General features: G+C 47.2%; 31 protein-coding genes and 1 pseudogene. 27 read left to right on the top strand and 5 right to left on the bottom strand.

Going from position 1 to position 44362, the window contains the following annotated elements:
* Window positions 1-344 precede the first annotated feature (344 nt).
* From JFU01_RS05985 to JFU01_RS06020, 8 genes are all read left to right on the top strand, one after another.
* Window positions 345-3227, top strand: a complete 2883-nt coding sequence (locus tag JFU01_RS05985; protein ID WP_195856229.1) for a G5 domain-containing protein — start codon at window positions 345-347, stop codon at window positions 3225-3227.
* Window positions 3228-3243: 16 nt separating this feature from the next.
* Window positions 3244-12660, top strand: a complete 9417-nt coding sequence (locus JFU01_RS05990; protein WP_198434200.1) for a collagen-flanked surface repeat-containing protein — start codon at window positions 3244-3246, stop codon at window positions 12658-12660.
* Between the two features lie 407 nt (window positions 12661-13067).
* On the top strand, window positions 13068-14309 hold the full coding sequence (locus tag JFU01_RS05995; RefSeq protein WP_195856231.1) for an MFS transporter: 1242 nt from the start codon (window positions 13068-13070) through the stop codon (window positions 14307-14309).
* Between the two features lie 236 nt (window positions 14310-14545).
* A complete protein-coding gene (locus JFU01_RS06000) occupies window positions 14546-16267 on the top strand; it encodes a phospho-sugar mutase (RefSeq protein ID WP_195856232.1) in 1722 nt (573 codons plus the stop codon).
* A 239-nt stretch (window positions 16268-16506) separates the two neighbouring features.
* A complete protein-coding gene (gene rapZ, locus JFU01_RS06005) occupies window positions 16507-17403 on the top strand; it encodes an RNase adapter RapZ (protein WP_195856233.1) in 897 nt (298 codons plus the stop codon).
* On the top strand, window positions 17400-18404 hold the full coding sequence (locus tag JFU01_RS06010) for a gluconeogenesis factor YvcK family protein (RefSeq protein WP_195856234.1): 1005 nt from the start codon (window positions 17400-17402) through the stop codon (window positions 18402-18404). The genes rapZ and JFU01_RS06010 overlap by 4 nt, the downstream gene beginning before the upstream one ends.
* Window positions 18405-18435: 31 nt before the next feature.
* The gene (whiA, locus tag JFU01_RS06015; RefSeq protein ID WP_195856235.1) at window positions 18436-19359 is read left to right on the top strand and encodes a DNA-binding protein WhiA; all 924 of its coding nucleotides are present in this window, start codon (window positions 18436-18438) and stop codon (window positions 19357-19359) included.
* Window positions 19360-19810: 451 nt separating this feature from the next.
* The gene (locus JFU01_RS06020; protein ID WP_195856236.1) at window positions 19811-20287 is read left to right on the top strand and encodes a GNAT family N-acetyltransferase; all 477 of its coding nucleotides are present in this window, start codon (window positions 19811-19813) and stop codon (window positions 20285-20287) included.
* Between the two features lie 332 nt (window positions 20288-20619).
* Here JFU01_RS06020 and JFU01_RS06025 read toward each other — a convergent pair whose 3' ends face one another.
* Entirely contained in the window at window positions 20620-20976 is a 357-nt protein-coding gene (locus tag JFU01_RS06025) for a single-stranded DNA-binding protein (RefSeq protein WP_111852048.1), read from the bottom strand.
* A gap of 196 nt (window positions 20977-21172) precedes the next feature.
* Between JFU01_RS06025 and JFU01_RS06030 the strand changes: the two genes are divergently transcribed.
* The 5 genes from JFU01_RS06030 to JFU01_RS06050 all read left to right on the top strand — a co-directional run bounded on the left by JFU01_RS06030 (window position 21173) and on the right by JFU01_RS06050 (window position 27401).
* Window positions 21173-21889: a response regulator transcription factor gene (locus JFU01_RS06030; protein ID WP_013668862.1), complete on the top strand. Its 717-nt coding sequence runs from the start codon at window positions 21173-21175 to the stop codon at window positions 21887-21889.
* A gap of 2 nt (window positions 21890-21891) precedes the next feature.
* Window positions 21892-23403, top strand: coding sequence for a sensor histidine kinase (locus JFU01_RS06035; RefSeq protein ID WP_195856237.1), 1512 nt, complete (start codon window positions 21892-21894; stop codon window positions 23401-23403).
* 188 nt (window positions 23404-23591) lie between these two features.
* Window positions 23592-24230, top strand: coding sequence for a VanZ family protein (locus tag JFU01_RS06040; protein WP_198434201.1), 639 nt, complete (start codon window positions 23592-23594; stop codon window positions 24228-24230).
* Between the two features lie 3 nt (window positions 24231-24233).
* A complete protein-coding gene (locus JFU01_RS06045) occupies window positions 24234-25421 on the top strand; it encodes a class I SAM-dependent rRNA methyltransferase (protein ID WP_195856239.1) in 1188 nt (395 codons plus the stop codon).
* A gap of 261 nt (window positions 25422-25682) precedes the next feature.
* Window positions 25683-27401 carry an Mbeg1-like protein gene (locus JFU01_RS06050; protein ID WP_195856240.1) on the top strand — a complete coding sequence of 573 codons (1719 nt, stop codon included), beginning with the start codon at window positions 25683-25685 and terminating at the stop codon, window positions 27399-27401.
* Between the two features lie 342 nt (window positions 27402-27743).
* Here the strand turns inward: JFU01_RS06050 and JFU01_RS06055 are convergent, their stop codons facing one another.
* The 4 genes and pseudogenes from JFU01_RS06055 to JFU01_RS06065 all read right to left on the bottom strand — a co-directional run bounded on the left by JFU01_RS06055 (window position 27744) and on the right by JFU01_RS06065 (window position 29922).
* On the bottom strand, window positions 27744-28502 hold the full coding sequence (locus tag JFU01_RS06055) for an SDR family NAD(P)-dependent oxidoreductase (RefSeq protein ID WP_195856241.1): 759 nt from the start codon (window positions 28500-28502) through the stop codon (window positions 27744-27746).
* Between the two features lie 109 nt (window positions 28503-28611).
* Window positions 28612-28740 (bottom strand): hypothetical protein, encoded by a 129-nt coding sequence (locus JFU01_RS08895; RefSeq protein ID WP_326831888.1) that lies wholly within the window; start codon window positions 28738-28740, stop codon window positions 28612-28614.
* Between the two features lie 6 nt (window positions 28741-28746).
* Window positions 28747-29036 (bottom strand): annotated as a pseudogene (locus tag JFU01_RS06060) (lipocalin-like domain-containing protein); the annotation flags it as partial.
* 196 nt (window positions 29037-29232) lie between these two features.
* The gene (locus JFU01_RS06065) at window positions 29233-29922 is read right to left on the bottom strand and encodes a glycerol acyltransferase (protein WP_195856242.1); all 690 of its coding nucleotides are present in this window, start codon (window positions 29920-29922) and stop codon (window positions 29233-29235) included.
* 174 nt (window positions 29923-30096) lie between these two features.
* On the opposite strand from JFU01_RS06065, the gene yaaA reads away from it, so the two are divergent.
* The 14 genes from yaaA to JFU01_RS06135 all read left to right on the top strand — a co-directional run bounded on the left by yaaA (window position 30097) and on the right by JFU01_RS06135 (window position 44287).
* Window positions 30097-30819: a peroxide stress protein YaaA gene (yaaA, locus tag JFU01_RS06070; protein ID WP_195856243.1), complete on the top strand. Its 723-nt coding sequence runs from the start codon at window positions 30097-30099 to the stop codon at window positions 30817-30819.
* Window positions 30820-30936: 117 nt separating this feature from the next.
* Window positions 30937-31431 (top strand): PTS sugar transporter subunit IIA, encoded by a 495-nt coding sequence (locus JFU01_RS06075; protein WP_195856244.1) that lies wholly within the window; start codon window positions 30937-30939, stop codon window positions 31429-31431.
* Between the two features lie 161 nt (window positions 31432-31592).
* Window positions 31593-33074: a glutamate--tRNA ligase gene (gene gltX, locus JFU01_RS06080; protein ID WP_195856245.1), complete on the top strand. Its 1482-nt coding sequence runs from the start codon at window positions 31593-31595 to the stop codon at window positions 33072-33074.
* Window positions 33075-33192: 118 nt separating this feature from the next.
* On the top strand, window positions 33193-33558 hold the full coding sequence (locus JFU01_RS06085) for a DUF488 domain-containing protein (RefSeq protein ID WP_013668836.1): 366 nt from the start codon (window positions 33193-33195) through the stop codon (window positions 33556-33558).
* A 15-nt stretch (window positions 33559-33573) separates the two neighbouring features.
* The gene (locus JFU01_RS06090; RefSeq protein ID WP_195856246.1) at window positions 33574-34407 is read left to right on the top strand and encodes a hypothetical protein; all 834 of its coding nucleotides are present in this window, start codon (window positions 33574-33576) and stop codon (window positions 34405-34407) included.
* Window positions 34408-34428: 21 nt separating this feature from the next.
* Complete coding sequence (locus tag JFU01_RS06095) at window positions 34429-35343, top strand: FAD:protein FMN transferase (RefSeq protein WP_195856247.1); 915 nt, start codon at window positions 34429-34431, stop codon at window positions 35341-35343.
* 103 nt (window positions 35344-35446) lie between these two features.
* Window positions 35447-36790, top strand: coding sequence for an alpha-amylase family glycosyl hydrolase (locus JFU01_RS06100; RefSeq protein WP_198434202.1), 1344 nt, complete (start codon window positions 35447-35449; stop codon window positions 36788-36790).
* Window positions 36791-36812: 22 nt separating this feature from the next.
* Window positions 36813-37619, top strand: a complete 807-nt coding sequence (locus JFU01_RS06105) for a Cof-type HAD-IIB family hydrolase (protein ID WP_198434203.1) — start codon at window positions 36813-36815, stop codon at window positions 37617-37619.
* 51 nt (window positions 37620-37670) lie between these two features.
* Window positions 37671-38303, top strand: a complete 633-nt coding sequence (locus tag JFU01_RS06110; protein WP_195856250.1) for an NUDIX hydrolase — start codon at window positions 37671-37673, stop codon at window positions 38301-38303.
* Window positions 38296-38877, top strand: a complete 582-nt coding sequence (locus JFU01_RS06115; protein ID WP_195856251.1) for an ECF transporter S component — start codon at window positions 38296-38298, stop codon at window positions 38875-38877. Before JFU01_RS06110 ends, JFU01_RS06115 begins: the two co-directional genes overlap by 8 nt.
* 88 nt (window positions 38878-38965) lie before the next feature.
* Complete coding sequence (locus JFU01_RS06120) at window positions 38966-39712, top strand: pseudouridine synthase (RefSeq protein ID WP_195856252.1); 747 nt, start codon at window positions 38966-38968, stop codon at window positions 39710-39712.
* Between the two features lie 51 nt (window positions 39713-39763).
* On the top strand, window positions 39764-41086 hold the full coding sequence (locus tag JFU01_RS06125) for a uracil-xanthine permease family protein (RefSeq protein ID WP_195856253.1): 1323 nt from the start codon (window positions 39764-39766) through the stop codon (window positions 41084-41086).
* Between the two features lie 209 nt (window positions 41087-41295).
* On the top strand, window positions 41296-42579 hold the full coding sequence (locus JFU01_RS06130) for a cell division site-positioning protein MapZ family protein (RefSeq protein ID WP_195856254.1): 1284 nt from the start codon (window positions 41296-41298) through the stop codon (window positions 42577-42579).
* Between the two features lie 310 nt (window positions 42580-42889).
* Complete coding sequence (locus JFU01_RS06135) at window positions 42890-44287, top strand: sugar transferase (RefSeq protein WP_111862216.1); 1398 nt, start codon at window positions 42890-42892, stop codon at window positions 44285-44287.
* The last annotated feature ends 75 nt before the right edge of the window (window positions 44288-44362 follow it).

Below are 44362 nucleotides of genomic sequence, written 5' to 3' on the forward strand. Positions count from 1 at the left end.
CAATAATAAAAACATTTTACCGAGAAAACAGGAAAATAATTTAGATTTTAATAAATTAAATTAAGTTTATGTACAATAAAATGTACTTGGGTTATTATCCTAGCTAAAAATATATACCACAGGTCAAAAAGAAATCCCATAAAATCAAGCTTCCTGGCCTTTTTTAAGTGATAAACACTTTTTAGATTAAAAAATAATTTGCTGAATTAACTTATTTTTTAAAATTCGCTAGTTTTTTAATTTATTTTTTGCTTAACTAGTAGCGAATTTTTATATCTTTTTATACATTATTTGATTTTTATACTTAGAAACTAAGAAAAATATAAAGAGGGTAATCAAAAAATATGCTAGGTAAAAATAATTTTAAAATGATCAGTGAAAAAAGTAGTCATCGCTCCTACCGTTATGCCATCAAACGTTTAAATATCGGGGTGGCATCAGTCGCTGTTGCGGTTGGTTTGCTTTTTATGGGAGAGACTTCTGTGGCTCAGGCGGCTTCAAATGAAGGCGTAACAAGCGCAAATGTCGCCGGCCTTGCAGACGGCCAAGAGCATCCTTCAGGAGAGGCAGATCAGGGCAGCCGGGCACTTTCTCTAGACAGCAGTCATTCCTTGACTGAGAAGGTGGGCGAGTCTGTCAGCCAACCAGTCTCCAGTACAGAAAATCGGGCGGCTTACTATAGCGACCTGGAAGCCAGCGATGAAGTACTTGTGGGTGGAGACGAGCAACCCACCTACGTTGAACGCAACCGAGAAGCAGACCAAACCCGCACCGTAGAAGATCGCGTCATTGACCATAAGGAAGTAGCTGATAACCGAACCGTCACCGAAACGGGACTAGGCAGAAACCACTTTGACCGGATTGGCCCCAATGTGACAAAGTATGACCCAACAGAATATAACCCAGCCAAGGCCGACCGTGGTCCAGAGAATGTTCAAGCGGTGCAATTTGGCAATAGCAATGCCTTAGGATCACGGATGATTCACAATGTTCAGAGCCAACGGGGCGCCTTGGTGAAAAAAGAAGCTGTAAGCTTCGATAAAGACTTCGAGTTGAATTTAGAAGTCCGCCTAGACCACCACAACAATACTACTGCCGCAGACGGTTTTGGCTTCCTCTTTATCGAAGGTGCCAACAAAGGGCAAGCCTACCTCAATCAAGGTGGGATCCTCAAAAATCGCGGCGTTGCCAAGGCCTTCGGTTATAAGATTGACATTCGTTACAACCCCGAAACCAGTCAGATGGATAAACAAGGGATGTCTAACCGCATTGCCGGTAACCAACATCGTGGCTACACGGCCTTCGTTCGCAATGACCAAGCAGGGAACAGTCGGATTGTCGGATCTAGTCATGGCTTTGAATACAATAACAAACGGATGCAAGGGCGTTATGAACGTGATGCTGACCAATTCCGCCCTGAAGAATTCGAACCCCTTCTCTTGAAATATAGCGCCCGTAGTGGTCAATTCCAAGCCATCTATGGGGACGGGGCCGGTCGTATTGTCCAATCCATTAATGCCCAAGCCTTGGGGATTGACCGCCGTAAACAATATACCTTCGCCATTACCTCTGAAGTAGCCCCTTACTACCGTGGGGGTGCGGGAGTGGCTGTTCGTCAAGACGGTACGGCTCGAATCACTTACTCTAAACAAGAAAAAGCCCGGGTCGAAGAAACCCGTCTGGTCCGCCAAGAAAGAGAAAGTGGTTTCGATACTGTTTACAAGTACAATCCTAATCTTGACAAAGGCTTGAGACGGACGATCCAAGAAGGCAAGAAGACCATTGTCGAAAGCCAAATCCATATCAAAACCATCAATAAGAAAGAAGTCAGTCGCCGCTTAGTGAGCGAAAGAGTCCTTCAACAAGGGCAAAATCGCATCATCGAAATCGGCACCCGGGAAGTTAAAAAAGTTCCTCAAGTAACCGTTAAGGAAATTCCATATCAAACCATCACTCGTGAAAATCCTAACCTTCCAAAAGGCCAACGTCGTGTGATCCAAACTGGACTTACCGGTCGCGTCGAAGAAACCACAACAACGACTTACGTCAATGGACGTCCACAGCCTAACCCGGAAGTCACCCACCGTGTTCTCCGCGACAAACGCGATGAAATTGTGGAAGTCGGTACCCAAGAAGTTCGCCAAGAGTCTCAAGTGACCATCAAGGAAATCCCTTACCAAACCATCACACGTGAGAATCCTAACCTTCCAAAGGGCGAGCGTCGGTTGATTCAAAGCGGGCTTACTGGACGCGTCGAAGAAACTACAACGACCACTTATGTCAATGGACGTCCACAGCCTAACCCGGAAGTCACTAGCCGCGTTCTCCGCGACAAACGCGATGAAATCGTGGAAGTGGGTACCCAAGAAGTTCGCCAAGACTCCCAAGTGACGGTCAAGGAAATCCCTTACCAAACCATCACCCGCGAAAATCCAAATCTTCCAAAGGGAGAGCGTCGGGTGATCCAAACTGGAATTACCGGTCGGGTAGAAGAAACCACAACAACGACTTACGTCAATGGTCAAGCCCAACCAAATCCGGAAGTCACCCGCCGTGTCCTCTGCGACAAACGCGATGAAATCGTGGAAGTGGGCACCCAAGAGGTTCGCCAAGACTCTCAAGTAAAGATTAAGGAAATTCCTTATCAAACCATCACTCGTGAGAATCCTAACCTTCCAAAAGGCCAACGCCGGGTGATCCAAAGCGGTATCACAGGTCGTGTTGAAGAAACCACAACAACGACTTACGTCAATGGTCAAGCGCAACCAAATCCGGAAGTCACCCGCCGTGTCCTCCGCGACAAACGTGACGAAATTGTGGAAGTGGGAACTCAGGTTGTTGAAGTGAGAAAAGTGGTAAGAATTCAAATAATCTCTAATGATTTAGTAGAAATAGATGATAGGAAATTAGCGCCTAAAGAAATCGTGGTTGTTCAAGAAGGACAACCAGGAAAAGTTCAAATCGTTACCGAAACCACTTACATTAATGGAGTCCCTCAACCCAATCCAAAGGTAACACGGACCGTTCTTGCCAAACCAATAAATCGAATTATTCGACGGGGGTATATGGCAGATGGTTATCGCAGTGCCAATGTGGGTTCGGCAAGGGCACTTACTTATTCAAGTCCTCGGGCCTATCGCTCAGCAACTTATCGTCCAACTCGTGTGAGACGTTCAACTAGAACGCATTACAACAGACCTTCTTACTCACGTTTCTTTAGAAGATAAGAAAGGAAAAACATTTATGTTAGGAAAGAATAATGTCAAATTATATCGTGAAAAAATGGCGAATAAATTCTATCGCTATTCCATTAAACGCCTAAATATCGGTGTTGCTTCAGTGGCTGTCGCTGTTGGTTTGCTCTTTATGGGAGACGCATCGGTGGTTCGAGCAGCCGCTAATGAAGTAGCTGACTCCGAAAGCAAAGTCACTCTTCCAAGTAGCCAAGATCCAGGGCTCAGTTCAGGACAAAGTAGTCCAGCAGACTTAGCTGATCAGGCCAAGGCGACACCCCTTGACAATAAGGCTCAAGCAAGCCAGCCAAGTAGTCCTCAAGTTAGTGACAATCAGCCAGCTGCTCTGCCAGTAGCTGAACCTACTCCAGCTAGTCCAGCAGCCACCGTGCCTACAGAAGCACCAAAAGCTGAAGCGACCAGCCTAGTCGCGCCAAGTGCAGATCCAGCTCCCAGCGCGGCAACAGTCACACCAAGTCCTGCCCCAGCAGAAACACTTGCGACAACTTATGAAGCGCCAGAAAATGCCCAACCTCCTGTGGTCACAGATAATCAAGCTAATTCATTAAGAATTGAAAATGAGAATCTTGAAGGCGATAAGAATGGCCAACGCTACCAAGACTATTTTGGTGGACAATCTGAAGCAGGAAAGACCATCAAGGCGGTTTATATCCATGATGGCGTAGAAACTCCAATTGGGGAGACGGTTGCTGAGTCCGATGGCTATTGGAAAATCCCATTAGCTAGCGTTAAGTCGTTACAAGACGGGGATAAGGTCCGCGTAAGCGATGGAACAAACAGCCAAGAAATTCCTGTTGCTAGTCAATTTGGAGGTATTATTAAGAGTTCACCTCAACTGACTAACGAAAAAGGAAATGGTAATTTAACCTTAGCTAGCAAGAAGTTTTATTTAGCATTCTTAAATGGAGAACGCGAATATCTAGCTGCTGTAGGCGCCAAAGCGCTCATTACTTATCCAGGTTCAGATAAAGTACAAGAAATTCCCATAAATAATGTTGATGATAAAGTCACGGTCAATATTCCTGCTGAGCACTTGCCTTTAAAAGTTGTCGATGGCAAGAAATTGAATGACTATGAAAATTCTGGGATTGAAATCACCTATGTTGACCGCAATGGAAAGCCTATTATAAAAGGACTTACCAAAGAGGCGCGAAAGTTAGCTTACAAAGATGAAGAACGTCATTTCAATGTTTTATCGGGACAACGTGTAAAAAACATTCCACAAATTGTCGATATTTATAAGATTTCTGGGACGGTCTACGATGACCGCAATGGTGATGGGTCAAGCACAGGCGACCAAACCCTAAGTAATATCAAGGTGAACCTCTACAATCCTGATGACGGGAAATTGCTTGCCAGCACAACCACCGACTTGAACGGCAATTACACTTTCGCCGACTTGCCTGGCTACAATAGCTATGTGGTGAAATTTGAAGAACCCAATCGTTTCGCCACGGTGAATGCAGGCAAGCAATTTGTCGGGAGAGAAAAATTCATTGACAGTCTCGAAAAAGATGAGGTGGTTGACACAGCCTTCCGTAAGATTAAGCATTATGAAGTGCGTACGGAAACCGACAAGCACAGCTCATCGGTTGAGACGACCCCTCTTCTTCCTAAGGGCGTCCGTGTGGTCAAACAAACCGGCCATGACGGGGTCAACCGCGTGATTTATGAACAAACCCGCGATGTTTTAGGCGACGAGGACTTAACCGAAGAAAACTTCAACGACTACTACACCAAGAAGCGTTCCAAGGAATTGATTAAGCGTCAAGATGAAGTCATTCTTGAAGGAACCGGCCCAGCCCTCCCAGACCTAGCCATTGATGTCCAAACCAAACCCGGTGAACAAGATGGCAAAAAGGGAACCTATGTAACCTTCACCTATCCCAAATATGACCAAAACGGCAATAAAACCACTGAAACCAAGACTGCCTTCATCCCAGACGGTGCCAAAGGCGATAAGGGTGAGAAGGGTGCCCAAGGTCTTCAAGGTCCACAAGGCCAACCCGGTAAGGAGGGCGGAACGCCACGGGTAGAGATCGTTAAAAACGAGAAGAAACCAGATGATCCTAGCTCGGTTAATTCTTACACCATTAAAATTACCAACCCTGACGGAACCAGCCATTCAGCCACGATAACAGACGGTAAGGATGGCAAGTCTCCTGAAATTGACTGGGTCGATAATAAAGACGACACTTATACAGTAAAAGTTAAAGATGTTGATGGAACTACCCATTCCGCCACTATCCGAAGCGGTAAAGATGGTAAAGACGGCCTGACACCAAAAGTCACTGCCAAACGCAATGCTGCCAACAATGGAGTTATTTTAACCATCACTCCGCAAATCCGTAATGAAAAAGGCGAAATCGTTGACGGTAAAGAAAAAATCGTTGAAATCAAAGATGGCGAACGTGGCCCCCAAGGTCTAAAAGGTGACAAGGGTGACACCGGCGAACGTGGCCCACAAGGAGAAACCGGCCCTCAAGGTCCACAGGGTCCAAAAGGCGACAAGGGTGATCAAGGTGAAAGAGGATTACAAGGTGAACGTGGTCCTCAAGGGCCACAAGGGCTAAAAGGTGACACCGGCGCTCAAGGAGCTGCGGGAGCCAATGGAAAAGATGGTAAGGATGGCGCAGACGGCAAATCCCCAGAAATTTCCAGCGCTGAAAACACTGATGGCAGTCACACAATCACCATCAAGAATCCAAATGGTACCACCACTTCATTCGTTGTGAAGAATGGTGAAAAAGGTGCTCAAGGGCCACAAGGTGAACGTGGTGAAAAAGGTGAACCTGGCGCTCAAGGTAAAGCTGGTGCCCAAGGAGTTGCTGGTCAAGACGGCCTCGCACCAAAAGTAACCGCTGAACGTAACAAATCCAACAATGGTGTAACCCTCACCATCACGCCACAAATCCGTGATGAAAAAGGTAATATTGTTGACGGTAAACCACAAACCGTAGAAATCAGTGATGGCCTTAAAGGTGATACAGGTGCTGCAGGTGAGAATGGTAAGACCTTTGCCCCAGTTCTTACAAAAGATAAAGATGGTGTAACTACCATCAAGTTCTACCCAGTGAACCCAGAAACTGGAAAAGCTGACACGACTAAAGAAGCTGTTGCAACAGGCGAAATCAAAGATGGAGCCAAGGGTGACAAAGGTGATCAAGGGCCACAAGGTCTCAAAGGTGACCGTGGTGAAAAGGGTGAAACCGGAGCACGCGGGCCACAAGGCGAAAAAGGTAAAGATGGTGTAGACGGTAAGTCCCCAGAAGTTTCAACCGCTGAAACTAAAGATGGCCATACCATCACCATCAAGAACCCAGACGGCAGCACGACTTCATTTGAAGTGAAGAATGGTCAAAAAGGTGATACTGGTGCAGCGGGCGCTAACGGTCAAGACGGCCTCGCACCAAAAGTAACTGCCGTTCGTAATCAAGCCAATGATGGCGTAACCCTTACTATCACGCCTCAAAGCCGTGATGCAAAAGGTAAAGTCGTTGACGGCACTCCACAAAGTGTCGACATCAAAGATGGTGCCAAAGGTGAAACTGGTGCACAAGGAGCTCCTGGTAAAGACGGTCTCGCACCAAAAGTAACTGCTAAACGAAACGATGCCAATAATGGCCTTACTTTAACCATCACGCCACAAATCCGTGATGAAAAAGGTAATATTGTTGACGGTAAGCCACAAACCGTGGAAGTCAATGATGGCCTAAAAGGAGATACAGGTGCCACAGGAGCCCAAGGTACAAAAGGTGACAAGGGTGACCAAGGTGAACGCGGTCTTCAAGGCACACCTGGCCTAAACGGTAAGAGCTTTGCCCCAGTGATCACAAAAGATAAAGATGGCGTAACTACCATCAAGTTCTATCCAGTGAACCCAGAAACAGGTAAGCCAGACACCAGTGAAGAAGCTGTTGCTACAGGCGAAATTAAAGATGGCGCTAAAGGTGACAAGGGTGAAACTGGTGCTCAAGGTCCGAAAGGGGATACCGGAGCTCAAGGTCCACAAGGTGAACGTGGTGAAAAGGGCGAAAAGGGTGAAACTGGAGCTCGCGGCCCACAAGGCGAAAAAGGAGCAGAAGGCAAGTCACCAGAAATCTCCAGCACCGAAAACCCTGATGGCACTCACACCATCACCATCAAGAATCCAAATGGTGCAACCACTTCCTTCGTTGTGAAGAACGGTGAAAAAGGAGAGGCAGGAGCGCCAGGATTAAATGGTAAAGATGGCAAATCACCAATCGTTTCAGCAGAGCGTGGTTTCTCTGACAATACCAAGAAAGTTCCAGGAACCTGGTTACGTATTAAGAATCCAGACACCTTAGAAACTACCAACAACATCTTTATTCCAGACGGAGCCAAAGGTGAAAAAGGAGACCAAGGTGCTGCAGGGACTAACGGAAAAGATGGTGTAGACGGTAAGTCACCAGAAATCTCCACTAGCGAAAATCCTGATGGCACTCATACAATCACCATTAAGAATCCAAATGGATCCACCACTTCATTTGTCGTGAAAAACGGTGAGAAAGGTGAAAGAGGTCTTCAAGGTGAGCGTGGTGAAAAAGGTGAAGCCGGTGCTCAAGGTTCAAAAGGTGACAAGGGTGATCAAGGTGAACGCGGCCTTGCAGGTGAGAATGGTAAATCATTTGCCCCAGTTCTTACAAAAGATAAAGATGGCGTAACTACCATCAAGTTCTATCCAGTGAACCCAGAAACCGGCAAAGCCGACACGACTAAAGAAGCTGTTGCCACAGGCGAAATCAAAGATGGCGCCAAGGGTGACAAAGGTGATCAAGGTCCACAAGGTGAAAAAGGTAAAGATGGTGTAGACGGTAAGTCCCCAGAAGTTTCAACCGCTGAAACTAAAGATGGCCATACCATCACCATCAAGAACCCAGACGGCAGCACGACTTCATTTGAAGTGAAGAATGGTCAAAAAGGTGATACTGGTGCAGCGGGCGCTAACGGTCAAGACGGCCTCGCACCAAAAGTAACTGCCGTTCGTAATCAAGCCAATGATGGCGTAACCCTTACTATCACGCCTCAAAGCCGTGATGCAAAAGGTAAAGTCGTTGACGGCACTCCACAAAGTGTCGACATCAAAGATGGTGCCAAAGGTGAAACTGGTGCACAAGGAGCTCCTGGTAAAGACGGTCTCGCACCAAAAGTAACTGCTAAACGAAACGATGCCAATAATGGCCTTACTTTAACCATCACGCCACAAATCCGTGATGAAAAAGGCAATATCGTTGACGGCAAACCCCACACCGTGGAAGTTCACGATGGTCAAAACGGTGACGATGGAAAATCCTACGCTCCAGTGATCACCAAAGATAATAATGGCACCACCACCATCAAGTTCTACCCAGTGAACCCAGAAACCGGCAAAGCTGACACCAGTAAAGAAGCCGTTGCCACAGGTGAAATCAAAGATGGCGCCAAGGGTGACAAAGGTGATCAAGGGCCACAAGGTCTAAAGGGTGACCAAGGTCTTCAAGGTGAACGTGGTGAAAAAGGCGAAAAGGGTGAAACCGGAGCACGCGGCCCACAAGGCGAAAAAGGAGCAGAAGGCAAATCCCCAGAAATCTCCACTACCGAAAACGCTGATGGCAGCCATACCATCACTATCAAGAATCCAAACGGAACAACGACTTCCTTCGTCGTGAAGAACGGTGAAAAAGGTCAAGCCGGAGCCCCAGGAAAAGATGGGAAATCCCCTGTTGTTTTCGCACAACGTGGCTTCTCAGACAATACCAAGAAAGTTCCAGGAACTTGGTTACGTATTAAGAATCCAGACACCTTAGAAACCACCAACAACATCTTTATTCCAGATGGTGCCAAAGGTGAGAAAGGTGACCAAGGTGCTGCCGGAGCCAACGGTAAAGATGGCAAGGACGCGGCGCCATTGACTGTCACCAAGACAGAAAAAGATAAAGACGGCAATACAGTCGTAACTTTATCTGATGGTACAGTCCTCAATATCGCAAAAGGCGATAAGGGAGACCAAGGCATTCCAGGTGAAAAAGGCGCCAAGGGAGATAAAGGTGAAACCGGTGCTCAAGGCGCAGCTGGAACTAACGGAAAAGATGGTGCAGACGGCAAATCACCAATTATCTCAACCAAAGATAACGGCAACGGATCTCATACTGTCACTATCAAGAATCCAGATGGCAGCACGACTTCATTTGAAGTGAAGGATGGCCAAAAGGGTGATAAAGGTGAGCGTGGAGAAGTAGGCCCTCAAGGTCCAAAAGGTGACCAAGGTCTTCAAGGTGAACGTGGTGAAAAAGGCGAAAAGGGTGAAACCGGAGCACGCGGCCCACAAGGCGAAAAAGGAGCAGAAGGCAAATCCCCAGAAATCTCCACTACCGAAAACGCTGATGGCAGCCATACCATCACTATCAAGAATCCAAACGGCACCACCACTTCATTTACCGTAAAGAACGGTACACCAGGCGCCAAGGGCGAAAAAGGTGATAAGGGAGACCAAGGTGAAAGAGGTCTACAAGGTGAACGTGGTGCTCAAGGGGCCGCTGGTACCAACGGAAAAGATGGTAAAGACGGAAAATCACCACTTATCTCAACCAAAGATAACGGTGACGGCTCCCACACCATCACTATCACCAACCCTGACGGCTCAACAACTACCACAACCATCAAGAACGGTAAAGATGGAGAAAAAGGGAAAGACGCCGCTCCATTAACTGTTACCAAGACAGAAAAAGACAAAGACGGCAATACAGTCGTTACTTTATCTGACGGCACAGTTCTCCACATCGCAAAAGGCGACAAAGGAGACCAAGGTCTTCCAGGTGAAAAAGGCGCCAAGGGAGATAAAGGTGATACAGGCGCTCAAGGCCCACAAGGTGAACGTGGTGAAAAGGGTGAAACCGGAGCTCGGGGCCCACAAGGCGAAAAAGGAAAAGACGGCAAATCGCCAGAAGTCTCAACCACTGAAACCCCAGAAGGCCACACCATTACCATCAAGAACCCAGATGGCAGCACGACTTCCTTCGAAGTGAAGAACGGGCAAAAGGGTGAAAAAGGTGATAAGGGTGACAAAGGTGACGCCGGAAGCAACGGTAAAGATGGTAAAGACGGCAAATCCCTTACCGTCACCCACACCGCTAAAGACGACCAAGGCAACACCCTGGTTACTTTATCCGATGGCACAGTTCTCACCATCGCAAAAGGCGATAAAGGTGAAAAAGGCGACAAGGGCGACCAAGGTGCTGCAGGAACTAACGGTAAAGATGGTAAAGATGGCAAGGACGGCAAGACCTACCTTCCAGTGGTGGAAAGAACCTCCTATGGTAATCTGATTAAATTCTATCCAGTCAACCCCGAAACGGGTAAGGTGGATACCACGAAGGAACCTGTTGCCAGAGCCATTGTCAAGGATGGTCTAGATGGTTTAGCACCTAAGATCACAGCTCGCCGGAATGCAACTAACGATGGAGTTATTATCACAGTAACGCCACAAGTCCGTGGTACAGATCGTGCGGTTACTGATGACACGCCGGAAGTCACTGAGTTGAAAGACGGTAAATCTCCAGACGTTGATGTGACGACAGACGCTAATGGCAACCATGTCGTGACGATCACCAAAACCAATGGTAAGCAAAAATCCGTCACCATCACTAACAGTAAGGATGGCAAAGCCCCAATCGTTGAAACTTTACCAGCTAAAGATAATGAAGGGCATAGCGGGACGAAGATTTTGGTCAAACATCCAGAAACCGGAGCCGTTATCTCTGAAAGCTTTGTCAGAGACGGTAAAGATGGAAAAGACGGCAAGGATGGCAAGGCTCCAATTGTTGAGACTAAGCCAGGCCAAGACCGGGCAGGGCAAACAGGTGCCTACATTATTGTCAAGAATCCAGACACCGGGGCAGTGATCAGTGAGACCTTCATCTCTGATGGTAAGGATGGCGAGTCGCCTAAGGTTGAAACCACTCCAGCTACCAATGATAAGGGTGAAAAAGGTCATTACATCAGCTTCACCCATCCAAAGACGGGGCAAACCATCAGCAAAGTCTTCGTCAAAGACGGTAAAGATGGAAAAGATGGCAAGGACGGTCAAGATGGCTTAACTCCAGATATCAAGCCGGTCTTCGATAAGAATGGCAAACAAATCGGAGTTGAAATTAGCTTAACCGACCGCAACGGCAAGCTCTTAAGTCGAGAATTTATCTATAATGGTGAAGATGGGCAAACCCCAATCATTGAGACCGAGCCAAGCGACAATCCTAAAGAGCCAGGCACCAAGATTATCTATAAGAATCCGAAAACTGGAGAAGTGATCCGCCAAGTCTTCGTTCGTGACGGCAAAGACGGAAAAGATGGTAAGGATGGCCGTGACGGTCGTGATGGTAGAGACGGTAAGGATGCTCAGGGTGTTGAAAAGATCACCGTCAACAATAACGGCGATCTTGTGATTATCAACAGCAATCAAACCACTCAAGTAATTCCTCGTCCAAATAAGGGCGGCATTAAAGATGCCAAGGTCGATGATGCCGGACATTTGATCATCAGTCTTGAAGATGGTCGGACCATTGACGCAGGTCTTGTTCGCGGCAAAGATGGTCGTGACGGTCGCGATGGAAAAGACGGCAAAGATGGTAAGGATGGCCGCGGCATTAAGAATGTCAAGCTCACTGACAATGGGGACTTCATTGTGGTCTATACCGATTACAGCATTGAAATTGCGGGTAATGTTTGTGGGACCTGTCCAAACCCAAGCAAACCTGACCAAGCTAAACCTGGCAAACCCGTAAACCCAGATAAGCCAGGAACTCCAGATAAACCGGCTCAACCTGACCAACCTGGAAATCCGGAAAAGCCAGGTCAACCAGACCAACCAGGAAACCCAGGCCAACCAGTTAATCCGGAAAAGCCAGGGAATTCAGACCAACCAGGTCATCCAGACAAAACCACTGACCAAGGGGACGAACCGAAATCTCAGGACAAAGGAAAAACTCCAAAAACCCCAGAAAGTCCACAAGATAAGCCAAGTCCAAAAACACCAGAAACTCCTCGTTCAACTGACACAGATGAACCCAAGGAACACAAAAACCAAGAAGAGATTCCTACTGAACACTCTGACCAGCTTGTGACAACTAAAGTTCACAAGAAACAAGGGGCTCCAGTGAAGACCTATAAACTCAACCATCCTAAAGCTCTCAAGGCTAGCGGTAATGCGCCAGTAAATGGTCAAGACTTAACGGCAGTGCCTAGTCATGAAGCCAAACCAGAAGTAGCTAAAACCAAGAGCCAAGCAGCCAGCCTGCCAAAAACAGGTTCAGAAGCTGACTCTACCCTTCCAGTGCTCTTAGCAGCTGCCTTATTGCTCACTGGAACAGGATTGGTTACATTCAGCAAGAAGGACGAATCTCTACATTAAAAAAAGGATGTGAGTACGCCGTCAAAGGCTTGAATTGCTGGAAGAAAATACATAAGCACAGCTATAAGGATGTGAGGAAGGATCAGGGAGGGAGATTCCTTGGAAGAAAAGATGATAAGATCAACTTGCTTGATCGTTCAACTTTTCTGAAAGGATATCCCCTACCCCTTCCGAACTCAACTAGTCTGTGCGTTGGAATTCTCTGAAGCAACTTCAAGGCTGGCGTCCGAACTCAACTAAAAAGCGGTCAAGCTTAACTCATTAAGCATCGATCCCTAAGGCAACTAAGAGGCCAAGACAAAAGTCGCGGCCTCTTTTTTATTGGGGATTAATAATCAAAATTCCCAACAAAATTTCAAATTACTGGTATAGTAAATAAGTAAAGTTTTATAGAAATGAGGAATTCAATGAAAGAAAATAAGTTATTCTATGGTTGGTGGGTCGTGCTCGGCGCCATTATCATGCTAGCGGTCATGGGACCGGCTTCGGTGGCCGTAGCTAACCTCTTCCAACCCTATGTCGTTGAAGAATTTGGCATTGCCAATTCAGCCTTTGCCCTTGTCAACTCCATTGTTCTGGGGATGGGGATTTTTGTATCACCCTTTGTCTCCCAACAATTCGCTAAGAAGGGGAACTTCAAGCGCTTTTACCTGATCGGTGTGCTTGCCTATGCCATTTCTTACGGATTATATGCCTTTGCCCCGAATATTTATGTGTTTTATTTGCTCTCTATTGGGGTAGGTTTTGGTTATACCGCGACTACCATTATTCCCGTGTCCATGCTGGTTAATAATTGGTTCGTGAAAAGTCGAGGAACTGCCTTGAGTCTTTCCTTTGCTGGACTTGGTTTGGGCGGCATTATCTTCAGTCAATTACTAACCTGGTTAATTGGTGACATGGGCTGGCGGATGGCTTACTTAGTCTATGCCATCATTATGTTAGTGGTCGGGATTCCGATAGTGATGATGCTCTTCGTGGAACACCCTGAAGCTAAGGGCCTCCATGCCTTGGGAGCAGCTGAAGTGGATGACACGGCTGACCATCAAGAAGAGGACCATACAGGGGTGAAATTACCTACTAAAGAAGCCTTCAAGAAACCATTCTTTATTATGTTATTAATCGGTACCGTCTTTATCGGTATTTCTAACAATGGGGGCTTGGGTCAATTCCCACCTTATGTCCAACAACTCCACGGCGCGGGTAAGATGGCCCAAATGGTGTCTATCTATTCTGGAGTCGGTATTCTCGGTAAGTTGGTGCTCGGTGTGGTTAATGATAAGTTTGGTGTTCGGATTGCAACGCTCTACGCTTCCTTACTCTGCGCCTTGGCTTACTTCTTGATGCTCTTCAGTGGCAATTACACCTTTGTCTTCCTGATGGCCATTTTCTTTGGTTTAGGGAATGCCATTGGTACCGTCTTACCGCCATTGATGACCTCATCAATCTTTAACGCTGCTGACTATCCTAAGGCCTACGGTATCGTCCAAAGTGCCTTGATGTTAGGGATGACTTCCGGGTCACTATTGGCAGCTACCCTAGCGGATGTTTCCGGGACCTACCAAACCGCCTGGGTCTTCCTGGCAGTTTTATCAGCTTTAATCGCTGTCTTCTGGATCGCCGCCCACAAACAAGCAGAAAAATATATGTAGGATTAGTTAATTCCTTTACCTCTTGGTCTCTTGATGGGAGACTAAGGGGTATTTTTTATTTCAAGCTTGAGGCAATGTTTTTAACACTAAGAGAAGACCAGAGCTCGCTTGCCATTCCCTAAAAATGATATTCCCCCCGTCAAGGCGATGGGAGCGCTTGTTTTAGGAGAAAGGGGAGAAAAGCTAGGGAGAATTTGGTACAATAGAGGTACGAAAAATGAAAGAGGAGTGATCCCATGACTTGGAAAGATGCTTATGAGCAATGGAAGAATTTTCCCGATTTAGATGCTCAGGTTCGTGCTGAATTAGAAGAATTAGAAAAAGACGAAGACGCCCTCCAGGAAGCTTTCTACAAAGAGGTGAACTTTGGGACGGCGGGCATGCGTGATTTAATGGGTCCGGGGACCAACCGTTTGAATATTTATACCGTCCGCCAAGCCACAGAAGGTTTGGCCCGCGTGATGGAAGAATATGGCCAAGAAGCCGTGGATCGTGGGGTAGCCATTGCCTATGACGGTCGTAACCATTCCCTGGAATTCGCGCAAAATGCGGCCCGGGTGCTGGGTCAACATGGGATTAAATCCTATATCTTTGAAGGGGTTCGCCCAACGCCGGAACTCTCCTTTACTGTCCGCCACTTAGGCACCTTTACCGGGATTATGATTACTGCCAGCCACAATAACGAATACTACAATGGCTACAAGGTTTATGGCGAAGACGGTGGGCAAATGCCGCCTCAAGACGCTGATGCCTTGGTCAACCACGTCAAAGACGTCAATATGTTAACCATTCCCCTGGCTGATTTGGATGAAATTAAGGACAAGGGACTCTACCAAGTGATCGGTAAGGAAGTCGATGACGCTTACTTGAAGAACCTGGAAACTGTGACCGTGAACCCTGATATTATCGACAAGATGAAAGACAAGGTCACCATTGTCTACACCCCTCTCCAAGGGACGGGGCAAATGTTGATGGAACAAGCCTTAGACAAGGCCGGCTTTGAAAACATTGTCTACGTGGAAGAACAAAAAGAACCCAATGGCGACTTTTCTACCTTAGACGAACCCAACCCTGAATACCCAGAAGCCTTCACCTATGCCATCCGTTACGGCAAGGAAAGTCACGCGGACCTCTTGATTGCCACTGACCCGGATGCTGACCGTATGGGGGCAGCGGCTTTAATGCCAGATGGTTCTTACAAGATTATTTCTGGTAACCAAATTGGAGCGCTCTTAACCCACTATATTCTTACCGCTCGTAAGGAAGAGGGAACCCTACCTGAAAATGGTGTGATCGTGAAATCGATCGTATCTAGTGACTTGCCAGCTAAGATTGCGGAATCCTTCGATATTGCTACCGAAAATACCCTGACCGGCTTTAAATTTATCGCCGAAAAGATCCAAGAATATGAAGAAACCGGGGAACATAACTTCCTCTTTGGTTTTGAAGAAAGCTATGGCTACTTGATTAAGCCTTTTGCCCGCGACAAGGATGCTGTTCAAGCGGCCCTCTTATTTGCGGAAGTGGGGGCCTTCTACAAGGACCAAGGCAAGACCGTTTATGACGGACTCTTAGACCTTTACAAGGAATATGGTTACTATTTGGAAAAAACCATTCCGCTTAAATTTGAAGGCCAAGCCGGCGCCAAGAAGATTGAAAGCATTATGGCTAACTTGCGCCAAGAACAACCCCAAGAAATTGGCGGCCAAGCGGTACTATTAACCGAGGACTTCCAAACTGGGGAACGGATTGACGATAAGGGTCAGGTTGAACACTTCGACATGTCCCGGTCCAACGTCTTGAAATACCAACTAGAAGATGGCTCTTGGATTGCTGTCCGCCCAAGTGGGACGGAACCTAAGATTAAGTTCTACATCGGTGTCAAGGCGGATTCCGAAGACCAAGCCGCCCAAAAAGTCGACCAATATGGCCAAGTCATGCAAGCTTTGGCAGAATAAAGTTTTTAAAGACACCATTCAAAAGCAGAACGCATGCTCATCATGGTTATTTGCTAAAAGCCCAACAAAAGTCAATGATTAATAAGGGAGCTGGGAATACAAGCCCAGCCTCTTTTTGCCTTATTGGCAGGATTTAGGATGACTTGCTGATTATTTTTAGGATTTATTTAATTGCTGGCCCGATTGATGCTTGCTATAATGAGAAGGATTAGGTCTGTGTTCAGACAAAAGGAGACATTATGTCAGAAAATAGTGAATTAAATATTGTAATTATTACGGGAATGAGTGGGGCCGGGAAGACGGTTGCCTTACAAAGTTTTGAAGATATGGGTTACTTTTGTGTGGATAACTTACCGCCTTCTCTCTTACCGACTTTTTCCGAATTGATTAAGAAGTCTAAGGATATCAATCAAGTCTGTTTGGTGATTGACTTACGGTCACGGGAATTCTTTGATGAATTTGTCCATGCCCTCCAACTCTTGGATAATAACCCTAAGATTCATTCCCAATTGGTCTACCTAGATACCAGTGATGCGGCCTTGGTGGCTCGCTATAAGGAAAGCCGCCGTAACCATCCCTTGCAAAAGGGCGGGACGATTTTAGAGGGGATCCAACGGGAACGGGAAGAGTTGAGTCCAGTCCGGGCCCTCGCCCACTTGACCATCGATACCACTTCCATCACCCCTAAGGAATTACGAGCAGCCTTGATCCGGGAATTCCATGTCTCTGATGCGTCAGGTTTCACTATTGAAGTCATGTCCTTTGGCTTTAAGTATGGGATCCCTATTGATGCTGATATCGTCATGGACGTGCGTTTCCTGCCTAACCCCCACTATATCGACGAATTGCGTCCCTTAACTGGGGAAGACGAGCCCGTTTATAACTATGTGATGGACCAGGACGATACCGAAATTTTCTACCAAAAATTTGTCGACCTTTTAGACTTTACCCTGCCCCTCTATGAAGCCGAAGGGAAGGCCAGCTTGACCATCGCCATTGGCTGTACCGGGGGTCAACACCGGTCCGTGGCTTTGACCCGCCGGATCGGTCAACATATCATGGACACAACCAATTACACCACCCATATCAGTCACCGTGACCAGAACAAACGCAAAGGAACGGAGCGAAATCAATGAGTGAGTCAAGGAACTATTACCCTAAAATTACCGTGATTGGTGGCGGGACCGGCCTCCCCATCCTCCTGTCCGGTTTGAAGAGCGCCAACTGCGACTTAACCGCTGTGGTGACCGTCGCAGATGACGGGGGCTCTTCGGGCAAATTGCGGTCGGCCTTAAATACCATCCCCCCAGGCGACTTGCGTAACTGCCTGGTGGCCTTGTCAGACTCCAATAGTCTCTATAAGGATGTCTTCCAGTACCGCTTTGCTCCTGAAGACCAGGAGTTTTCGGGCCATGCCATTGGTAATTTGATTATTGCCGCCCTCACTGAAATGCGGGGCAGTATTTACTCGGCCTTGAAATTATTATCGGTCACCATGGCGGTCAAGGGCCGGGTCCTGCCTGCCTGTGAAGAACCTCTCATCTTACAAGCCCACTACCAAGAAGGCGATATGATTGAAGGGGAGACTACCATCGTTGAAGAAAAACGTCCCATCCAGTCGGTCTCAGTTCGTTTGGCTAATCAGGCAAGTCCTGATCAAAGCGTCAAAGCCGGTCGGGGTGTGGTCGATGCCATTATGGGAGCTGATATGGTGGTCTTAGGACCCGGTTCCCTTTATACCTCGATCTTACCCAATATCGTTATCCCAGAAATCCGCCAAGCCATCCAGGAAACCTCGGCCACGGTGGTTTATATCTGTAATATCATGACCCAGCTAGGCGAAACCGAGGGCTTTTCCGATGCGGACCACTTACGGGTGATTAACGATCATTTACAAGGGCACTATATCGATGCCTGCCTGTTGAACCGGACCACCGTACCCTATGAATACATTGAAAACAATGAGGTTCTCGATTATTTAGTCCAAGTCAGTCACGACCGGCAAGCTTTGAAAGACCAGGGGGCGGAAATCATTGGCTGGGATTTCTTAAACCTTAAGGATTCCGGGGTTTATCACGACAAGGATAAGTTGGTCCAAGCCCTGATCCAAGTATACCGTGACCACCATCAACACTAGTTATTAATAAGAAGAGAAAGTAGGCGATCATGTGGTTTCTTTTGCAGCCAGTGTCAAGAAAGAATTGACCCAATTAAAGCTTGACCAAGAGGAAGCGCGCGCAGAACTATCCGCCATTATTCGTATGAACGGTGCTTTGCAGATCGTTGAAGGCGAACTCTCACTGAATATTCAAACGGAAAATGCGGCCATTACCCAAAGAATTTATACCCTCTTAAAAACCTACTTCCAGGTCCATGGGGAAATCCTGGTCCGGAAGAAGATGAAATTAAAGAAAAATAATGTCTATATCGTCCGGGTTAAACAAGCTGTTGACCTGCTCTTAGACCAACTGGGCATTCTCGGCGATTCCAGTATCTTAGAAACGGCTCCAGCTGAGATTATTTCTAACGATCCCACACGCCGGGCGTATTTACGGGGAGCCTTTTTGGCTGGGGGGTCGGTTAATAATCCGGAAACCTCCTCCTATCACTTGGAGATCTATTCCAGCCATGAAAGCCATGCCCAACAGCTGGCAGAATTGATGAATTACTACCATATGAATGCCCGAACCACCAATCGGCGTAAGGGGGTTATCACCTATCTCAAGGAAGCGGAGAAAATCTCTGACTTCCTGGCGCTTTTAGGAGCCTCTAGTGCCATCCTGCGCTTTGAAAACGTCCGGGTGACTCGGGACATGCGCAATTCGGTCAACCGCATGGTTAACTGCGAGAATGCCAATATGAATAAGACCATTGACGCCGCTGCCAAGCAAATCCGCAGCATCCAGCACATTCAAAACACCATTGGACTGGATAAATTACCGGATAAACTCCAGGAAGTCGCCCAAGCCCGCCTCGATAACCCCTCGGCCACCATTAAGGAACTCGGCGAACTCCTCCCCTCCGGCCCCGTCTCCAAGTCCGGCATCAACCACCGCCTCAGAAGACTCAACCAATACGCGGAAAACATTTGATGTGACAAGCGCGCCAAAGAGCAAGACCGCTGGAAGAAAATGGCGTCAAAATTCTCGCAGAGAATTTGTCGTCATTTTCTGAAGCGGACGCTTGCTCTGCGCTTGGAACAGGTTATGCTTTGATGCGAGCTGACGACAAAAAGTGAAACGCTGGAAGAAATATGCGGTAATCCTTGAAAAGGATTGCCAAATATTTCTGAAGCGGAGTTCACTTTTGTCAGCGAGCAGGTTATGCTCTGATGCGATTAGCGCAAAAAGAGGCAAGAACACTGGAGCTAAAGAGCAAAAATTCTTGAAAAGAATTTCTTGCACTTTAGTGAAGTGGAGATCGATCTGCACCCGGAGCAGATTATGATTTGATACCGGAGAGAACGCCGCTAAAGGCTTTCAAGTAAGGTCTGGTATAGGAGAAGATCGTCGGATGTCTAAGTGAGAAGGGGGTAGTTTAACCATGTCAAGTCAATATCAAATCTGTGAAGTAACTCCTAGGGAGGACTATATTCCAGAGCTCCTGGCGATTTGGGAGGCGTCGGTAAGAGCCAGTCATGACTTTCTCTCGGAAGCTGCGGTCAAGGCCATTAAAGCAGAGGTGCCGGGCGCTTTAATGGCGGTTGACGACTTAGTGGTGGTCAAGGCCCATACGGGACAAATTGCTGGCTTCATGGGAATGGCGGGCGAAAACCTGGAGATGCTCTTTCTTCATCCGAGTTATTGGGGCCAAGGCCTGGGCCGGGCCTTGCTTGAGGAGGGGATGACCTCCTATGGGATTAGCCAGCTCACCGTGAATGAACAGAATCCCAAAGCGGTTGGTTTTTATCAAGAGATGGGTTTTGTTCCATATAACCGGACGGCCTTGGATACTGAGGGCAGGCCCTATCCTTTGCTTTATATGCACTACCAAAATGAAGCCGAGGGAAGGAAAGAATGAAAGGGCCAGGCGAGTAGTTGATGGCTAAAGTAAAAAAAGGCTTTAGCCCATGTTGCTCCTCTATATTTCAAAACTAGCCCGCCGGCTCACTAAGCTATTTGGTTAAGAAAACTATTTTTACTTGAAATGAATGATTAAATCAATACAGAGCCTGGGAAAAAGTCCCAGGCTCTTTGTGAAACACGAACTATCTAATCAAAACGTGTTCCAAAAGTCAGCCCTGACGTCCACTTCACAAACTATGGAAGATAGGCGCAAGCCTATCTTCCATAGTTTGTTCCAGTGGTTCAGGGCTCTTTTGACTTTTGTCACACTCTCGTCTATTTTTGGCTTTAAACCTTAGTCACTTCAATATTAATATCTTGGACTGGCTTGTCGCCTTGTTTCTTGCGTAAGAAGAAGACTTCGCGGACAATGACTTCTAATTGGTAAACCTCCACTTGGTCTTTATTGGTATAGTGGTTCATATGTAAGTTACCTACAATGCCAATTTCATCGCCCTTGTCCAGGTATTTATCAATCAGCTGGGCGGTCGCATTCCAAGCGGTAATGGGAATAAAATCGGTCTGCTTCTCTCCTCCGACAAAGCGGTTGACAGCCAGGGCATTGTTTAGGACTTGGTGTTTACTTTCCGTTTGGGTCATTTCAATGTCTCGGGCTAAGCGGCCAATCAGTTGGACTTGGTTCATTTCTTCACCTCCTCTCTTCCTATTAAGCCGCAAAGGGCGGACAATTTTCTCCTTTAAGAATTATTTATCTTTTGCATTCTTTGACAAATTTTTCCTAAAATTGCTTATAATAGGTAGGGAATAGGTCCTGCTGATGAGGCAGTGACCACCATCGACGCCTTATTAACAGGTGCAGGAGAAAAAGGAGGGCCGTGGCGTGAAAATTTTGATGATTGAAGATAATACCAGTGTGGCAGAAATGCTATCCATGTTCCTTGACCAAGAAGCGGGTTGGGAGAGTCATTTTTCCTATGATGGCCAAGAAGGGTACGACTACTTCAAGGCCCATGAAGATGAGATTGATATTGTGATTTTAGACCTCAACCTGCCGTCAAAGGATGGCATTAGCATCTGCCAAGATATCCGTAAAAGCAACCAAGATGTGATTATTATTATGCTGACAGCGCGGGATAGTGAGAGTGACCAAGTCTTGGGCTTGGGATTAGGGGCAGATGACTATATCACCAAACCCTTTAGCCCCTTGACCCTGGTGGCTAAGATGCACGCGCTACTGAGACGGCGGGATGCTAATGACAACCGGGAAAGCCAAGATCAAGAAGAGAAGAGCCTGATTAAGACCAAGTACTTAACCATTGACCCCAATACCCGGGAGGCTTCCTTTCACGGCCAAGCCATTGCTAATTTGACGCCCAAGGAATTTGATATTCTGGCCCTCTTAGCTTCCCACCCTAAGCAGGTCTTCACCCGCGACCACCTCTTGACCAGTTTGTGGGAAGACCCTTTCTACGGGGATGAGCGGACCGTAGATGCCCACATCAAAAAACTCCGCCAAAAGATGGAAAAGAACGGCCCCCAAGCCATTCGAACCGTCTGGGGTGTGGGTTATAAATACGATGAAAGTGGGGAGAAGTAAACTTGCGTTACTTATACCAACAATTAGCATCCTTTGCGATTTTGGTCTTGGTGACGGTTTGCGGACTCTCCTTTACCTTTTTTCGTTACACGGAGAGTCAGATCTATCAACAGGTCTTTGATGATTTAGAGACCGTCTATTCCGAAATCCAAGGCCGGCAAGTGTCTCGCGAGATGCTAGAAGAGGCTCAGAATTGGTTTGAAGATTCCTTTCAGATTAAGATTTTCTGGTATAACGCGGATAACCAACGCATCTATCCCCAGTCCCTCACTGACAAGGACAATGGCGACTATGCGGAACAAGGTCTTCCTCAAGATGACATTGTTTCCATGAAAGAGAAGGGCCGCTTAGGCTTGTTTGACTTCGACCTGGGCTTTACCGGGGATAGTCCCGATGCCTATGCCATTGCCGTCCCCTTAGAAGACGGCGATTCGGGCGACTACTCAGGTTACTTGGTGATTGGCCAGGCCGCGGGTGGGATTCGCCAAACCATTAACAAGTTAAAGGCCAATATCTTCCAAGGTGTGGCGATTTCGGTGGTAGCCGCGGTGATCCTAGCCATTCTGATGGCCCGCTACCAAACTTCGCGGATCAATCGCCTGCGTCAGGCTACGCGCTCGGTGACCCAAGGCCATTATCTGCAAATCCCTTCCGCCCACCGCGATGAGTTAGATGACTTGGCTGATGACTTCAACGACATGACGGCCTCCCTAGCCGAATCGGAAGTAGAGATCGAGCGCCAAGAACGCATGCGCCATCAATTGATTATGGATATCGCCCACGAATTGCGGACCCCGCTCACCACCATGAACGGTCTCTTGGAAGGCTTGCGCTACCATATCTTCCCCAAGGACAAGGAAGAACGGAGCTTGGAGCTCTTGCATAAGGAAACCCAGCGCTTGATCCGTTTAGTTAACGATAACTTGGACTATGAGAAAATCCGGGCCCATGAAATTGTCCTCAACCGGGTGACCTTTCCCGTTAAATCGGTTCTTGAAGAACTGGTGATTCAGGCCAAGGAACTGACCGACAAGAAAGATGACCGCATCGTCTTGCATTGTCCGGACGACTTGACCATGTATGCGGACATGGACCGCTTCCGGCAAATTATCTTTAACCTGGTCCACAATGCCATCCAGTTTACTGAATCCGGCACCATCACCATTGATGCTGACCTTGGCGAAGACCAGTGGACCACCATTCGCGTGCGCGACACCGGGATCGGGATGACCGAGAGCGAATTAGCCAATATTTGGGAACGTTTCTATAAAGTCGACCAATCGCGTAAGGCCTCAGCTTACGGCGAATCGGGGCTGGGACTGTCTATTGTGAAGCAACTTATGAAAGTCCATCAAGCCGATATCCGGGTGACTAGCGAAGTGGATAAGGGCACCCAATTTACCCTGCGTTTCCCGCCTGAAAGTCAAATCAAGACTAAAAATGAAAAGCAAGAGTCAACGACCAGTGACTCGCAAACTAGTGACGACGCCTCTGACCCGACTGATCCCAGCTAGATCCTCAAGCGGGAAGCGCCAGGGGGCGTTCAAAAAATTAACCAGAAGGAGACCTTCCTCATGTCTACCTATTCCTACCCAGCTAGGATGTCAAAAGCGATACTGATAAAGATAAGCTGTTTCCCTGACCCCCATAAAAAACTGCCGGTCAAAAAAAGTAGCTGGACTAGTGGGGAGCGGATTTCTCGATGATTTTTCTCGGCCCTCTCTATCACTTACTCGCTTACTTGTTGGCGGACCGGGTGAATCATTTTCCCCTGATCCGCCTCTTAGTTTTTTCTCTCGATAAAACCATCCTCTATGTTTTAATTTTTCTGGCTATTTCCGCCCTAATCGCCCATGTGAAAAAGTGCCGCCAAGCCCAGTGGCAGGTCGATTGGTCCAAGTACGGCCATGTCTTAGCCCTCTTTGTCTACTTGGTCCTCCTCCTCCACCTCACCGTCTTACGCTACGACTGGCAGTGGTGGCGCTTATCCCTAGTTCCTGGAGTAACTTTACGGGACTTCCACTGGCTGCCCTTGGTGGATACCATCAAACTGGCCTATGGGGATTCCAGTTTTTCCTATTGGTATAACTTTTTTGGCAATGTCTTGTGGTTTATTCCCTTTGGCTGGTTGCTGGCTTATTTCTTCCAGGGACAACGGAGTTTCTTCCGGGTTCTCTTTATGGGGATGGGCTTTTCCTTTATGATTGAATGTGGCCAGCTCTTCCTGGGTACGGGCCTGGGCCATATTGATGACGTGATTTTTAACAGTATGGGCGTGGTGATTGGCCATTTTGCCTATGACTTTAAACATTTCTTTCTAATGAAACATGAAAGCAGGTAAAGTATGCGAACACTCACTCTGAAGAAACGCGCCAGTCAAGCGGCTCGCGCGGGACGCTTATTATTAAAAGAACAGGACTTCGTCAAGCCACCTCACTTTGAAGAGGGCGACTTGGTCCAAGTCCAAGACCAAGCCGGCGACTTCCTTGCCTTAGCCTATCTGGCCAGGCAAAATAAAGGCATTGGTTGGATCTATAGCTATGACCGCCAGACCAAGTGGGGGCAAGCCTTCTTCCAAGACCTCTTTCAAAGCGCCAAGGACAAGCGCCAGGGGCTCTTCCACGATGACTTGACCACTGCCTTCCGGGTCTTTAACGGGGAGGGTGATGGTTTAGGCGGTTTGACGGTGGATTACTACGCCGGCTACCTGCTCCTGCAATGGTATTCTCTGGGAATTTACCAGAACCAGGCAGCCATTATTGAAGCGCTAAAGGCAGTCTACCCTGAAGCCATCGCCATGGAAGGGAAGAACCGCTTCAAGAGTCAAGCTGTGCCCCATAAAAATGAAAAACTCTGGGGCCAAGTAACGGACCAACCAGTTATGATTAAGGAGAACGGGATCAATTATGTCACCCGTCTGGCAGATGGCTGGATGACGGGGATCTTCCTAGACCAGAGACTGGTCCGTGATTACCTGATGTCAAGACTAGCCCTAGGAAAACGGGTGCTCAACACTTTTTCCTATACGGGTGCCTTTTCCCTGGCGGCTGCTATGGGTGGTGCCTTGTCAACCACTTCTGTGGACCTGGCCAACCGGACCAAGGAACTCACTGCGGAACAGTTTGCCGCCAACGGGATTGACCTAGGAGATAGTCATAAGGTTTATGTTATGGATACCTTTGACTATTTTGCCTACGCTAAGCGCCATGACCTGACTTATGATGTGATCGTGATGGACCCGCCCAGTTTTGCCCGTAATGGTAAGCAGATCTTCAAGGTGACGGAACAATACCCCCAACTGGTCCACGATGCCTTGGAGATTCTCAGCCCGGGTGGGTATCTGATCTGTTCCACCAATGCGGCCAACTATTCGCCCAAAGCCTTTCAAGCGGATATTAACCAGGGAGCCAAGGCTGGTGGCCATCAGATTAAATTAGTAGAAAGCTTCCACCTGCCTGATGATTTTCCGGTACCGCCTCTTAGTCCTGAGAGCGATTATCTAAAGGTTAAGGTCTACCAAAAGCAGAAATAGACTGATAGTTTGAGGAAAGCTATAAATAAGTAAATAGTTATGGGAAAAATTTCAAAAAAGTATATGTAAGCCCTTACATATGTTAGAAGATCGTGTTACAATAGATGCGAAGCAATCGAGAGATTGCATCATCCTTTCATTTTTGTTTTTTTCCTTTACAACCCACTCAGACAGTGGGTTGTTTTTTTGTACTTAATTTTTTTATTTTCTTAGTGGGATTCCCTATAATAGGGTTAAGTATAAATTGTGAGGAGGGTAGTGATGCGGATTGTTGATTATCTTAAGGCGAATATGGACCAGTCCTTTTCTGATTTGGCGCTTAATGAAGTGGATATTGCGGCTTTAACGGAGTTGAGTAACCTGCCTATCGCTGGGCTTTTGCCGAATGATTTGAGTGGGGAGGACTATTGGGATCTACCCACCCTCTACCAGGCTTTAAAGGACCAAGACTATTCCTTTCAAGGCTTGTGGCAGTGGATCATGGACGGCCGCTATGAACTTTTGGAAGCCATGGTGGGTAGCCAGCGTTTTCAAGACGTCCGCCTCTATGGCTTTGATTCCCAGTTGAACCGGGAGGCGGTGCTTCAGTTTGCGGCCTTGGTGGTGGAAGTACCTGATCACTTTAAGATCATTGCCTTTCGGGGGACTGACGACCACTTAGTTGGTTGGCGGGAGAATTTCAAACTGGCCTACCAAAAAGCCATGCCCTCACAAAAGTCAGCCACGGACTACCTGCGTCAGGTGCTTGATTATACGACCGACTCTGAGGAAACCATTATTGTTGCTGGTCATTCCAAAGGTGGCAACTTGGCTGTTGTTGCTTCTATCCAACAAGACAAGGCCTACCAAGACCGCCTGAGCGCGGTGTATGCCTTTGATTCGCCCGGTATCCACCGTGAAACTCTAGCCCAGGAAAACTTTCACCGGATTCAAGGGCGGATTCATGAATATGTGCCTGAGGATTCCCTGATTGGGATCATTCTCTATGCGGCGGTTAAGCCTGTGGTGGTGAGAAGTTCGGGGATTTCCCTCATGCAACATCTGATGGAGATGTGGGAGGTGGAAGATACCCACTTTAAGCAAGTCCAAAGCACCACCCCAACCAGCCAGCTGGCCCAAGCCACCATGAATGTCTGGATGCAGTGGCAGGGGCAAGAAAATATTGAGCGCTTCTTCTTCCTAGTCTTTGAACTTTTAAACCAAACCGGGATTGATAGTTTCAAGGATGTTGACCAGGATTTCTCCGGCTTCATTGGTAATTTGTACCGGGAAGGCAAGTCTTTAGATCGGTCGACCCAGCGTTTTTTGATGTCGACTCTGAATGACTTGGTTTTGATTGGGCGGGCCTTGAAGCGCAGGCGCCGGACCAGTGAGGACACTTATTATCCCCAATCCATCAAGAATGAAGTCCTCCAACAAGTTAGTCACTGGCACCAAGACCAACCCTGGGTAAGCGTCTTGGTTGGGGGCGCCTTAATCTTCTCGGGGCTGGTTCTTTTGGTTAAACCCAGTTATGACTTAAGCTTTCTAGCCGGATTTTTCCTTTTAATTATCTTTATTTCGGGGCTCTGGGACCTGCGTTACTTTTGGACCCAGCCGGAGTCGCGCTTACGGGGGACTTACTTATTGGCGGCTATTTTAGCCTTTGTCCTCTCAGGAGCTGGCATTTATTTTGGCGGCCGTTTCCTCCCTATTCAAGTGGGGGTGTGGATGATTGGTCTGAGTCTGATCCGTGTTTGGCAATTTTACCGCATCCATACTGACCATTGGGATATTCCGGTGAGCGGGATTGTGCTGTCGCTAGCGACTTTTGCCATGGGCATCCTCCTCATTGGCCAACCCCGGCTTTCTGCCTACCTGCCCATCCTTCTGGCCCTGGCTTTCATTCTCCTGGGCTTAGTCATGGTGGTGTCCTTAATCATCTACCAACGGGAAAGTGAACTCTATGACTTCATCGACCACTGGGAAGAAGAAAAATAAAGGGCTTTACTTTTTAAAAGCGGTGAATTTATGGCATCATAAAAGTGCGGAAGGGTACAGATATCCGCCATGACAATCAAAATAGCCAAGATAGTTCAAGATCCTGGCCATTCTTAGCTATGCGGTTTAGCGGGTGAACTAGAATTTCTCAATTTTATTCTCACTAAAAGTGGGGCAACGATGAAGGTGAAGATTTCTTTAATTATAATCAACATCCCCATTCTAGGGCAGCTATCATATTATGGGTTGTCATGAATTTATGTAGCTAGCCCATTGGGAAATAGAAAAGCCGACGTTCAGGATGAGCGTCGGCTTTTTTGCTGGTTTATCAGCAGTTTTAGTCTATTCGCCACCGGTGATTCCGATTGCTTCGCCGGTAATTTTAGCGGCACCGTCAGAGGCTAAGAAGACCGCTAAGGCACCAATTTCTTCCGGTTCAATGAGTTCTTTCATCCATTGAGCTCCTAAGATATGGGTTTCTAGGGCTTCTTGTTTGGAAGTGCCATCTTTTTCAGCCAGGTCACCTAATTGATTTTGGATTAAATCAGTATTGGTAGCGCCTGGTAGGATAGAGTTAGCGGTCACGCCGGATTGAGCATATTCCATGGCAACGGTATCGGTGAAACCAATTTGACCATATTTAGCTGCCACATAAGCTGACTTGTATTTATCTGGACGACGACCATGACCGGAAGAAATGGTAATGACCCGGCCCCATTCATTTTTAGTCATGTAGGGAAGGGAATATTTGGTCATGAGGAAAGTCCCGGTTAAGATGGTACCGATCACTTGGTCCCAGTCAGAAAGTGGGAAGTCTTCCACGGAATGAATTCTTTGTAAGCCGGCATTGTTAACTAAGACATCAATGTCACCGAGTTCTTTGGCGATAGCTTCGGTGGTTGCTTTAACTTCGTCTTCAACTTGGATGTCACAAGGGAATCCGTAAAGATTTTCATGTCCTTCAGCAGCCTTGTCTAATTTTTCCTTGGTCCGACCGAGAATAGCGACCTTGTCACCGTTCTCTGCAAAGCTCTTAGCGATAGCTAGGCCAATTCCTGACCCGCCACCAGTGACAACAACAACGCGATTGGTATTTGCCATAAATGAGTCCTCCTTATGAATATCTGTTAAACATTGTTTCTACAATAAAAGATGTGATTGGTGTACTTAGGTAAGGAATCTCCCTCCTTGGTCCTTCCTCACATCCTTTCTATTGATGTGGCTCAACTCGTTCCCATTTGAGTTGGTCTTCTGGGTGGAGTCCGTTGTAGATCGATAGGATCTTGCCGTCAATTTGGCCAACACGCGGTTGGGCTTGGCCTTCCCAAGTCGGGTTCATGGAGACGTCCATGTGGTGGGTGACTTCCCCTTTTTCTTCATCGACTTCAAAACGACCGGAATAGGCCATATAGCCGTGGGCGGCTTCTGCATTTCTTCGGTAGTCCCGGTGTGGATATCGCCTGATTCGTATGGTGTCCGGCCGACTTTGGATAATTGAGCGGACATGTAGCCATCAGGGTTGTACATAATAAAGCCCTTAGCGTCCTTGCCAAAAGGATAAACCTTTTCCCCGTCTTTTTCGGTTTCGTATGAAAGTAAACGCCAGGTACCAATTAATTGATCACGCATTGACATAGTTCTTCCTCCTCATGTTTTATTCTTGGTGGCCAGATTTTGACCACCTGCTATTTTCATTATAAGGGTAATAGTCAGAAAAAGCTGGAAATTCAACTTGTGGATTTATCGACGCAAAAAATAACAGAGAATAAAAAGCCCTGACTGCCACTTTAACTAGGAGAGTGGCGGTCAGGGTTAACTGCTTCAGATTGTTTTAGTCTTTATTGAGAAGTTGGTTGAGTTGATCTTGGAGTTTTTGGGCGACCCGGTCACGTTCTTGGCGGAAGTTTTCTTTTGGACCTTGGAAGGTGACTGCCTGCCCGCAATAGATTTTATGGGTCTTTCGATTGGCGTAGAGGGGGACAAATTGGATATGGCGGTGGTATTTGCGGTAGTAGAGTTTCTCCAAATGGAGGAAGCCTTCATAGATTTTTCCCACAGGTTGGTCCTTACTTTGATAGTCCACATCAGGGAAGATAGTGACAGGGACGCGCTCTTCTAGGGCTTGGAGGCTAGTAGTGAAGGTCTTCTTAAGCTGGCGGCTCCCCCGATAAACGGGAATGACCCGAGCTTGCTTGAGGAAGAATGCCACGATCCAGGCCGCTGGAAAAGCCAAGAGCTTGGCGATGGCTTTAGGAAGATGGAAACGTTGGGTAAAGGTATAGTCCACAAAATGTTGGTAGCAGGCCTTAGGGTCGGTCAACTTGGCCAGGACCCAGATCCGCATAAAAATGGTGGTCCAGATAATAATTTTAAGCGGGCCTCTGAGGTTCTCATGGTGGGAGACAAAGACGGTCGGTTGGCTCAAGTCGGGGATCGTGTCTTGGTCGAGCCGGTATGTGGGTATAAACAGGCGAACAATTCCTCTCAAAAAGCGTAAAACTGGACCAAATTCTTTTTCCATTTTCCTCTACTCCCCTAAAAACTGATAAAAAAACCATAATATAATTCGACTTTTTTGTCCAATAAAAATCACTTAGTGTGCGACAAATGCGTCATAGAGAAGACCACTGCGCCTATCATTGCTCGCCTCTATGGTAAAATAAAGCCAACAGACCCAGTATAAAGGAGATTATTTATGAAGATTATTTTTTCCCCGGCCAAGGAAATGTCCCTCGACCAGCCGCGCCAGGAAGACTGGCAACTTAACCCTCAAAGTCAAGCAGTGGTCCAGGCCTTGAAGTCCTTGAGTCCAGAAGAAGTGGCGAAAACTTTAAAGGTGAAGGACAAGTTGCTAGAGACCAACTTAGCTTATATAGAAGGTTTTGACCAAGGTAAGACTTACCCGGCCATTAGTCTCTACCATGGCTTGGCCTACCGGCAGCTGGACTTGGATTTACAAGACCCGACAATCCAAGCCTACCTTGACCAGCAAGTGCGGATTTTGTCAGCGCTCTACGGGTCCATCCCTGCCACCCAACCCATTAAGCCCTACCGCCTGGACCTGTCCATGCCGCTGAAAGTGGAGGGGCAGTCCCTCAGAAAATTCTGGCACGGGACTTTTGACCAGGCCTTTGCGGCGGGTGAAAGGATTCTTAACTTAGCCAGCCAGGAATTTGCTAGCTTGTTGGATGTGGACCGCTATGACTGGATCGATGTGGATTTTTACCAGATCAAAGACGGCAAAATCAAACAGCACTCCACGATTGCCAAGAAGGGCCGGGGTGCTCTCTTGAATTACCTGGTTAACCAGCAAGTCACTGATCTGAGTCAGGTCCAAGCCTTTTCTGAGGCGGGTTATCGCTACTTGGCTGAGGAGTCGGATGACGAGCGCTTAACCTTTGTCCAAGACCTTGATTAAGTCCTGAGCTCCAAGCTCTGAAAATTAATCGAAAAGCTCTGTTATTCCCCAAGGTTCATGGTAAACTATCCCTAAAATGAAATGCTGGTTGACTAGCCATAAAAAGGAGCAGAAAAAATGTTTGGATTCTTAAAGAAAAAAGCAAAAAACACCTCAGTAGAACTTGAAGCGATTGCTAATGGACAATTGGTGGCCTTAGAATCGGTCTCTGACCCCGTATTTAGTCAAAAGATGATGGGCGACGGTTTTGCCATTGAACCCAATGAGGGCACCGTTTATGCCCCAGTCAATGGGACGGTCACGACCGTTTTTCCTACCCAACATGCCATTGGAATTGAAAGTGATGAAGGCCTGGAGATCCTCCTCCACTTAGGTTTTAATACCGTTGACTTGGATGGCAAACCTTTTACTTCTCAAGTAGCTGCGGGTGAACAAGTCAAAGCCGGCCAAGTCTTGACCCAAATGGACTTAGACGCCGTTCGCCAAGCCGGCGCAGAAACCACCTGTGTGGTCGTCCTCACCCAGGCAGACCAAGTTGAAAGCCTGGAAGTGGCCGATCCTAAGGCTGTTAAAGCAGGGGATAAGGTCGCCCAAGTGACCTTAAAGGGCTAAAGTGAAGCTTTGATGGCTTGATGAATCACTTTAGCTAGCTTGAATGAGCCTGAAAGGCAATTTTTACCTGCATTTTGGCCCATTCATTTTAATGCGGGGTCAACTTATGGTAGAATAGAAACGATTGAAATCTTTACAGACAAGAGGAGATGGCTAAATTTATGTCCGATAAGATCAGAGTGCGCTATGCGCCAAGTCCAACAGGCTACTTACACATTGGGAATGCGCGTACCGCTTTGTTTAACTACTTATTCGCCCGTCACGAAGGTGGCGACTTCATTATCCGTATCGAAGACACCGATAAAAAACGGAATGTGGCTGATGGTGAGAAGAGCCAAATTGACAACTTGAAATGGTTAGGTTTGGATTGGGACGAAAGCCCAGAAAATCCAGGTCAATACGGCCCTTACCGCCAATCCGAACGTTACGATATTTACCAAAAATATATTGACCAATTGATCGAGCAAGGGGCCGCTTACTATGCCTTTGATACCGAAGAAGAATTAGAAGCTGCCCGTGAAGCCCAAAAAGCAGCCGGGATCATGCCTCACTATGAAGGCACCTGGCGTGACCGTTCGGATGAAGACATCCAAGCTGCCCGAGACGAAGGGCGTCCTGAAACCGTCCGTTTTCGGATTCCAGAAGGGGAAACCTATACCTTTGACGATATGGTTAAAGGAGAGGTCAGCATCCACTCTGAAGATATTGGTGGCGACTTTATTATCTGGAAGAAAGATAAGTCCCCAACCTATAACTTCGCTGTGGTGGTTGACGACCACTTGATGGAAATTACCCATGTTTTACGTGGGGATGACCACTTGTCTAACACCCCTAAACAAATCATGATCTACCAAGCTTTAGGCTGGGAAGCGCCTGTCTTTGGTCACATGTCCTTGATTACCAGTGCTGAAACCGGGAAGAAATTATCCAAGCGTGATGGCTCTATTATTCAATTTATTGAACAATACCGTGATCTTGGTTACCTACCCGAAGCAATCTTTAACTTTATCGCCTTATTGGGTTGGTCACCAAAAGGGGAAGAAGAAATTTTCTCCAAGGAAGAATTCATTGAAATCTTTGACCCTAACCGCTTAAGCAAGTCACCAGCTGCCTTTGATAATAAGAAATTGGAATGGATCAACAACCGCTACATGAAGGCTGCTGACGAAGAAACCGTTGCCCGCCTTGCCATTCCTCACCTGCAAGCAGCTGGCCGGGTATCAGACGACCCCAGTGAGGAAGAATTGGCTTGGACCAAGAAATTAGTTTCCCTATATAAGGATGAAATGTCCTACGCCAAACAAATTGTCGACTTGTCCGACATGTTCTTCCACGATTCCTTAGAAGTGGACGAACGCGGTAAGGAAATCTTGTCAGCAGACACCGCCTATGAAGTGGTTAAAGACTTTAACGATAAATTGGACGCCATCGAACCTTTCGATGAAGAACACATCATGGCGGCCATTAAACAAGTTCAAAAAGACACCGGCATCAAGGGTAAAAACCTCTACATGCCACTGCGTGTCGCGACTTCCGGTAAGGAACACGGTCCGTCCATCGGCTTAACCATTGAAGTCATGGGTAAGGAAAAGACCAAACACCATCTCGAAGAAGCCTTAAGTAAGATGGGAAAAGCTGAATAAGAGAATTTAGTAAAGAAACTTAGCTGCCTGATTGGGTAGCTAAGTTTTTATTTTGTTTAGCTGCTTTTGTTATACTATATTTATAATATTGATAAGTTTAGAAATGAGCGTGTGTTTGATGGAGATTGCAATTAAGCGGGCTTATGCCGATTATGATCCTAACGATGGTGAGCGGATTTTAGTGGACCGCTTGTGGCCGCGTGGGGTCAAGAAGGAAGATGCCCATGTGGACGAATGGGAGAAGGATGTGGCGCCAAGTGACGACTTGCGTAAGACCTTCCACCAACACCCTAACCACTTTGACCGCTTTAAGTCAGCCTACAAGCAAGAACTCAACCAAAATCGAGATGCCCATGAGGCCTGCCAGCGTTTGTGTCGCAAGGCGGCTGACCATAAGATAAGCTTAATCTATAGTTCCAAAAATGAAAGTGAAAATAATGCTGTTGTGTTACGTGAGCACCTGCTAGCCATGCGGGTCTATTAGAAAGAAGTGAGGCCGATGAAGCGATGGCTTAGAATAGCCTTAATTGGTATAGTGATGTCTGCTTTACAGCTGGTATTTGACCTGTTTTTACCCAACCCCTCCTTTCAAGGGATCCTCCCGCCTTCGCCCTTATTGGAATCGGGAAATTATCCGATCTTGGCGTTTCTAGTGGGCTGGCTGGTCTTTACCTTGATGACGGCGGGTTATGAACTGATTGATCTCCGCTTGCCAGGGACCAAGCGTTATAAAACCTGGGTTTACCTGGCCTGTGAGCTGGTCGTCTTCATCCTTTACCTGTGTGAACCCTTGCCCCACCGCCTGCCGGTTGATTATTTCTTAAATTCGCTCAAGGCGGTTCTGGTCTTCATGGTCCAAGGGGCTCTGATTGAGAAATTATTGGCCACCAAACGCCAACACTACCAACGCAAGCCCTTTATCTATAACCGGGCCCTCTTGGTCTATACCTTGTCCATGGTGATTTTTCGTTTCTTTGCCTATCGGGGTTTGGATATTTATAGTTTAGGCGATGACAATCTAACTATTTCTCTAGTCTGGGCAGCCATGTTGGGACTGACCATGGGTGGCGTCTTTTGCGTCTTGCAACGTTATCTCAGGCGCCAAGATAAGAAAGGCAAAAACTACCAGTTTACCTGGGGCTTTTTTGCGCCGGCCGTTTTGGCCTACCACGCCTTCTTTGCCTTACGCTATGAGATTGCCCTGGTTGATGTAGTGAGCCGGGCGGGAGTGGATATTATGGCGGTCTTCTTGGCCACCTGGATTGTCCTCCACTGGCAAATCGATGAACTAGCCGGGGTCAAGCAAAAGCCAACCGTGTCCGGTGAAATTTAATGAATCAGAAAGGGGAAGGCCATGGAAGCCGTAAAATTAGTTGAATTAATGGGAACTGTGATTGAAATGAAAGTTGGCCACCCGGAGGCAGAGGCTCTCTTGGAAAAGAGCGAGGCCAAGTTACGCGATTATGAGTACCGCTTTTCCGCTAACCGTGATGATTCCATGTTGATGCAGGTCAACCAGGCAGCGGGGAAGGCGGCTGTTGCGGTGGATGAGGACCTCTTTGACCTGATCCAACTGGCTAAGAAAGTCTCGGTCTCAACAGAAGGCCGCTTTAACTTAGCTATTGGCCCCTTGGTTAAGCTCTGGCATATCGGCTTTTCCGATGCCCGGGTGCCTAGCCAAGAAGAAATCGACGAACGTCTGGATTTGATTGATCCCCATAAGGTCCAGCTGGATCCGACCACCCATAAGGTCTATTTAGAAAAGGAAGGCATGGAGATTGACCTGGGGGCTATTGCCAAGGGCTATTTTGCTGACCAGATTGTGGCCGACTGGCGCCAGGCTGGAGCTGACTATGGTTTGATTAACCTGGGCGGCAATGTCCTAGTCATGGGAGATGCTCCCAACCGCGCGGACGGCTTTTGGCGGATCGGTATCCAACGTCCAGACGCCATTCGAGGTGAAATTATGGCCACGGTCCCGGTCAAAAACCAGTCCGTGGTCACTTCAGGAATCTATGAACGCTCATTTAAGCAAGAAGGCCAGTCCTACCACCATATCCTGGATTCAAAGACCGGTTACCCGATTGAAACCGACCTGGCATCATTAACAATTATCGCGCCCCAATCGGTTTTCTGTGAGATTTGGACCACGTCACTCTTTGCTTTGAGTTCAGAAGAAGCAGTGGCTGCCATCGATGACTTAAAAGGGATTGAGGGCTTAGTTGTGACCCAGGCTGGTAAAATATTGGTCAGCCGGGCCTTAGCCTAGTGGTAGAGAGAAATTAAGCGCTTTTTTAGACCCTGATGTGATATGATAAAAGCGACTGAGGAAAGGTGTAGGCACTTTCAAAAAAGGAGCGTGACATGGACCGATGGCTAAGGTAACCAATTTGACCTTAAGGCATAAGTTAGCTTATAAAATTTTTATCCGAAATTATACTGAAGCGGGGACTTTTCAAGCAGTCATCCCTGACTTAGCCCGCCTCAAGGACTTGGGCGTGGATATTTTAATTTTGGCGTCGATTTTTCCCGTGACCGACCAGCATCCAGAAGGTGAGGTTGGCAATCCGAACTTTGTCAAGAATTTTATGGATGTGGACCCGGCCTATGGGACTATGGAGGATTTCAAGGACTTGGTTCATGCCGTCCACCAGGCGGGAATCCAGCTGGTGATTGAGTTCCCCATGACCCAATTGGCCAAGGATTCAGAGGTCATTCAAGACCGACCGAACTACTTCTTGCGCAATAAGGAAGGCCAGGTCTATACCCGCTTTCCAGGTTATGAAAAGGGGGTTGACCTTGACTTTTCTAACCCCAAACTATGGGATGAATTGATTGCTACCTTGAAGGAGTGGGCCCTCTATGTGGATGGTTTTTCCATTCGCGATGCCCAATTGATCCGCACCGAGTTTTGGAATAGTGCCCGGGCAGAAGTGGAGGACGTCCATCCTTATTTCTACTGGATGGGCAACCTCCTGACCGACAATACTATGTTTCGTTTGCGGATGAATAATGTCCACTATTCGACTGAAGGGGAGCTTTATAGTAACTTTGACGTCCTGGACGAGGGCAATTTAGCGGAATTTTACCTGCGTTTCTACCACGGAATTTTAGATTTGGATAATCTGATCTATGTCCTGAATTTAAGCGAGATTCAGCTGCCCTTTACCGCCGTGAAAAACCGGGCCCTGGAGTTTGCTAACCACCCCCGGGTCGCTTCCCATGTCAAGACCAAGGCTGATTTGCGGAATTGGACCGCCTTTTCTCTCTTTAAGAAGGGGATGGCCCATTTGATTATGGGGCAAGAATACGGCCTAGAGGATTCCATTCCCTGGGACAAGGCGGAAAGTATGGACTGGACACCCCAAGAAGACATGACTGAGATGATCCAACGCCTCTCTTTGATTAAGAAGCGCGAAGCCTGCAAGAGCGGCTATTTCTTCTATCGGGGCGTCAAGCCCAATATCATTATTTGTGGCTACCATTATTACAAGCAACACTTGTTTGGCATTTTTAAATTGAAGACTGATGACCAAACGCCTTGTGAAGTGGAGCTCTCCCTGCCTTCAGGCGACTATACCAACTTGTTGAACGATGACACCTATACGGTGACTGATGGCCGCTTGTGCTTGGGCCAAGATCCTGTCATTATTTCCTACGAAGGTGATATGGAGGTTCAGGTCAATAGCCAAGCCCATGACTTCTTAATCCATTAGAAAATGAAAGGAATTTAAAGCAATGTATCGATTAGCTGCTTTTGACGTTGATGGCACCCTGTTAAAGAGTGACTCCAGCTTGAGTGAGGCCACCCACCAGGCCCTAAAGACCATGAAGGAGTCTGGCATTGAAATCGTAATTTCTTCCGGCCGGCCCCTGCCTGGGGTGGAGATGATCCAAGACCTGGTCGGTAAGGACTTGGTTCGCTATTTATCCAGCTTCAATGGCGGTCGGATTGTGGATACTTGGTCAGATAACCAGGTGATCTTTGAAGCTATTCTTCCCCCTGCTGAAGTTGGGGAAATTTGTGACTTTCTAGCCGACTATGACGTGGATATCAATACCTATGACGACCACAATGTCCTCGGCCTCAAGGAACCCAACCATCAATACATGGCTCATGAAGCCCAGTTAACCGGGATGCCCATTAAGATTGAAAACTTCGTTGAAAACGAAACTAAGGTCAATAAACTGATGGTGACCGGAGAGCCGGCCTACTTAGAAACGGTTCGCCAAGACCTGCCTGAAGACTGGTTTGACCGCTGGAATATTGTGAAGTCTGCGCCTTATTTCTTAGAATTTAACCCGGTTGATGCCAATAAGGGGGCCGGACTAGCTCATTTGAGCCAAGAAATTGGTGTCGACCAAGAGCAAACCATGGCCTTTGGGGACCAGGAAAATGACCTGACCATGATTGAATGGGCTGGCTTGGGTGTTGCCATGGGCAATGCGGTGGACAGCGTTAAGGCGGTGGCTGACTTTGTGACCCACACCAATGATGAAGAGGGGATCAGCCATGTGGTTGACCAGTTTATTACAAAAAACTAGCTAGCGAATGGATTCAGTGAGCGGTAAAATAGGCGCTGAGGAGGAAGAGCCATGTTAAAAGACTACCAAGCCTTTTTCAGGGACTATGAGGGCCAGCCTCTGGGGGTGGAGCGCTTTTATGCGGTCTTAATTCCCATTGTTTCTCTTAAGGGCCAAGGACCGGCCTTGCTCTATGAACACCGGGCTCCGGGCATCTCCCAAGCCGGCGATGCCGCTTTTCCGGGTGGCCGGGTGGAAGCAGGGGAAAGCTTTGCCCAGGCGGCCGTCCGAGAAACTCAAGAAGAGCTGGGACTCGACCGGGATAAGATCCAAGTCCTGGGCGAGATGGACTATATTGTTCAGACCAAGCGGGTGATTGCGGCCTATGTGGCCTATTTAACTATCGACCACTTGGATGACTTAGCCGTTAACCAAGATGAGGTCAAGCATGTCTTTACCGTGCCCTTAGCTGACCTGGACTTGGACCAGCCTGAAATTTACCGGATGGAATCTAAACTTGACCGTGGCCATCACTTCCCTTATGATCGTATTCCAGGAGGGAAAAACTACCGCTTCAAGAACTATGTGGAGGAAATCCCTTTTTATAATATTGATCAAGAAAATCTTTGGGGGTTAACGGCCCAACTGACCCAGCGCTTCGTTCAGTTGACCGCTCACTTACGGAAAGGAGCTAGCGATGGCTAGAAGAAAAAATACCGCCCTACAAAATAAAACCATCAGTAGTTTATTTATTGCGATTTTAATTATGCAGACCTTTGTCCCTTGGATCGGCTACATTCCCTTGGGGCCAGCCAATGTAACCATCATCCATATCACTGTTATTGCTGGAGGCATGGTCTTGGGACCAGCTTCAGGAGCCATGTTGGGCTTAGTGTGGGGCGTTTTGTCCCTCTTCCATAACATGATCCAACCCACCATCCTGTCACCGATCTTTTTAAATCCCTTGGTGTCGGTGCTGCCCCGGGTCTGTGTCGGTTTTTTGTCGGGCTGGGCAGCCAAGTTCTTAGGCAAATGGCTACGTCCTGAAATCAGCCGGGTGATTGTGGGGGCTTTGGGGACCATTACCAATACTTCCCTGGTCATTATCATGACCGCCCTCTTCAGTGCCGAAGCCTATGCTAATGCCTTGAATATTCCCGAAACGGCCGTTTTAGGGACCTTTGTGGGGGCCTTAGGACTTAACTTTATTTTTGAAATCATCGCGGCAGCTGTTTTGGTACCTATCATCGGCAGTGTCTTTGACCGAGTGAGAAAATAGGTCTTTTTTTATTTTGTATCAAATTAAGCCAACGTCCCGCTTCTTACTTTTTGCGAGTAGGAAGGGACGTTTTTTTAAAGGAGTTTTTATGCGTTTACTGGATCTTATTCAAGCAGAATGTCACTTATCAGCCACCAAGGCCAAACGTCTTATCCATGCCGGGGAGATCTTCTATAAGGGCCAGCCCCTAGTCGACATTAACCAGGCCGTAGACCCCGACTTGATGGCGATTGATTACCAGGGCAAGCGGATTGGCTTGGGCTTAGGCCACCACTATCTGGTCTATAACAAGGCAGCAGGACAAGTTTCCGCCAAAAAAGACGCCCATTGTCCCACGCCATACGACCACTTACCTGAATGCTACCAGGGGACGTCGATTGTGGGGCGCTTGGACCGGGACGTGGAAGGTTTGCTCTTGTTAACCGATAATGGCCAGCTCCATTACTTTCTCGAGCATGCCCGCTTCCACATACCCAAGACCTACCAAGTAACCGTCAATGGCGACTTGGGAGCTGACCTGGTGGAAAAATTCCAGGCCGGGGTGACTTTTGCAGATGGGACGACTTGCCGGCCAGCCCAACTAGAAATTATTGGCCCTCGCCAGGCTTACTTGACCATTGACCAGGGCATGCGCCACCAGGTCAAGAAGATGTTTCTCGCCAATGGACTCAAGGTCAGCTACTTAAAACGTCTGTCTTTGGGCCCGCTCCGGCTGGACCCTGACCTGAAAACTGGCCACTTCCGCCCCTTAACTGGAGAAGAAAGCGAACGAATTGTTAAAATCATGGAAAATAATTCGCGAAATCACTTGATAACTGATAAGAATTCCGTATAATAGGAATGTATGATTTAATAATGTTCGTATTTAAGAAAGGAAACTCTACCTATGTCAAGCACGCCTCGTAACTCGCACTTAGAAGCCGGTATTGATGACAAGATTCCTGCCTCTGAAGCGCTAACCCTGGGTTTACAGCATGGCCTGTCCATGAATGTTTATATTGGCCCTATGATTATCGCTGGGATTGTCGGCCTGAGCACCGGTCAAATGTCAGCCGTGATTCAATCGACCTTTATCGCTTGTGGCCTGGCTATGATTATCCAAACCAAGCTCATGCACCTGCCTGTAGCGCAAGGGGCTTCCTTTATTCCCATTGCGGCCATTAGTGGGATTGCCTTGGCCAATGGCGGTGGTATTGCCGGTTGGGGCGTCGCCATGTCGGCAGCCTTAGTAGGGGCCTTGGGATTACTCTTACTGGGTTTTTCCGGTTTGATGGATAAATTTGTTAACTACTTTATCCCGCAAATTGTAGGGGCTGTCCTCTTACTCTGTATCGGCCTGTCTTTGATGCCAGCAGCGGTGAATAACATCTACACCGCGCCCCAAGCCAGTGTCGGTCAAAATTTAATCCTGGGTCTGGTAGCCATCATTAGCATGGTAACCGCCACGCTCTTAGGAAATCGCCTGACTGGTTTTGCCGGTAAGATCTGCCGGATCGGCTCGATTTTGATTACCTTCTTAATTGGCTGTGTCCTGGCCCAGTTTATGGGAGTCTTAGATCTGAGTCCGGTGGCGGACGCGCCATGGTTTAGTTTACCCATGGTTATGTTTAAAGATTTTTCCTTCCAATTTGACCTCCCATCGGTTCTAACCATGCTGGTGATCTATTTACTGCTCTTGTCCGAGTCGACTGGAGCCTGGATTGCCCTAGCTAATGCTTCAGAAAGCCCATTAAGCAAGGAACGGATTAATAAAGGGGTGGTGGGGGAAGCCTTGGGTTGTCTCTTGACCAGTTTCTTGGGGACCAGCCCGGTAACAGGATTTTCATCCAATGCAGGGATTATTTCCCTCACCCGGGTCGCCAGTCTCCCTGTTTTCTACTATGCCGGCGGACTCTTTATCCTCTTTGGCCTGTCTGGAAAATTATCAGCCTTGATTTCAGTCATTCCAGGAGCCGTTATTGGTGGGGTCTTCCTGGTCATCTGTGGAACGATTTTTCTAGCCGGTCTGCAAAGCTTACAAAACGTGGAAATCAAGGAAAAGGAAACCTTCCTGATTGCCTTATCGGTAGGGACGGTGGTCTTGATCCAATACATGCCTAACGATTTCCTCTTGAGCCTACCACCCGTTCTCCAATATTTCTTCGGTTCACCCATTTCAGTGGCCTCCATTGTAGCCATGGCCCTAAATAAGGTCTTACCTGAAGGCTAATAACTATTCAAGCTGTTAAAGCATTCTCCTTGGAGGGTGCTTTTTTATTTTTCCTATGGCCATTTTTATAAAAATTTCTTAAAATGGCTGTATTTGCAGTAAATAAATAGTAGAATGAAGACTAAGTGTCTAATGAATGCTAAAATTTAGTAAGTACAGTTGAGACTTTGATCTCAATCAATGAATAAGTAATGAGGAGCGGAGAAAATATGAAGAAACGGCTGAATTGGAAAGCAGTCATTGTTGCCTTACTTTCCGTGGTGGTCGTCTTGGGTGGCGGTGTTTACGCGGTCATGCAGAATCAAGACATCAAGCAGGAAAAAAGTGATGGGAGCGTGGAGGCCGCTGAAAAGGCAGTTAGCGCTCTGTACTATGATGACCATAAAACTTTCCTAAAAGAAAATATCGCTAAAACTGAAATTGAAGCAGTGAGAAGCCAAGTAAAAGGGCTAAACCGTTATTCTGGTGCGCGCAAGGACCTGAATAAGCAGTTGGACCAAGTGGAAGAACGCTTTAATGCCCAAGAAGGGGTTAACCATCTCTTTGAGAAGATTAAGGATAAACCGGCCTTGAATGGGGCAACGGTACAGAAATATGTCTTGCTCAATAAAGACCTTAAAGAGGATGACCTCAATCAATTTAAGGAAGACCAAGTCAAACACTGGCCAAGCGAGGCTGACGAATTCTACCAAACCCTCAATGGCTTAGTCGACCAAGCAGATAAGCAAAGCCAACGTTTTAAGGCCTTTGATGAAGAGATTCAAAAGCTCAAAGACAATCCTGGCTTGACCTATGACCAATTAGACCAAACCATGGAGGACATGGAGAAAAAGATTGAAAAAGAAGAAAATCCTTATTTGAAGGCGGAATTATTAGATCGCTTAGGCAAGGCCCATCAAGAAGTGATTGATGTTATCCGCAATCGCAAGCTGCAAGCGGCTAATGATGCCAAGGCAAGCTCAGAAGAAAAAGAAAAAATTGAAGCGGAAGCTAAGCGCGAAGAAAGTCGGGTAGAAGAGGAAAATAAAAACCTACAAGCAGAAAGTCAACGCTTGCGCCAAGCAGCTGACCAAGCCAATGCCCAACATGAACAACAAAGCCGGCAAAATCGTCCAGCTAGACAGGTGCAACAACCTAGAGAAGAGAAGCCTGAAAATAACCAATCACCAGCACAATCTCAAACCCAAGCTTCCACTTCTCAAGGCCAATCCTCCAGTCAACCAGCTTCCAGTAGCCAGGCCAGCCAAACCTCTCAGGCTGATAAACCTCAAGAAGCTAGCCAAAATAGCCAAACCGGTTCAGAAAATAGTCAAACAAACACGCCTTCAACCAGCCAACCAGCCCCACAACCAGAAGGGCAACCCAACCAACCGAGTGTGGATCCAAGCCCGCAACCATCTGGGGATGCACAACCGACTGCGCCAAACGAAAGTAGCGTCCTTGAGAGCACCCAGCCATCAGCTGCGGAGAGTGGGGCGGCTAATGGCCAGTAAGATTTAAATGAATCTTAACAGGGCAGCTATTCTCATTGCCTGCTTTTGTGCTAAAATAGGCCTAATGAACTAGGGGCTGGGACAAAAGTCCTGGCCTCTTTTAAATTGCAATTTTTTAAAACGTGCTCCAAAAGTCAGCCCTGACGTCCACTTCAAAAACTGGCAACGCTCAGCTTTGCTGAGCTTATGCCAGTTTTCTCCAGTTGCTACAGCTGTTCGAGGCGTCAGCGAGTTACAGATATAGTATGCGTAGCTCTTCAGGGCTCTGAGCGACTTTTGTCGCACTCTCACGAATAGGAGGCTTTAAGCCATGCAAAAAAATGGAGAATGGACCAATTGGTACCGCATTGTCATTTGGGCAACTGAGGCGCTAATTTTATTCCTTTCCTATCTAATTTCCTTTTTAATCCGCTATCAAAGTCGCTATATTCCCTTAGAAAATGGGGAGGCCTTCCAGAGTGTCTTTCCTTGGATCATGCTGATTTTCTTAGTGATCAACCTCTTATCTGGGGTCTATGTCCTCTATAACAAGACCCGAGGGGATTTATTTTTCATTACCTTGATTGACCAGGGCTTGATTGCAGCCATGACCATGATCTTGAGCTTTATCGGGCGTTGGTTTGCCTTTCCTCGCTTAGTGATCTTGATTGACTTCTTTGTCAGTGTGACCCTCCTGTATTTCTTTAGGAGTTTGGTCTTTAGTATCTACCGCCGCTATGCCTCGACCAAGCGGGTCATGATTATTGGTTACGAAGATGAGGTTTTTTCGGCTATTTATAACTTTAAGAATAGTAAGAGCTCTCGCCACCTTGTGACCCATGTGGTCTTATCGGATTTCTATAATAATATCTGTAAACGCCTAGACGATATCGATATTGTTTATATGGCTTCGTCGATCCCAGAAAAAGAGAAATTAAAAATTTATGGTCTTCTCATGCAGAAGGAGAAGAAACTCTTCCTCAATTCCAAGTTTGAGAACTTGGTCATGGTCAACCCCAATATCATGAGCTTTGAGGATGAATCTATTATTGAGACTTCTGACTTTCGGATTCCTGCTGACCAGGCCTTGATCAAGCGGGGCTTAGATATTATTTGTTCCTTGATCCTGTTAATCATCGCTTCACCAATCATGCTCTTAACAGCCATTGCCATCAAGCTAACCTCTCGTGGTCCAGTTTTCTACCGTCAGGTGCGGATTACTGAGAATGGCAAGGAATTTGAAATCCTGAAGTTCCGCTCTATGGTGGTGGATTCCGAGGTCCAATCAGGTCCAGTGATTGCCCGTAAGAATGACTCGCGGATTACCCCGGTCGGGAAGTTTATCCGGGCTGTCCGTATCGATGAATTACCCCAATTAATCAATATTTTGAAGGGGGATATGTCCCTCGTTGGTCCCCGTCCAGAACGGCCTTTCTTTGTGGACCAATTCCAAAAACAAAACCCCCATTACTACTTGCGCCATAATGTCAAAGCCGGCCTAACCGGTTACGCCCAAGTCTATGGGAAATATGCTTCTGACTTTAATAGTAAGTTGAACTTTGACCTTATTTATATCAAGACCTATTCCTTGATATTGGATATGAAGATCCTCTTACAAACCATCAAAGTCCTCTTCGAAAAAGTCTCCTCCAGTGGGATTGACGAAGACAACCTACCAACAGAAGACCGCGAAGACATCGAAAAAATGGGGATTGAATTAGTTGAATAAACATACTAAGATTAGCTCGAAGGTAAATCGACGGATTTATCTTCGAGCTATTTCTTTTTTTAGATATAGTGTAAG

It is taken from the genome of Aerococcus sp. Group 2, from assembly GCF_905125285.1.
Taxonomy (GTDB): Bacteria; Bacillota; Bacilli; order Lactobacillales; family Aerococcaceae; genus Aerococcus; species Aerococcus urinae_E.

Coding starts and splice junctions, on each gene's coding strand:
- JFU01_RS06125 (WP_195856253.1), top strand. CDS start 39,764: ATGTCAAGCACGCCTCGTAACTCGCACTTAGAAGCCGGTATTGATGAC.
- JFU01_RS06050 (WP_195856240.1), top strand. CDS start 25,683: ATGCGGATTGTTGATTATCTTAAGGCGAATATGGACCAGTCCTTTTCT.
- JFU01_RS06065 (WP_195856242.1), bottom strand. CDS start 29,922: ATGGAAAAAGAATTTGGTCCAGTTTTACGCTTTTTGAGAGGAATTGTT.
- JFU01_RS06010 (WP_195856234.1), top strand. CDS start 17,400: ATGAGTGAGTCAAGGAACTATTACCCTAAAATTACCGTGATTGGTGGC.
- gltX (WP_195856245.1), top strand. CDS start 31,593: ATGTCCGATAAGATCAGAGTGCGCTATGCGCCAAGTCCAACAGGCTAC.
- JFU01_RS06045 (WP_195856239.1), top strand. CDS start 24,234: ATGCGAACACTCACTCTGAAGAAACGCGCCAGTCAAGCGGCTCGCGCG.
- JFU01_RS06085 (WP_013668836.1), top strand. CDS start 33,193: ATGGAGATTGCAATTAAGCGGGCTTATGCCGATTATGATCCTAACGAT.
- JFU01_RS06130 (WP_195856254.1), top strand. CDS start 41,296: ATGAAGAAACGGCTGAATTGGAAAGCAGTCATTGTTGCCTTACTTTCC.
- JFU01_RS05995 (WP_195856231.1), top strand. CDS start 13,068: ATGAAAGAAAATAAGTTATTCTATGGTTGGTGGGTCGTGCTCGGCGCC.
- JFU01_RS06020 (WP_195856236.1), top strand. CDS start 19,811: ATGTCAAGTCAATATCAAATCTGTGAAGTAACTCCTAGGGAGGACTAT.
- JFU01_RS06115 (WP_195856251.1), top strand. CDS start 38,296: ATGGCTAGAAGAAAAAATACCGCCCTACAAAATAAAACCATCAGTAGT.
- JFU01_RS06090 (WP_195856246.1), top strand. CDS start 33,574: ATGAAGCGATGGCTTAGAATAGCCTTAATTGGTATAGTGATGTCTGCT.
- JFU01_RS06025 (WP_111852048.1), bottom strand. CDS start 20,976: ATGAACCAAGTCCAACTGATTGGCCGCTTAGCCCGAGACATTGAAATG.
- JFU01_RS05985 (WP_195856229.1), top strand. CDS start 345: ATGCTAGGTAAAAATAATTTTAAAATGATCAGTGAAAAAAGTAGTCAT.
- JFU01_RS06120 (WP_195856252.1), top strand. CDS start 38,966: ATGCGTTTACTGGATCTTATTCAAGCAGAATGTCACTTATCAGCCACC.
- JFU01_RS06095 (WP_195856247.1), top strand. CDS start 34,429: ATGGAAGCCGTAAAATTAGTTGAATTAATGGGAACTGTGATTGAAATG.
- rapZ (WP_195856233.1), top strand. CDS start 16,507: ATGTCAGAAAATAGTGAATTAAATATTGTAATTATTACGGGAATGAGT.
- JFU01_RS06055 (WP_195856241.1), bottom strand. CDS start 28,502: ATGGCAAATACCAATCGCGTTGTTGTTGTCACTGGTGGCGGGTCAGGA.
- JFU01_RS06000 (WP_195856232.1), top strand. CDS start 14,546: ATGACTTGGAAAGATGCTTATGAGCAATGGAAGAATTTTCCCGATTTA.
- JFU01_RS06040 (WP_198434201.1), top strand. CDS start 23,592: ATGATTTTTCTCGGCCCTCTCTATCACTTACTCGCTTACTTGTTGGCG.
- JFU01_RS05990 (WP_198434200.1), top strand. CDS start 3,244: ATGTTAGGAAAGAATAATGTCAAATTATATCGTGAAAAAATGGCGAAT.
- JFU01_RS06075 (WP_195856244.1), top strand. CDS start 30,937: ATGTTTGGATTCTTAAAGAAAAAAGCAAAAAACACCTCAGTAGAACTT.
- JFU01_RS08895 (WP_326831888.1), bottom strand. CDS start 28,740: ATGAACCCGACTTGGGAAGGCCAAGCCCAACCGCGTGTTGGCCAAATT.
- yaaA (WP_195856243.1), top strand. CDS start 30,097: ATGAAGATTATTTTTTCCCCGGCCAAGGAAATGTCCCTCGACCAGCCG.
- JFU01_RS06135 (WP_111862216.1), top strand. CDS start 42,890: ATGCAAAAAAATGGAGAATGGACCAATTGGTACCGCATTGTCATTTGG.
- JFU01_RS06110 (WP_195856250.1), top strand. CDS start 37,671: ATGTTAAAAGACTACCAAGCCTTTTTCAGGGACTATGAGGGCCAGCCT.
- JFU01_RS06100 (WP_198434202.1), top strand. CDS start 35,447: ATGGCTAAGGTAACCAATTTGACCTTAAGGCATAAGTTAGCTTATAAA.
- JFU01_RS06105 (WP_198434203.1), top strand. CDS start 36,813: ATGTATCGATTAGCTGCTTTTGACGTTGATGGCACCCTGTTAAAGAGT.